Origin of the sequence: Grimontia indica, assembly GCF_000333895.2 — a bacterium.
Taxonomy (GTDB): domain Bacteria; phylum Pseudomonadota; class Gammaproteobacteria; order Enterobacterales; family Vibrionaceae; genus Enterovibrio; species Enterovibrio indicus.
Genome location: NZ_ANFM02000047.1, coordinates 1 through 57,671 on the forward strand (window position 1 = coordinate 1; position 57,671 = coordinate 57,671).

45 protein-coding genes and 1 pseudogene (1 of these 46 running past the window's edge) are annotated in these 57,671 nt (G+C 48.1%); 30 read left to right on the forward strand and 16 right to left on the reverse strand.

The genetic code is table 11. The features are described 5' to 3' along the window. Nucleotides 1-259 precede the first annotated feature (259 nt). A complete protein-coding gene (locus D515_RS21750; protein WP_002541717.1) occupies nt 260-844 on the reverse strand; it encodes a Maf family protein in 585 nt (194 codons plus the stop codon). Between the two features lie 244 nt (nt 845-1,088). Here D515_RS21750 and yceD point away from each other — a divergent pair, with 244 nt between their 5' ends. The 13 genes from yceD to D515_RS21815 all read left to right on the forward strand — a co-directional run bounded on the left by yceD (nt 1,089) and on the right by D515_RS21815 (nt 11,633). Further along, complete coding sequence (gene yceD / locus D515_RS21755; RefSeq protein WP_002541719.1) at nt 1,089-1,619, forward strand: 23S rRNA accumulation protein YceD; 531 nt, start codon at nt 1,089-1,091, stop codon at nt 1,617-1,619. A 5-nt stretch (nt 1,620-1,624) separates the two neighbouring features. Then, a complete protein-coding gene (gene rpmF / locus D515_RS21760; RefSeq protein WP_002541721.1) occupies nt 1,625-1,795 on the forward strand; it encodes a 50S ribosomal protein L32 in 171 nt (56 codons plus the stop codon). A 9-nt stretch (nt 1,796-1,804) separates the two neighbouring features. Then, nucleotides 1,805-2,830 (forward strand): phosphate acyltransferase PlsX, encoded by a 1,026-nt coding sequence (gene plsX, locus D515_RS21765; protein WP_002541722.1) that lies wholly within the window; start codon nt 1,805-1,807, stop codon nt 2,828-2,830. 5 nt (nt 2,831-2,835) lie between these two features. Beyond that, a complete protein-coding gene (locus tag D515_RS21770; RefSeq protein WP_002541724.1) occupies nt 2,836-3,801 on the forward strand; it encodes a beta-ketoacyl-ACP synthase III in 966 nt (321 codons plus the stop codon). Nucleotides 3,802-3,814: 13 nt separating this feature from the next. Continuing rightward, complete coding sequence (gene fabD, locus D515_RS21775; RefSeq protein WP_002541725.1) at nt 3,815-4,738, forward strand: ACP S-malonyltransferase; 924 nt, start codon at nt 3,815-3,817, stop codon at nt 4,736-4,738. Between the two features lie 58 nt (nt 4,739-4,796). After that, nucleotides 4,797-5,531 (forward strand): 3-oxoacyl-ACP reductase FabG, encoded by a 735-nt coding sequence (gene fabG, locus D515_RS21780; RefSeq protein ID WP_002541726.1) that lies wholly within the window; start codon nt 4,797-4,799, stop codon nt 5,529-5,531. A gap of 157 nt (nt 5,532-5,688) precedes the next feature. Beyond that, nucleotides 5,689-5,925, forward strand: coding sequence for an acyl carrier protein (gene acpP / locus D515_RS21785; protein WP_002541727.1), 237 nt, complete (start codon nt 5,689-5,691; stop codon nt 5,923-5,925). A 98-nt stretch (nt 5,926-6,023) separates the two neighbouring features. Continuing rightward, nucleotides 6,024-7,262 carry a beta-ketoacyl-ACP synthase II gene (gene fabF / locus D515_RS21790; protein ID WP_002541728.1) on the forward strand — a complete coding sequence of 413 codons (1,239 nt, stop codon included), beginning with the start codon at nt 6,024-6,026 and terminating at the stop codon, nt 7,260-7,262. Nucleotides 7,263-7,365: 103 nt separating this feature from the next. Continuing rightward, a complete protein-coding gene (gene pabC, locus D515_RS21795; RefSeq protein ID WP_002541729.1) occupies nt 7,366-8,175 on the forward strand; it encodes an aminodeoxychorismate lyase in 810 nt (269 codons plus the stop codon). Continuing rightward, complete coding sequence (gene mltG / locus D515_RS21800) at nt 8,172-9,185, forward strand: endolytic transglycosylase MltG (protein ID WP_002541730.1); 1,014 nt, start codon at nt 8,172-8,174, stop codon at nt 9,183-9,185. Before pabC ends, mltG begins: the two co-directional genes overlap by 4 nt. Next, complete coding sequence (tmk, locus tag D515_RS21805; protein WP_002541731.1) at nt 9,182-9,817, forward strand: dTMP kinase; 636 nt, start codon at nt 9,182-9,184, stop codon at nt 9,815-9,817. Before mltG ends, tmk begins: the two co-directional genes overlap by 4 nt. Then, nucleotides 9,807-10,775 (forward strand): DNA polymerase III subunit delta', encoded by a 969-nt coding sequence (gene holB, locus D515_RS21810; RefSeq protein ID WP_002541734.1) that lies wholly within the window; start codon nt 9,807-9,809, stop codon nt 10,773-10,775. The genes tmk and holB overlap by 11 nt, the downstream gene beginning before the upstream one ends. Before the next feature lie 81 nt (nt 10,776-10,856). Then, nucleotides 10,857-11,633 carry a TatD family hydrolase gene (locus tag D515_RS21815; protein ID WP_002541735.1) on the forward strand — a complete coding sequence of 259 codons (777 nt, stop codon included), beginning with the start codon at nt 10,857-10,859 and terminating at the stop codon, nt 11,631-11,633. Between the two features lie 54 nt (nt 11,634-11,687). On the opposite strand, the gene D515_RS21820 is transcribed toward D515_RS21815, so the two are convergent. Further along, nucleotides 11,688-14,468: a M16 family metallopeptidase gene (locus tag D515_RS21820; RefSeq protein ID WP_002541736.1), complete on the reverse strand. Its 2,781-nt coding sequence runs from the start codon at nt 14,466-14,468 to the stop codon at nt 11,688-11,690. 479 nt (nt 14,469-14,947) lie between these two features. Here D515_RS21820 and ptsG point away from each other — a divergent pair, with 479 nt between their 5' ends. Beyond that, nucleotides 14,948-16,381 (forward strand): PTS glucose transporter subunit IIBC, encoded by a 1,434-nt coding sequence (gene ptsG / locus D515_RS21825; RefSeq protein WP_002541737.1) that lies wholly within the window; start codon nt 14,948-14,950, stop codon nt 16,379-16,381. 81 nt (nt 16,382-16,462) lie between these two features. On the opposite strand, the gene D515_RS21830 is transcribed toward ptsG, so the two are convergent. Beyond that, nucleotides 16,463-17,362, reverse strand: a complete 900-nt coding sequence (locus D515_RS21830; protein WP_002541738.1) for a LysO family transporter — start codon at nt 17,360-17,362, stop codon at nt 16,463-16,465. A gap of 119 nt (nt 17,363-17,481) precedes the next feature. Continuing rightward, nucleotides 17,482-18,402, reverse strand: a complete 921-nt coding sequence (locus tag D515_RS21835) for an HDOD domain-containing protein (protein WP_002541739.1) — start codon at nt 18,400-18,402, stop codon at nt 17,482-17,484. 454 nt (nt 18,403-18,856) lie between these two features. Here D515_RS21835 and D515_RS21840 point away from each other — a divergent pair, with 454 nt between their 5' ends. The 4 genes from D515_RS21840 (at nt 18,857) to D515_RS21855 (ending at nt 21,625) form a co-directional block, all read left to right on the forward strand. Beyond that, the gene (locus tag D515_RS21840; RefSeq protein ID WP_002541741.1) at nt 18,857-19,441 is read left to right on the forward strand and encodes a TfoX/Sxy family DNA transformation protein; all 585 of its coding nucleotides are present in this window, start codon (nt 18,857-18,859) and stop codon (nt 19,439-19,441) included. Between the two features lie 132 nt (nt 19,442-19,573). Then, the gene (gene dsdC, locus D515_RS21845) at nt 19,574-20,545 is read left to right on the forward strand and encodes a DNA-binding transcriptional regulator DsdC (RefSeq protein WP_002541742.1); all 972 of its coding nucleotides are present in this window, start codon (nt 19,574-19,576) and stop codon (nt 20,543-20,545) included. 233 nt (nt 20,546-20,778) lie between these two features. Then, nucleotides 20,779-21,228 carry a TetR family transcriptional regulator gene (locus D515_RS21850; protein ID WP_002541743.1) on the forward strand — a complete coding sequence of 150 codons (450 nt, stop codon included), beginning with the start codon at nt 20,779-20,781 and terminating at the stop codon, nt 21,226-21,228. A 19-nt stretch (nt 21,229-21,247) separates the two neighbouring features. Further along, nucleotides 21,248-21,625, forward strand: a complete 378-nt coding sequence (locus D515_RS21855; protein WP_002541745.1) for a hypothetical protein — start codon at nt 21,248-21,250, stop codon at nt 21,623-21,625. A 74-nt stretch (nt 21,626-21,699) separates the two neighbouring features. Here the strand turns inward: D515_RS21855 and D515_RS21860 are convergent, their stop codons facing one another. The 3 genes from D515_RS21860 to D515_RS21870 form a co-directional block, all read right to left on the reverse strand. After that, entirely contained in the window at nt 21,700-22,257 is a 558-nt protein-coding gene (locus D515_RS21860) for an outer membrane beta-barrel protein (RefSeq protein ID WP_002541746.1), read from the reverse strand. 181 nt (nt 22,258-22,438) lie between these two features. Next, entirely contained in the window at nt 22,439-22,939 is a 501-nt protein-coding gene (locus D515_RS21865) for a response regulator (RefSeq protein WP_002541748.1), read from the reverse strand. Next, complete coding sequence (locus tag D515_RS21870) at nt 22,936-24,891, reverse strand: ATP-binding protein (protein WP_002541749.1); 1,956 nt, start codon at nt 24,889-24,891, stop codon at nt 22,936-22,938. Before D515_RS21870 ends, D515_RS21865 begins: the two co-directional genes overlap by 4 nt. A 174-nt stretch (nt 24,892-25,065) precedes the next feature. Here D515_RS21870 and D515_RS21875 point away from each other — a divergent pair, with 174 nt between their 5' ends. The 7 genes from D515_RS21875 to udp all read left to right on the forward strand — a co-directional run bounded on the left by D515_RS21875 (nt 25,066) and on the right by udp (nt 34,155). Further along, nucleotides 25,066-26,379, forward strand: a complete 1,314-nt coding sequence (locus tag D515_RS21875) for a DUF945 family protein (protein ID WP_002541751.1) — start codon at nt 25,066-25,068, stop codon at nt 26,377-26,379. A 220-nt stretch (nt 26,380-26,599) separates the two neighbouring features. Beyond that, nucleotides 26,600-27,019, forward strand: coding sequence for a CBS domain-containing protein (locus D515_RS21880; RefSeq protein ID WP_002541752.1), 420 nt, complete (start codon nt 26,600-26,602; stop codon nt 27,017-27,019). Nucleotides 27,020-27,140: 121 nt separating this feature from the next. Next, entirely contained in the window at nt 27,141-28,616 is a 1,476-nt protein-coding gene (locus tag D515_RS21885; protein ID WP_002541753.1) for an MATE family efflux transporter, read from the forward strand. A 204-nt stretch (nt 28,617-28,820) separates the two neighbouring features. Further along, complete coding sequence (locus D515_RS21890; RefSeq protein WP_002541754.1) at nt 28,821-30,236, forward strand: SLC13 family permease; 1,416 nt, start codon at nt 28,821-28,823, stop codon at nt 30,234-30,236. A 12-nt stretch (nt 30,237-30,248) separates the two neighbouring features. Beyond that, a complete protein-coding gene (locus tag D515_RS21895) occupies nt 30,249-30,722 on the forward strand; it encodes a response regulator (RefSeq protein ID WP_002541755.1) in 474 nt (157 codons plus the stop codon). Between the two features lie 78 nt (nt 30,723-30,800). Next, on the forward strand, nt 30,801-33,140 hold the full coding sequence (locus tag D515_RS21900; protein ID WP_039850492.1) for a zinc/cadmium/mercury/lead-transporting ATPase: 2,340 nt from the start codon (nt 30,801-30,803) through the stop codon (nt 33,138-33,140). A gap of 247 nt (nt 33,141-33,387) precedes the next feature. Beyond that, nucleotides 33,388-34,155 (forward strand): uridine phosphorylase, encoded by a 768-nt coding sequence (gene udp / locus D515_RS21905; RefSeq protein ID WP_002541760.1) that lies wholly within the window; start codon nt 33,388-33,390, stop codon nt 34,153-34,155. 76 nt (nt 34,156-34,231) lie between these two features. Here udp and D515_RS21910 read toward each other — a convergent pair whose 3' ends face one another. Further along, nucleotides 34,232-35,401, reverse strand: coding sequence for a Card1-like endonuclease domain-containing protein (locus tag D515_RS21910; protein ID WP_002541761.1), 1,170 nt, complete (start codon nt 35,399-35,401; stop codon nt 34,232-34,234). Nucleotides 35,402-35,788: 387 nt separating this feature from the next. Here D515_RS21910 and D515_RS21915 point away from each other — a divergent pair, with 387 nt between their 5' ends. From D515_RS21915 to D515_RS21925, 3 genes are all read left to right on the forward strand, one after another. Then, nucleotides 35,789-45,001 (forward strand): retention module-containing protein, encoded by a 9,213-nt coding sequence (locus D515_RS21915; protein WP_002541763.1) that lies wholly within the window; start codon nt 35,789-35,791, stop codon nt 44,999-45,001. A 134-nt stretch (nt 45,002-45,135) separates the two neighbouring features. After that, a complete protein-coding gene (locus tag D515_RS21920; RefSeq protein WP_002541765.1) occupies nt 45,136-45,873 on the forward strand; it encodes a glycerophosphoryl diester phosphodiesterase in 738 nt (245 codons plus the stop codon). A gap of 144 nt (nt 45,874-46,017) precedes the next feature. Next, complete coding sequence (locus tag D515_RS21925; RefSeq protein ID WP_002541766.1) at nt 46,018-46,494, forward strand: Dps family protein; 477 nt, start codon at nt 46,018-46,020, stop codon at nt 46,492-46,494. A 159-nt stretch (nt 46,495-46,653) separates the two neighbouring features. Here the strand turns inward: D515_RS21925 and D515_RS21930 are convergent, their stop codons facing one another. After that, complete coding sequence (locus tag D515_RS21930; protein ID WP_002541767.1) at nt 46,654-49,431, reverse strand: AAA family ATPase; 2,778 nt, start codon at nt 49,429-49,431, stop codon at nt 46,654-46,656. A 473-nt stretch (nt 49,432-49,904) separates the two neighbouring features. Between D515_RS21930 and D515_RS26470 the strand changes: the two are divergent. Beyond that, nucleotides 49,905-49,973 (forward strand): annotated as a pseudogene (locus tag D515_RS26470) (Mobile element protein); the annotation flags it as partial. Nucleotides 49,974-50,237: 264 nt separating this feature from the next. Here the strand turns inward: D515_RS26470 and D515_RS21935 are convergent. Together D515_RS21935 and D515_RS21940 are read right to left on the reverse strand one after the other, a co-directional pair. Continuing rightward, nucleotides 50,238-51,977, reverse strand: a complete 1,740-nt coding sequence (locus tag D515_RS21935; protein WP_002541769.1) for a hypothetical protein — start codon at nt 51,975-51,977, stop codon at nt 50,238-50,240. 465 nt (nt 51,978-52,442) lie between these two features. After that, nucleotides 52,443-52,967, reverse strand: a complete 525-nt coding sequence (locus D515_RS21940; RefSeq protein ID WP_002541770.1) for an RNA methyltransferase — start codon at nt 52,965-52,967, stop codon at nt 52,443-52,445. 314 nt (nt 52,968-53,281) lie between these two features. Here D515_RS21940 and D515_RS21945 point away from each other — a divergent pair, with 314 nt between their 5' ends. Then, nucleotides 53,282-53,725, forward strand: a complete 444-nt coding sequence (locus tag D515_RS21945) for a VOC family protein (protein WP_002541771.1) — start codon at nt 53,282-53,284, stop codon at nt 53,723-53,725. Between the two features lie 168 nt (nt 53,726-53,893). Here the strand turns inward: D515_RS21945 and D515_RS21950 are convergent, their stop codons facing one another. The 5 genes from D515_RS21950 to uvrB form a co-directional block, all read right to left on the reverse strand. Further along, nucleotides 53,894-54,076 carry a hypothetical protein gene (locus D515_RS21950; protein WP_039850493.1) on the reverse strand — a complete coding sequence of 61 codons (183 nt, stop codon included), beginning with the start codon at nt 54,074-54,076 and terminating at the stop codon, nt 53,894-53,896. 9 nt (nt 54,077-54,085) lie between these two features. Then, on the reverse strand, nt 54,086-55,072 hold the full coding sequence (locus tag D515_RS21955; protein WP_002541773.1) for a hypothetical protein: 987 nt from the start codon (nt 55,070-55,072) through the stop codon (nt 54,086-54,088). Nucleotides 55,073-55,106: 34 nt separating this feature from the next. Next, nucleotides 55,107-55,415, reverse strand: coding sequence for a hypothetical protein (locus D515_RS21960; protein ID WP_039850495.1), 309 nt, complete (start codon nt 55,413-55,415; stop codon nt 55,107-55,109). Between the two features lie 414 nt (nt 55,416-55,829). Next, a complete protein-coding gene (locus D515_RS25915) occupies nt 55,830-56,006 on the reverse strand; it encodes a hypothetical protein (RefSeq protein ID WP_002541774.1) in 177 nt (58 codons plus the stop codon). Nucleotides 56,007-56,026: 20 nt separating this feature from the next. Continuing rightward, nucleotides 56,027-57,671, reverse strand: partial view of an excinuclease ABC subunit UvrB gene (uvrB, locus tag D515_RS21965; RefSeq protein WP_002541776.1) — the 3' portion only. Its footprint extends 338 nt past the window's final position; 1,645 of the gene's 1,983 nt are visible here — the last part of the coding sequence; its start codon lies beyond the right edge, outside the window; it ends in the stop codon at nt 56,027-56,029.

The window sequence follows — 57,671 nt, forward strand, 5'->3', positions numbered from 1 at the left end:
ACCTGAAGATGCAGGATTCAGCGAGATTGACTGGCGTTGTGATCGCGGCGTTCCTTTGTAGGTGTAGTCACCTCCATCAAAAAGGAACAACAACGAGCAAGGCGTCAGTCAACTCGCCCGAAGGGAGGCCCTCAATGCGCCCACTTCTTCGTTAAATTCCACGGAAATAGAATGACTATTACTCATAAAATTTTCCTCGAATTGAACGCATTGATGCCCTCTGAATGCGAGCATCTTCAGGTCGTTTGGGTATAAAAGGCTAAAGGACTTCGATTCCTTCCTGTCGGAGCATTTCGCATAGGCGAATCAAAGGCAAGCCAACCAGGGTGTTTGGGTCTCGTCCTTCTAGCTTATCGAATAAAGCTATGCCAAGGCTTTCGCATTTAAAGCTACCTGCACAATCAAGCGGTTGTTCTCTTTGCACATAGCGCGTGATTTCCTCTTTACTCAATTCTCTGAAGTGAACATGAAAAGGCTCTAGATCTGTTTGTGCTTTTCCGGAGTCAGCATTCAACAAAGTTAATCCCGTATAGAAGGTGACATGCTTTCCCGATGCCGCCATTAGCTGCTCAATGGCCTTTGCTTCTGTATGGGGTTTGCCCAAAATCTTTCCATCGATCACACAAACTTGATCAGATCCTATGATGATCGATCCTGGATGTGCATCTCGACATGCCTGTGCTTTTTCCAATGAGAGTCGCTTCACTAAATCAGCCGGAGGCTCATTTTCTTTAGCAGATTCATCAATATCCGGTGAGTGGGCAACGAAAGGTAAGCCAAGTTTTTGAAGTAATGCCTGGCGGTACTTGGATCCAGAAGCCAGCACAATTGTTTGTTTATTCATCTAACGATGATCCTTTACCAGAATATTCGTATACGTGGGCAAGTGTAATGTTTTAAACTTGCGGAGGCGAGTGGGCTTGGGTGTCGTTTCATACCAATGTCCATTCGATGTTCTCAATTGCTAAGTACCTGTTGAACAGAAAATAACCTTTTTTCTTTTTCTCGGGCTTTTGAAGCGCTTGAATAGAAGTAAAGGCATAAATTTCTTTGACTCAGGCTACATTGGAGGCTAGAATTCGCGCCCTATGCAAAAGGTAAAGCTACCACTAACGGTTGACCCGTTTAGAAGTGCGCAAAAGCGACTTGACTACGATGGCATCATCGCTGTGAAGCAACTGGAGCGTATTGCTGAGGCAACTGAAGGTGTAATCAGTGATGCTGAAGTGAAGCTTTCGTTTGACATTGATGCTCAAGGGCTGAAGATTGTACGCGGAAACGCCAAGGTCGACGTCAATTTAGAGTGTCAGCGTTGTTGGAAAGCCTTCCCGCATCATTGTGAAGTCGAATTTATTTACAGCCCGGTTTTCAATGAAGATCAGGTTGGCAATTTACCGGATGCTTATGAGCCGGCATTAGTCGACGAAAATGGTGAGATTAACCTGCTTCAACTTATCGAAGATGAGTTGATTGTGGCTCTGCCACAGGTTGCCATGCACGACGAAGTAGACTGCGAAGTCGATTCCGATGGTATGGTATTCGGGGAAATCCCGCTTGCTGATGAGCGTCCGAATCCATTTGCCGTTTTGAAAAACTTAAAGCAAAGTAACGAGGAGTAGGGTCAATGGCCGTACAACAGAACCGTAAAACCCGTTCTAAGCGTGGTATGCGTCGTTCACACGATGCGCTGGGCACTTCAGCTCTGTCTGTAGATGCAACTTCTGGTGAAACTCACCTGCGTCACAACGTGACTGCTGACGGTTTCTACCGTGGCCGCAAGGTAATCAACAAGTAAGGTTGAGCCTTGACAGGTCTAACCATTGCACTTGATGCGATGGGCGGGGATTTCGGTCCTCAAGTAACAGTGCCTGCCTCCGTGCAGGCATTGTTGCATTTCCCCTCGTTAAAAGTGGTACTCGTCGGTGATCAATCCGAGATCACCCGCCAGCTCGTATCGCTGGATCAAAAAAATAATCCCCGCATTTCGATTGTTCATGCGGAATCTTCTATCGCCAATGACACACGTCCTTCGCAAGCCTTGCGTTCAAGCAAAGGCAGCTCGATGCGTATCGCTCTCGAACTGGTTGCAGAAGGAAAGGCAGATGCCTGTGTGAGCGCAGGAAACACTGGCGCGTTAATGGCACTTTCCCGTTCTCTTCTTAAGTTGCTTCCGGGCATTGATCGTCCTGCTCTGATATCCGAGTTGCCAACCATGGGCAACCAGCAAAGTTGGCTATTGGATTTGGGCGCGAATGTCTCGGTTGATGCTGATACCTTATTTCAGTTCGCCGTGATGGGTTCAGTACTGGCTGAAGAGCAGCTGGGCTATCAGCCATCAGTGGGTTTGCTGAATATCGGCGAAGAAGAGATCAAAGGAAATGATTTAGTTAAGCGCTGTGCAGAGATGCTGCAGCAGTGCTCTGCAGTGAATTATATCGGTTATGTAGAAGGCGATCAGCTTTATACCGGAAAAGCCGATGTGATTGTCTGCGATGGATTTGTCGGCAATGTAAGCCTGAAAACCAGTGAAGGTGTCGCCAGACTGTTTTTAGAAAGCCTAAAAATGCATGTTTTGGCGAATCCGTTTAAGAAACTGGTGGCTAAATGGTTATTTGGTGGGCTGTTTAATCGGCTCAAACACCTGAACCCCGACCAGTACAATGGCGCAAGTCTGTTAGGATTGCGCGGCATTGTAGTTAAAAGCCACGGACGTGCTGATATTTCCGCTTTCCAACATGCTATCGGAGAAGCGGTACACGAAGTCGAACGGCAACTACCTAATAAAATATGTGACCGTTTGGAAGCCGTACTACTCGAGAGGCATTATTAGTCTTCATGTTCAGTAAGATTTTAGGCACAGGCAGCTATCTGCCTGCGCAAATCCGCACCAATGCGGATCTCGAAAAAATGGTAGATACCAGCGACGAGTGGATCACTGCGCGTACTGGTATTAAAGAGCGTCGTATTGCCAACGAGCAAGAAACTGTTGCGACCATGGGTTATCACGCTGCGTGTCAGGCTATCGACATGGCGGGCATTGATAAGCAGGACATCGACCTGATTATTGTTGCCACTACCAGTGGTGAGAGTGCATTCCCTGCAGCAGCTTGTGATGTGCAGGCCATGTTGGAGATCAGTGGCTGCCCTGCATTTGATATTGCTGCGGCCTGTTCTGGTTTTGTCTATGCGCTGAGCGTGGCTGATCAATATGTGAAATCAGGAATGGCGCGCAACGCTTTGGTGATCGGCGCAGATCGTCTATCACACCTTTGCGATCCAGAAGACCGTTCAACCATCATCCTGTTTGGTGATGGTGCCGGTGCGGCTGTGATTGGGGCCAGCGAAGAGCCAGGCATCATTTCAACGCACCTTCGTGCAGATGGTAAATTTGGTGACCTGTTGAAAGTCAAATTTCCTCAGCGTGCGAAAGCGGGTAGCCCTGTAGAAGCTGACTCTTGGCTTCACATGGCGGGTAACGATGTGTTTAAAGTGGCAGTGACCCAACTGGCAAACATCGTTGCAGAGACGCTGGATGAAAATCAAATGGACAAGTCAGAAATCGACTGGCTTGTTCCTCACCAAGCCAACTACCGCATTATCAAGGCAACGGCGAAGAAACTCGCGATGTCGATGGATCAGGTAGTGATCACGCTTGATAAGCATGGCAATACGTCGGCCGCTTCCGTCCCTACTGCGCTTGATGAAGCAGTACGAGACGGACGCATTCAGCGCGGCCAAACGATTTTGCTTGAGGCCTTTGGCGGTGGTTTCGCCTGGGGTTCAGCTTTGATCAAATTTTAATAAGGAATACGCTATGTCTAACTTTGCTGTGGTTTTTCCGGGCCAGGGTTCACAAGCTGTGGGCATGCTGGCAGAACTTGGCGAACAGTTTGCCGTTGTTAAAGAAACATTTGCAGAAGCATCTGAAGTGCTCGGCTATGACCTTTGGGCTTTGGTTCAAAACGGTCCTGCGGAAGACTTAAACCAAACTCACCGTACTCAGCCAGCATTGCTGACGGCTTCTGTCGCTATTTGGCGAGTGTGGCAACAAGAGGGTGGTGCACAACCATCAGTGATGGCAGGTCACAGCCTGGGTGAATACTCTGCACTGGTTTGTGCAGGCGTGATTGACTTCAAGGAAGCCGTGAAGCTGGTTGAACTACGCGGACAACTGATGCAAGAAGCGGTTCCTGCAGGTGTTGGTGCCATGTCTGCGATTATTGGCCTTGATAACGACGCGATCGCGAAAGCCTGTGAAGAAGCGGCAGAAGGGCAGGTAGTTTCTCCGGTTAACTTCAACTCACCTGGCCAGGTTGTTATCGCAGGTAATAAAGAAGCGGTTGAGCGAGCAAATGCGCTGTGTAAAGCCGCGGGTGCAAAACGTGCACTACCGCTGCCAGTGTCTGTACCTTCGCATTGTGCATTGATGAAGCCCGCTGCAGATAAACTGGCGGTAGCTTTGGAAGAGCTTACGTTCTCAGCGCCTTCCATTCCAGTGATCAACAATGCCGATGTGGCAACCGAAACGGATCCTGCAGCGATCAAAGACGCGTTGGTTCGACAGCTTTATGGTCCAGTTCGTTGGACTGAAGGTTGTGAAAAAATGGCGAATGAAGGTGTTGAATTACTGCTGGAAATGGGCCCAGGCAAGGTACTGACCGGTCTGGCTAAGCGTATCGACAAACGTCTGAGCGCGGCAGCGGTAAATGATTCAGCTTCTCTGGAAGCAGCTAAGTAATAAATTCTGGGATTCACAGCCAGCGAAAGCTGGCTGTTTAATAAAGGAACGATAACTGATGAACCTGAACGGTAAAATTGCTCTTGTAACAGGTGCGAGCCGCGGTATCGGCCGTGCAATTGCTGAACTTCTGGTTGAGCGAGGCGCAACTGTTGTAGGTACTGCAACTTCTGAGAGCGGTGCCTCAGCAATTAGTGAGTATCTGGGTGAAAATGGCAAAGGTTATGCACTTAACGTAACCTCCGCTGAATCCATTGAGGAAGTGCTGAAAGCAATTAAAGAAGAGTTTGGTGACATTGATATTCTGGTAAATAACGCAGGTATTACTCGTGACAACCTTCTGATGCGAATGAAAGACGATGAGTGGCAGGACATTATGGACACCAACTTGACGTCTATCTTCCGCATGTCGAAAGCCGTGCTTCGCGCGATGATGAAAAAGCGTAAAGGCCGCATCATCAACGTAGGCTCAGTGGTGGGCACCATGGGTAACGCTGGTCAGGCAAACTATGCTGCAGCTAAAGCTGGAGTTGTGGGCTTCACCAAATCTATGGCACGTGAAGTTGCATCACGTGGGATTACTGTAAATACTGTGGCCCCAGGTTTCATCGAAACCGATATGACTAAAGCGCTGAACGATGATCAGCGTGCAGCGACATTGGCTCAGGTACCGGCAGGTCGTCTGGGTGATCCACGTGAAATTGCGGCGACTGTCGCATTCCTTGCATCAGATGATGCAGCGTATATCACGGGTGAAACACTGCATGTCAACGGCGGCATGTACATGATTTAAACAATAAAGTTGCACCTCTAAATGATTCAGGTCAAAATCCGATGGTTTATCAGCCAAATCGTGGTTTGACCAGCATTTCGGGTGTTGCAACTTCCACGTTATTGAATAAACTACTGCACATATCGCATCTGCGAATCTTGTAAGGAATAGTATTAATATGAGCAACATCGAAGAACGCGTAAAAAAAATCATCGTTGAGCAACTGGGCGTAGACGAAGCAGAAGTTAAAAACGAAGCATCTTTCGTTGACGATCTGGGCGCAGACTCACTGGATACCGTTGAGCTGGTAATGGCTCTGGAAGAAGAATTCGATACCGAGATTCCAGACGAAGAAGCAGAGAAGATTACTACTGTACAAGCGGCTATCGACTACGTTGTTAGCGCTTCTGAGTAATCGGAACAAGATCCTCCCAGGCGGTCACCTTGACCGCCTGAGTTTTTTATACCACCCCCGAAATTTCGTAATAACACCTTTCTCCGGAGAATATCATCGTGTCTAAGCGTCGTGTTGTTGTCACTGGCATGGGGATGTTATCGCCTGTAGGTAACACCGTTGAATCATCTTGGAAAGCGCTGCTGGCTGGCCAGAGCGGTATCCAGAGTATCACTCACTTCGATACCACCGATTTTGCAACCAAGTTTGCTGGTCTGGTTAATGATTTCAACAGTGAAGATTACATCTCTAAGAAAGATGCCAAAAAAATGGACCTGTTCATCCAGTACGGCATCGCAGCAAGTGTGCAAGCACTTAAAGATTCTGGTCTGGAGATCACAGAACAAAATGCAGACCGAATTGGTGTAGCCATCGGCTCTGGTATTGGTGGTCTTGGTCTGATTGAGACTAACCACCGTGCGTATGTCGAAAAAGGCCCACGCAAAATCAGCCCATTTTTTGTACCGTCGACCATCGTAAATATGATCGCCGGTCACGTTTCTATTAATTACGGTCTTCGCGGTCCAAACATCGCGATCTCGACCGCATGTACCACTGGTCTGCACAACATTGGCCACGCAGCTCGTATGATTGCATACGGCGATGCTGACGCAATGGTTGCAGGTGGTGCAGAAAAAGCATCGACTGAACTGGGTATTGGCGGCTTCGCAGCAGCGAAAGCGCTGTCTACCCGTAATGATGACCCACAAGCAGCATCACGCCCTTGGGACAAAGACCGTGACGGTTTTGTTCTGGGTGACGGTGCAGGCATGATGATTCTCGAAGAGTACGAGCATGCTAAAGCGCGTGGCGCGAAAATCTACTGTGAGCTGGTTGGCTTCGGTATGAGTGGCGATGCTTACCACATGACCTCGCCAAGCGCAGACGGTTCAGGTGGTGCACTGGCGATGACCGCCGCTATCCGCGACGCGGGCATTTCTCCAGAAGAAATTGGTTACGTCAACGCACACGGTACATCAACGCCTGCTGGTGACGTTGCTGAAACCAAAGGTATTCGTTTGGCGCTTGGCGCTGCTGCGGACAAGGCGCTGGTATCTTCTACCAAGTCTATGACGGGTCACCTTCTGGGTGCAGCGGGTTCTGTTGAAGCAATCATCACTGCGATGTCACTGGTTGACCAAGCAGTACCGCCAACAATCAACCTGGACAACGTAGACGAAGGCTGTGACCTTGACTACGTTCCGCATGAAGCACGTCAAGTGAAGATGGATTACGCGCTGTGTAACTCATTTGGCTTCGGTGGCACCAACGGTTCACTTATCTTCAAGAAAGTCTAAGTCTTTTTGTTCGCCTGACTTTTTGGCGAAGAAGGTTTTTTTGATAGAATGCAACGGCTCGGGACTTGTGACCGAGCCGTTTTTTATTGTACAGGGAATACGGATGATCCTCATAAATGGACAGCAAGTAGATACCGTAGCTTTCAGTGACCGGGCATTTCAGTATGGTGATGGTGTGTTCACCACTGTCTTGGTGAAAAATGGTCAGGCTTGTGACTGGGGTCGACATAAAGCGCGCCTCGAGCAAAACGTTTCTGCGCTGCACATTGAAGGCGTAGATTGGTCATCGTTATATCAGTGGGTCGACACTGTTGCTGATTCACTTAAAGGTACTGAAAGGGCAATACTGAAAGTCATTGTGTCCAGAGGCTCTGGCGGTCGTGGCTATAGTGCGGCGGGTTGCAACAAGCCAACAGTGACGGTTTCATCTCATCCATTTCCAACACAGTATCTGTCCTGGCGGAAAACGGGCATTTCACTGTCTCTATTGGAACAACGTATTGGCCAATCTCCATTAGCAGGCCTCAAACACCTTAACCGCCTAGAGCAAGTCATGCTCAAGCGAGAGGTCGAAAACTGTGGCACAGAGGATGGTATAGCCTGTGACATGAACGGACATGTCATTGAAACCTCAGCCTCAAATATTTTTTGGCGGATTGACCAAACCTTGTACACACCTTTACTTACTACTTCCGGTGTTGCTGGTACTATGCGGGCTCAGGTTATCTCAGTGGCCCAAGCGCTGGGTTACGCCACCAAGGAAGTATTGGAAACGCCTGACAGTTTGCTGAAAGCAGACGAGATATTCATAACAAACGCAGTAATGGGTGTCGTGCCTGTTCACTGTCTTGAAGGGAAAAACTACCGCGACTTCGATGCTTCTAGCGCGATCGCCTTAAGGTTGGATGTGTGATTAAGAAACTTGCGCTGATTGTATTGTTTTTAGCGCTGGCGGCTGCCGGCAGCGCATATTGGGCTTACACCCAAATCGAAAATTACGTTAACAGTGATATTAAACCGACAGAAACCTTGTTGGTGAATGTACCTGAAGGGTCAAACTATCACTCATTCACTCGCAAACTGGTTTCAGATGGCGTTATTGATGCCTCTCAATGGTCGCGTTGGGCAGCGAAAACCCATCCGGAATTGACCAAACTGAAAGCGGGCACTTTTCAGGTTCAGCCTGGTATCAGTCTTGCTGAGCTTTTTGCTTTAGTGCGTTCTGGAAAAGAACACCAGTTCACCATTACCTTTGTAGAGGGCAGCACCTTTAAAGAGTGGCGTGAGCAACTGGCGGAAACAGATTACCTGACCCATGACACTGCCGAACTGACTGAAGCACAAATTGCAGAAAAACTCGGGTTGGAAGGTGAAAAAGTAGAAGGTCTGCTTTTACCTGAGACCTATCACTATGTAGCTGGCCAAAGTGAGCTTTCCATCCTGAAACGTGCCGCAACCCAGTTACAAGCTGCACTGGATGAAGCTTGGGGTTCGCGTCAGGAAGGGTTACCCATCAAGTCGGCTTACGATTTGTTGACGCTCGCGTCTATTATCGAGAAAGAAACAGCAGTTGATAAAGAGCGTGGAAAAGTCGCTTCTGTTTTTGTTAACCGCCTAAATAAGAGAATGCGTCTGCAAACTGACCCAACGGTCATTTACGGCATGGGTGACAGCTATGACGGCAACATACGTAAGAAAGATTTACGCACCCCAACGCCATACAACACCTACGTAATTTTCGGCTTGCCACCAACGCCAATCGCAATGCCGGGTAAAGCGTCTATTATTGCTGCAGCAAACCCTGCAGATACCCCATATTTCTATTTTGTGGCCGACGGTTATGGTGGCCATACGTTTTCCAAAACACTCGCACAGCATAACCGCGCAGTGAGAGAGTATTTAAAAGTATTAAGAAGCCAATGAGTAACGGAAAATTTATCGTCGTTGAAGGTCTGGAAGGCGCGGGTAAAACCACAGCAATCCGCAACGTTATCGAGACACTGAAAACCCAAGGTATTTCAGACATTGAAACCACCCGCGAGCCAGGTGGAACGCCACTCGCAGAGCAGATGCGTGCATTGGTGAAAGAGGGGCACCCCGATGAGCCTTTAACAGATATGGCGGAGCTGCTGCTGCTTTACGCGGCACGCATTCAATTGGTTGATAACGTCATCAAGCCAGCACTTGCTAGAGGTGCTTGCGTGGTGGGCGATCGTCATGATATGTCATCACAAGCATATCAAGGCGGTGGTCGCGGCTTCGATCAGGTTCTGATGCAGAACCTTCGCGACACTGTATTGGGCGACTTCCGTCCTGACTTTACGCTGTATCTTGACCTTGACCCTGAAATTGGCCTTCAACGTGCAAAAGCACGTGGCGAATTGGATCGGATTGAAAAGATGAAGCTGGACTTCTTCCATCGTACCCGTGCTCGTTACCTTGAGCTGGCAGAGTCTGATGACAGCGTTGTGATTATCGATGCTTCGCAGGACATTGACGCAGTATCGGCAGATATTCGCAAGGCACTGGAGAACTGGCTGAATCATGCAGGCTAAGCTGTATCCTTGGCATCAGGAAATCTGGCAAAACTGGCAGCAATTGCTCGGTCAGGATCGCTTGCATCACGCTGTGCTTCTGAGCGCACCAAAAGGAAGCGGCAAGATAGAACTTGCTGCCATCCTGGCGAAAACCATTCTTTGTAAGAATGGGGTCACTGAGCCTTGCGGCATGTGCCATAGCTGCCAATTGTTTGATGCTGATACGCACCCAGACTTCCACTGGTTGAAACCAGAATCTGAAGGCAAACAACTGGGTGTCGATGCGGTTCGTGCAGGCAATCAATACGCGTGGGAAACCTCTCAGCTTGGAGGCCAACGTGTTATTTTGATTCAAAATGCGGACCGAATGGGTGAAGCGGCCGCCAACGCACTGCTGAAAACACTGGAAGAGCCACCATCGCACTGTCACTTCATTCTCCTATCACAATCGATGGACACCATGTTACCGACGGTTGTCAGCCGCTGTAATAAGTGGAAACCCAAACTGCCGGAAGAATCAGTGGTGAAGCGTTGGGTTGAAGGCGAGTTGTTTGAGTCTGTTCCTCTGCAAGTGCTGCGTATTAACCGCGGGGCACCTTTAGCGGCAAAAGCATTTATTGAAGATGGTAGCGTCGGTAAGCACAAGGCATTAATCGATGCGTTTGCTGAGTTTGTAACTAAGAAGCAGGGCCTTTTTTCTGTCACTGACCTTATCGTCAAGGCGCAACAGGAAGGACTGCAATGGTTGAGCTTCTTTATGCTGGATATCATCAAGGTGCAGCAAGGCTCAGATGAAGCGATTGTCCACTGTGATGATATGAAAACTGTCCAGAACTTAGCGTCGGCCTTACCACAGGCAAAAGTCATGTCACAACTGATGGCCCTGAACCGCTTGAAAGCCGAGCTTTCAAAGCATACCGGCCTCAACAGTGAGCTCCTTATCAGCCGCTGGCTGACAGAATTTACTGCTTCCTAAATAGCGCGGGATGGTGAGCTATCCCGCTTCAAATATCGTATAATCGTCCGCTTTAGTCAGAAACCTATCGGAGAAAAAGACGTGCTAGTCGACTCGCATTGTCACCTCGACAAACTCAACTACGAAGATTTACACGCTGATGTAGGCGCAGTGGTGGATAACGCCAAACAGCGCGGCGTAGATTATCTGCTGTCTGTGGGTGTGACGCTGAAAAGTTTCCCAAAAATGATGGAGTTGATTCGCCCGTTCGATAATGTGTTCGCGTCATGTGGTGTTCATCCACTGGATATCGAAGAAGGCTTTGATTACGACACACTGAAAGCGCTGGCTTCAGATGATCGTGTGGTCGCGATTGGTGAAACAGGTCTGGATTATCACTACCAGCCTGAACTGGCTGAAAAGCAGAAAGACGCTTTCCGTCAGCACGTTCGTTTGGCAGTGGAGTTGAACAAACCTCTGATTATCCATACCCGTATGGCACGTGAAGACACGCTGCAAATTCTACGTGAAGAAAATGCGCAGAAAGTCGGTGGTGTTCTCCATTGCTTTACCGAAAGCTACGAAATGGCAGAAGCAGCGATTGAGCTGGGCTTCTACATTTCTATTTCAGGCATTGTTACCTTTAACAAAGCCTCTGAACTGAAAGACGTAGTGCGTCGCCTGCCATTGGAAAGACTGCTGGTAGAAACGGACTCGCCTTATCTGGCACCAGTTCCATTCCGTGGCAAGGAAAACCAGCCTGCGTATGTGCGTGAAGTCGCAGAATATGTGGGACTGCTGAAAGGCGTATCTGGCGATGAAGTGGCCAAGGTCACCACAGAGAACTTCTTTAAGCTGTTTTCTCAGGCGAAAAAGTGATAATAGGTAAATATAACGAAAAGCCGGGGATTATATATCCCCGGCTTTTCGCATTTATGGTGCTGACGGCAAATTTGTCACGTCTATCCGGATGGCGGATTTTGACGTAAATGCTTTCAGATATTGGTTTATATCTTCTTGTGTTAATGCGTCAATGACGCTGTCAGGGTTAACCACTGCCAGAGGGTCCGCATCTGCGAGCACATAATTAAACATCATCCGCGCCTGCTCTTGTGGTTGTGATAATCCATCTTGTAGAGCATGAGATAACTGCTTGGAGGTACTGCTGAATTCCTCTGGTGTCGCTCCATGTCCAATAGAGTCGGCTATCTTATTCAGCGCATCTCGTGCCTCTTTTCGTTTTATGATTGAAGAGCTCATGACAATAAGTAATTGCTGAGTATCTGCACCTTCAGGCCACACCACAAACGAGTAGGGAGAATAATCTAAACTCCCTGTCTCTCGGACTTGTTCTGTCAGGCGAGTGGTAAGAATGCGTCCCGCAATATCAGCCAGGAAATAGTCTTTGGTGGTTTTTTTCTCCGCATCCCGGGCGAACATGGTAAACAGCTCCACATTGTTACCTTTGGGACCAAAAGCAATGGTGAGTTCGTCTTTTTTCGGCTCTAACTTCACGTCATAGAGGCCTTCAGACGGCAAGTCTTTGAACGTCATGCCAGCGAGATAAGTTCGGGCAAGGGGTTTGAATTCATCGACAGCGATATCTCCAGCGATGACATATACAATCCCTCGATTGGTTTTCATCAGGTTGTCGTAAGCCTTTACCACATCATTAGCACCGACTTTTTCGTAATCCTCAGGCGTTAAAGTGTGGCGAACTGAATTCTCATCATAGATTTCATTTGAGACGGCCATCAGTGCTTTACCATCAACGGACTCAAGATATTGACGGTTATTCTTGATGAATTGCGCTTTATGGCGTTCGAACATCTCTTCGTCCAGCATGGCGTGCTGGAAGCCTTGGAACATGGAAGCAAGCACTAAGGGTAAAGAGGCTTTGGTGGAGCTACCATAAAATCCATGTAGGTGTTCCCATACCATAGGCTCTATATAGGCATTCTCTTTGACCATCAGTCGGTTGTAGTCATTGAACGAGAGCCCGCCAAGACCACTTTCAGAATAAGCGCCCGGCATCAACAGACCCGCAGGGCGCAAGGAGGGCGGAAGTGCTGCCAGGCCACCTTTAGAACCGGCATATACATGAACATCATCGCCTGAGTTTGGCATGTGTCTCAGGTACACAGTAACGCCATTACTGAGTTGCCATTCGGTGGTGTTGGCATCGAGATCTTGTATCGCCACAATCTCACCGGTTTTGTCAGGCTGAGGGAAGTCCGAAACCACGTCTGGCAGAACTAACACATTACCGGTCTGCTTGAACGCCTTTTGCATATCAGCAATTAAAGCCAGTTGTTCCTGCTTTACTTGCTCAGTAGGGTCGATGTGATGTTCTAATGCAACGAGCGATTGTACATCCTTAGTCGAGAGCAATGATTTGAGTTCTTTATTGAACCAGGCTTTATCTGCACGGTTGACGAAGACGGTCGACAATGACTTGTAGGTCTCCGGTGACAAAGTCTGCCTGCCTATCATGCGGAAAAAGACATGGTCTTCGGCATAATTACGTGCGGTATAGTTGTCAGCGAATGTTGACTCAAGCTTCAGGAAATCACTGGTTTGAGCCTCAATTTCTGGCGTACTCAGTCCCTGATCACGCAAGGTGGCCAGTTCTTGGCCAAGAAACAGCATTGCTTCCAGTTGATTCGACGTTTCGTAAGAAACCTGAATGCTAAGAATCGTTCGCTCAACCCACTGAATCAATTGTGCATGAGTGCTTTGTACAGGAGCATCAAGATCTCTGGCACGGTCATTCAAGCGTGTGCTGATAGCATTCGACAAAATACTAGCGGCAGCAAAGTTTTCAAAGTCAGCTGCGGTCTCCATTGGGTTTTCGCCCAAATCAAACAGCAAGGTCGTGGAGGGGAATGAAACATCATTCACCTGAACGAAACTGTTTTCTCCACGGCTTAGCGGAGAGACTTTATGGATTGGAGCCTGTTGATCTGTCGCCGTCCAGGTCGCGAAGAGTGCGCTGATCTCTTTGAGGGTTGAAGCTGCATCGACATCACCTGCAATGAAAATTTCGCTGCGGCTTGGTGTGTAGTGGGTTTGATAGAAATCTCTTAATCGATTTTCAGAGACATTTCGGATGCTATCTTCGGTACCAAGGACATCCTCGTCGACGTTATATAGCTGTTCGGCAATCAGTCGATAGATTTCAAAATCGGCGCTGCTTGCGTCGCTGTGACCCTGAAAAGAAAAGCGAAACTCCCCTAACACTACACCTTGTTCCTTGGTGATCTCTTCGGGGTCCAACGTCAGTGAAGTCGCGATTTCCCGATACCAAGCCAAAGTATCAGAGAGCTTCTCATTTGAAGGAAGGTCTACCTCGTAGACGGTATGAGTGTATGAAGTAAACGCGTTGAGATGTTGACCAAAAGCCACACCTTCGTCGCCAAACAGCGAGACAATTTCATTCTTAGGGAAGGCTTCGCTGCCATTGAACGCCATATGTTCCAGGAAGTGGGCGTAACCTTTCTGATCTTCAGCCTCGTCTCTTGAACCTGTGCGAACCATGAAGCGTGTGGATACGGCTTGGTTGGGCAACTCCTTAATGTGAACAATCAATCCATTCTCTAATGTCTGGGTCTGCCAACTGCTATCGGCACTGAATGGCTGATCAATCAAAGTGCTTTGACAGCCGGTGACAAGAGCCACCAACATCAAGCAAGCAAAGCGTTTTATTATTTTCATCTTTATTCCTGTCTAGCCAGAACTGAACTGAAAATATACGGCAAAGCAGAGATCGGACTGAAAGTAACTGACTGGGTTTGCGAGCTATACATGGTGTAAATGTATAGCAATGAAAGATTAACAAATACATAGGGTTAAGTGATAAGTCCCACTGTAACGGAGAGAGGTTACTTAGTACTAATTTCGTTACATTAAATAACTTAAAGTGAAACAAAATTTTGTTGAACGAAGATCAATCAATCTCAGCTCGATATTTATTTAAATCCATTTAAATCATAAGCTTACAGAGTATCAAAAGTGCTAACTAGACTGTTTTGTGTGTGATCTATATTTACTTTCTGAACAACAAAATCGTGTTACGTAGTCACTGTAACTGAGCAGTCTTATATTACTCAGCGAATTACATAAGTTACTGGGTTGTCGAGAACTCGCATCGGTTTGAGTTTAAAAGCAACTCAATATTAATCAGGAGCGTTTTTATGTTTAAAAACCTGTTTGCGAACATGCAAAAAGTCGGTAAGGCGCTGATGCTGCCTGTATCGGTTTTGCCGGTTGCGGGTATCTTGCTGGGTGTTGGTGCTGCCGACTTTAGCTGGCTGCCTTCTGTTGTTTCACAAATCATGGAAAGTGCCGGTGGTTCGGTATTTGGCCAAATGCCACTGCTGTTTGCAGTAGGTGTTGCACTTGGCTTTACCAATAACGACGGTGTTGCAGGTCTAGCTGCAATCGTTGGTTACGGCATCATGGCTGCCACGCTGGGCGTGATGGCACAAGTGATGGGTGTAGAGAAGATCGATACTGGTGTGCTTGGTGGCATTCTGGTTGGTGGTGTGGCCGCTTGGGCATTCAACCGCTTCTTCCGTATCCAACTGCCTGACTACCTTGGCTTCTTTGCGGGTAAGCGCTTTGTTCCAATCATGACCGGCTTCTGTGCTATCGGTCTGGCACTGCTGCTTTCTGTTATCTGGCCACCAATCGGCGCTGCAATCGGTGCATTCTCACACTGGGCAGCTAACCAGAACCCAGTAGCAGCATTCGGTATCTACGGTATCGTTGAACGTTCTCTTATCCCATTTGGTCTGCACCACGTTTGGAACGTACCTTTCTTCTTCGAAGCAGGCTCATGTGTGAACGCTGCAGGCGAAGCGCGTACTGGTGTACTGACTTGTTACCTGGAAGCAGACGCGGCCTCTCGCGCAGCAGGTAATGGCTTCGGTCAGCTGGCTGGTGGCTTCATGTTCAAGATGTATGGCCTGCCTGCAGCAGCGATTGCAATGTGGCACACCGCGAAACCAGAAAACCGCGCGAAAGTGGGTGGTATCATGGTTTCAGCAGCGCTGACTTCATTCCTGACAGGTATCACCGAACCAATCGAGTTTGCATTCCTGTTCGTTGCACCAGTTCTGTACGTTATCCACGCAATTCTGGCAGGTACTGCATTCGTACTGACCAACATGCTGGGTATGGTTCATGGTACGTCATTCTCACACGGTCTGATTGACTTTGTGGTGCTGTCTGCGAACTCTCAGAAAATGTGGCTGTTCCCAATCCTGGGTCTGTGCTACGCAGTGTTCTACTACATCGTATTCCGCGTTGCCATCGTTAAGCTGGACCTGAAAACTCCAGGTCGTGAAGACGAAGATGAAACTACAGCAGCGGCTGCGGGTTCTGAATCTGAAATGGCGAAGAACCTGGTAATGGCTTTCGGTGGTAAAGATAACATCACTGGTTTGGATGCTTGTATCACACGTCTGCGTGTCGCTGTAGCAAGCGTTGATAAAGTTGACCAAGACCAACTGAAGAAACTGGGTGCGGCTGGCGTAGTAATGGCTGGTGGCGGTGTTCAGGCTATCTTCGGTACCAAGTCTGACAACCTGAAATCAGACATGGACGAGTGGATCCGTAACAACTAATTGATAATAGCGTTCCCCCTCGCTATTAAAAAAGGAGAGCTTCGGCTCTCCTTTTTCTTTGTCATCTCGTCGCGTTATTCATCATAGAGCGACAAAGAACAACATGAGTATCGGAACCAGTAAGCTCAGGATAAACCCACTGACGATAGCAATAGGTACACACTTCACGCCGCCCGTGGTTTGAATGATTGGAAGGGTAAAGTCCATTGAGGTCGCTCCGCCGTAACCGATAGCGGTGAGAGGGTAACGGGCAATAAGCAGAGGAATAAGAATAATCGCGACAAGCTCGCGAGAAAGTTCCAGCATAAATGAGGCGCCACCATAAACAGGACCAAGCGCATCACCCATCAAAATCCCCGCCAGAGAATACCAACCAAAGCCGGAAGCCATCGCCAAACCATAGTTGTAGGGAAGGTCGAGAATCCAAGCAGCGAGAAGCCCACCCAGCCAGGAAGTAACGATGACAATCAGCGCAACACTCAGTCCTTTCTTGTTCAGAATAATTTGTTTTAGCGTCATGCCACTGTTACGAAGCTGAATGCCAATCAGGAAAAGAAGAATAAGCAGAATACCTTCGCTGGCAGGATCTACCCAATCCAAAGGAATTGGAAGAACTAATCCGAGAATGAGGCCACCACCCACGACAAACACCAGTTTGATGGACTCCTTTGCCATAGCAGTAATCGGTACTTCACGTTTGTGCTGTTCGGTTTTAGTTTTGAGTACCTTATCTAAAAGCGGCAGGGCTAAAAGGTTAAAAATTCCGATACAAAAGAAGAAGGTGATTGCAAGAAGTAGGATCTGATTGAGGTTGCTGGAAAGGTTATCCAGCGCAGCAAGGCTGAGTCCCATTAAGCCAAGAATGACAAAGACAAGATGGGACGTGGAACGATTGATTTTTTCGAGCAAGGATGCCTTTTTGATCGTAATGAAATAGCCAACGACCAGAGGCAGGAAGATATAAAGCATGCCGGGAAGCATTCGCGTAAGACCTTATTGATAAAAAAGAAATCGCGATGAGAGTATCAGTCGCGATCCAATCAGGTCAATCTGTGTGCGAAAACTAGGTCAAAATTTCAGTGGGGGCTGGAATGCCGGCATTAAAAACCACAGTTATCGATGATGTTATTCAGTTGACTTCGGAAGTCTCTTTCATTCAAATTCGACAGCTCATAGAGCGCTTCAGCGCCTGCCAACGTGATTTCTACTTCATGCTCATCAATGTCTTCATCTTTGGCTCTGAACATCAACAAATGATTCGCCATCTTAGCGACATCCAGATAAGAAACGTCTTCGCTGGCTTTTCTGATCCGGCGGTTGAGCGACACTTCCACAAAGTCTAAATCGAAGCCCCAGCTTTTAAGGATGAAACGACTGGCTTCACGACTGACAGTGAAAAAGACGTGGCTGGCGATTTCAAAATCCAGATAGTTACCTTCTTCTGTGTAGTCGTGAAACGCCTTCACCGCGCTGTAAATACCAATGTCAGCCAATAGGCCAATTAACAGGGACTTTTCGACTTCGAGATGGAGGTTTTCTTCATCATAACCACGCACCTTTTGGCATAGCAGTGCCATGGTGGAGCCAAACTCCCGAGACGACGTCGCGCTTTTTTTCAGAAGGGCATTACATTCCTTGCTGAAAGGGGAGTTGGTTTTCAAGGTTTGAATCGCATGAGCGGTTGCAATGCCGAGTACGCGTTGAATGCCTAAACGGGATACAGCCATGTTGATGTCATGGCAAGGACGATTGGTGCGTGGGCTAAATACCGCTGAGTTTGCAGAGCGAATCACAGCCGCGGTTAATGTGGCATCATCCAGGAGGAGCGTTGCAACATCACGCACGGTTGTATTGGGCTGATTACAGGCGCGCTGGAGATTAACGACGACGTCAGGAATGGGAGGAAGCTCAAGAGTGCCATCTTTCAGCTTGCGATAAACACGCTGGAAAAAATCAGTTTCTATGGCTCTGAGGTATTTTTCACGGTCAGGGGAGACCCAGAATAACGATAGATGATCCATCTTTTTAGACTCGAAAGAACGCTGAGTTAATAGTAATTGTCTCGTGTTTTAATTGAAATACATCTGTTGATAAATTTGAACGAAAGGCACTTTATCCCCTTTCTTGTATAGCTATCCATGCAGTGTGCTGGCTGACAATCTTATTAGTAGATAAAACGCAAGATTGATCAGCTGTAAGTGCCAGTTTTTGAAGTAATCTAACGTTTGTGAAGAAATATCCCTGCAAAAAAACGTAACAATTTGCGAGTGTAACCGCTCAATTAACATGATATAAACATAAAAATTACATCCAATAACCGTGACGGATGTTGCAAAATGGCTACAGTTTTCGGTGTTGGGTGATCTGGTGCATGGTTTTCTATGCCCTAATGCGTCATCATTAATTCGCGTTGAGAAATTACGATATTTAAACCGAAACTTTTTGGTTTATTTTTTGGGGAGAAAGGAGGCACACGTGTTGGAAGTTAAAAGTGGCTTTGTAGAGTACTTGTCGCAGTTTGGCGAGACTGAAAAACGTTCAATGTTCGGTGGAACTGGCTTCTTCGTGAGCGGAGCTATGTTCGCACTGGTTAAGGAAGACCGTATTTACCTGCGTGGTGGTAACGACCTAACGCAAAATCTCATCGACAAAGAGTGCAAGAAATTCGTTCACGTTAAGAAAAGCTCTACCGCTATCGTGAACTACTATGACATCACTGATCTTTACGAAACGGAGGATCAGGGGTTAGATGTGATGGTAAAAAAGTCCGTAGAGAATTCGGTAGCAGAGAAAGAATACCGCGACTCCAAGCTCAACAAGCGTCTGCGCGATTTACCCAACTTGCGTTTGACCATTGAGCGTATGCTTAAAAAAGCGGGCGTAGAAGATGTAGATACCTTCTTCTCAATGAGCCCGGAAGAATTGTTCCGTAAAGTGCAGGAAGCACACGGTTACGATGTCGACGTGAAATTACTTTGGATGTTCGCTGGTGCCCAAAACGGTACTCACTGGACATTGCTGAGCGAAGAAACCAAACAACAACTACTTCGCGCAATCTAACTTATATCTCAATGCCCAAAAAGCCGCTTAAAGCGGCTTTTTTTATGCCTGTATCTTAGAGTTTTAGGGTTAAAACCAGATCTGTTATTTCAAGTGATGAATCTCGCCTGTTGATTGGCTAGGTGTACCCAAATGGTGATTATTGCTAAAGTCTCGGTATCACCCAAAAAACAAAATAAAACAATGAAATTGCCTCAGCTTTCTTCTTCCTTACTTGCCGGGTTGCACTGTTTCTCTGTCGTGGCTGAAACCATGAGCTTCACACGCGCAGCTGAAGAGCTCCACCTGACACAGAGTGCGGTTAGTCACCGGATTAAGAAACTAGAACAGCGACTGGAAGTGTCATTGTTTGTTCGAAGACCCCGCCATTTATCCCTTACCAACGAAGGTGAGCAGCTAAAGTTGGTGGTAACCGAACAGTTTTCTGCCATCAGCTTTAAACTCCTTGAACTCAATCGGGCCAAGCCTTTTGGCGATTTCATTATTTCAGCCCCGCCGACGTTTTCACAAAAGTGGTTAGTGCCAAAACTTGCCCAATTTTCGGAGGCTTTCCCAGATGTCACCTTACATCTCAGAACCCGAAACGATCTTATCGATTTCAAAGCCGAAGCTTTTGATTGTGCAATTTACTTTGGCCATGGACGCTATAACGGTCTAATCAGCCATCACCTGATGGATGATGCCATCGTGCCGGTTTGCAGCCCTGAATATGCAGAGCGCCATTCGCTTTTCGACAACCCAGAGAAACTGGCTCAGTGCCAGCTTTTGCATGATGCGGCCCCTTGGGCAAGCGCCAGTCTCAGCGACGAGTGGCTTTATTGGGCCAATGCTAACGGGCTTGAACTCAATGGCACCAACCATAGTTTTGATCGGGCAGATCTTGCTTTGGATGCAGCAACATGCGGTATGGGCGTTGCGATAGGCCGCATGGCTTACATACAGGATTATCTGATGTCCGGAAGATTGGTTGCACCGGTAGATCGACCTGTTAAGTCACCCTACAGCTTCTATCTGGTCTATCGGGAAGAACATCAGGGAAACGCAAAGATACTGGCATTCAAACAATGGTTGGACAGCCAGTTAAGCGTGCTGAATGACGCCTAACTTCACTTATCAATTGGGCAGTGCTGCATGGTTATCCTGTCATCAGGTTAAGTCACGTCGGCGTAAACTTGGATTCGCCACATAAAGTGACGGCTAAATATAAAAAACCGCTGCGAAATCAGGTAACATTTGCGATTAGGGATGTGAGCTATCTGAAGATAAACGCGCGAGCAACAGCGCGATGGCTATGTAACCCAGCGCTGAGCGCTGATTTGGGTGGGTTTAAGGGAATAATGGCGAAGAACACCAAGCAAGGCGCTTTAGAAACAGAGGCGCTTATCTATCGCACCATCGTTGAAATCTTTATGGAACAAGGTTGGGATGCTGTCACTTACGGCTCTATCGCCAAAAGAACCGGACTGAGCCGAAGCGGTATCCAACGTGTCGTGCCGACAAAAGAGGATATGGTGAGTGCATTTCAAGGGCAGGTACTGGCTTACGTCACCAGCCAAATCGACACGACTGACAGTGATTCTATTAAACGAACCTGGATTGAAGCGCTCTCTGAAACCCAATTCTCTAACTGCATCCGTTATCTATTGGGTGCGGTGAATGGTGGTGACCAAGGCAAACAAAAAGTTGCCTTTGGTGTTTCCAAACTGATTGAGCAATTTGGCCAGCCCATGGTCATTGAGCTTATCGGCTTATCAGCAATTTACTTATTAGAAATCGACATTGAATAATCATTTCAGGAGCTAGGTAATGAGAAAAACCGGTCTGAGAGGATTGGCGTCAGGAGCTGCTCTCGCAGTTATCTTGACAGGTTGTGCCATCAAGCCCGCAGAAGAAATCACAGTGTATAAAACCAAGGGTGCGGTTCAGTGTGAATCGTCAGGCATGAGTATCTTTGAAAGTGAGAGCTTGCTGAGAAATAGCGGCGTTGATCTTATCTCTTCACAATGTGGAGTGTTGGAAGGGATGGGATTTGCCCAGATGTGTGGTGGAAAAACCGGTGATATTTTGGTTCACACCATCAATGCACGTTATGAAGACTTGGCCGCTTCCATGGGTTATGAGCCTGTCGCAACGCTGATCACTGAAGACACACCTCAGGGTTTCAATGTGGTGGATTGCCAATAGAGTTATCACCTAAGGTCAACAGAACCTAGAAAAAAGGCCTCTCATTTGAGAGGCCTTTTTAAATGTTCCGTCGCTTAGAACTTGAAGCGGGTGGTGAACATGAACTGGTCACCGTAAGCTTCATTGAAGCGCAGCTGAGAACCGATAGAGAAAAGCTCAGTCGCGTGGAAACGAGCATTCACAGAACCGAAAATGTCATCATCGTCTGAGATAGAAAGGTGACCAATTTCAGCACCTACTTCCAGTTGTGGAGTCAGCCACTGACGAAGACCCAGGTTTACTTCCACACCAAACTCTGTGTCGTGGTTGTATTTTCCGCGCTGCTTCATGGTGCGAAGACCCAGCTCACCATAGACGTCTGCCCAGTTGTTTACTGGCGCATGGAAACCGATTGCTGCAGTGGTATCGAAATCAGATTCGAACTCAGTGTCGACTTCGGCGCGGATGTGCGCATTCGGGTGAATCGAAGTGCTGAAACCAACACCGTAAGTGACTGGGCTGATACCAACGCGAGCTTCAAAGTAGTCGTAGCTGAAGTTGCTCATGGTTGTGTCGTTAGCAGCACTTGCAGCAGAGAAGCCAGCAGAAGTCGCGGCAGCCAGCAAAATACCGGCAATCTTGGTTTTGCGCATCAAAAGGGTCTCGTGAAGAAAATATTGTGTGCGTATTCTAATAGAAGTCGCTTTTGCGAAACAACAGCATAGCACCTTAATCTGGCGCTATGACCGTTATTTTGTACTTAAAAGGCTGGTTTTTTGACCACTCACGACATTGAATGTCAGGAATTCGGGTCTGGTCACCCTAAGTGTCGATTCAGTTGTCAGAGTAGCTCAGACGGTTATTGCTGATAGCTTCCATAATACGTTCCGCATCCAACACACTTACCCAAGGGAGCAGATTACTATCGTTCTCAATAACAAAGGTGGTGAGCTGGTCAATCACCACTTGTTGCAACGTATCGCCGCTCCAAGGTTTGGCGATAAAGTAATCCAGACTGGCGTGATTGACCGCCTGAACGGTTTCTTCCAACCCAGCTTGTCCGGTTAGTAACAGCTTTCTGGCCTTTTGGGTTTCCGCCGAGCTATTCAGCTCAATCAGGAAATCCACGCCAAGATCTTCCGGCATAATGTGGTCACAGAGAATGAGAGCTAACCGCAACTCATCGGCGCTGGCTTCGGCCAAAATCTCTTTGGCCTCTGCGACAGACTCTGCCGCTTCAATGACAAAATGGCTTTCCAGCGATGAAATGTCGTTTACCACGCTATCCAGAACATCGCGTTCATCGTCTACACATAAAATAAGGTACTTACTCATTTGTCCTCCATGTATGGCGCGATAAGGGGAGAATAGGGAAGGGTCACTGTCATCGCTGTAAATTCGCCCGGTGACGAACTGACGTTAATGGCACCGCCATGATGCTCAACAATCTGGCGACAGACAGAAAGCCCAATACCAAGCCCGAAATGGCCTTCACGCTTGGTGGTGTAATTGAGTTCGAAGACTTTATCTTTGATTCCTTCAGGAATACCGACACCGTTATCCATCACAGTGACTTTGACGGCTTTGCGGCTGCGATAAACGGTTTCACGGGTTCTGACTTCGACCTCGCCATTTTGCCCCACAGCATCCAGCGCATTGGAAATCAGGTTGGTCCAGACCTGTTGCAATGCAATGGGCATGCAGCGAATAGGGCGTAACTCGCCATAATCTTTCACCAGTGTAATGCGTTTTAGCTGGTTCTCGAACATCACCAAGGTGTCTTCAATGCCTTCGTGAATGTCAACTTCATGCATGGTTTCGTCGTCCTGACGGGCATAGGTTTTCAGGCTTTTCACCATATCGGCGATGCGTCTTGCGCAGACATTGGTCGAGCGAAGCAAGCTGCCTGCTTGATAGAACATGTCCCATTGATTGAGGGTGTGCTGGAACTCATTGCCCAATGCCTTCGTCCAGAACGCCACATCATCAGGATTATCCAATCCCATATTGACGGCTTTTCTGGCGAGGTTGCGGTTACCCACAAGCGGCTCAACGTCTTTGGTGAGTTTGCGGGCATCGGCTGTCGACATCGGACGAGAGAGCAGAGCTTCCGCCATGATTTGATTCGCTTTCTCGCGCGCTTGGGTATTGAGCTCAACATTAATGAGGGTGCCAATGTTATCGCGAAGGGTTTCGCTATTGCGTAAAATCGCAGAAACCGGGTTATTGAGCTCATGGGCGACACCGGCGACCAGTTGCCCAAGCATCGCCATCTTTTCTTTCTCGATAAGTTGCTTGTGCGCCAATTCCAGCGATTGCAGTGTTTGCTGCAGTTTCACTTCAGTTGTAATACTGCGTTTCAGGCGACGGTTAAAGTGGCGAAGCAGATAATTAGAAAACAGAGGCAATAAGTCATTGCGGGCCTGCATCACTTGGGAAAACAGATTTCTGTTGAGCTTCAACACTTTGGTTGGCTGAAGCGTAATGCCCGTAGAGAAAGAGACATCGCCAGTAACGAAAGACATACCGCCGATCAAGCTGCCTTGGCCAAGCCTTGCCACTTCATGTGATGCGCCAGTTTCATCGCGTTTGAGCAGCGCGACTTCACCTTCCACCACAAACCAAAGGAATGAGTTGGGTTTGTCTTCATGGGTAAGAATATGGTCTTCGCTGTAAAGACGACTAACGTTGTGCTCACTGCTTTGCTCGAAGTAATCCGATATGCCATCAATCAGCTGCTTCGACAGTTCTTCGTCCGAGACGCCCAGTGAAGATTCGATAAAGCCGCTGCGATAGGAAGCCAGTTTCTTCTCGATGTGAGCATCCAACAACCGGCGTTGATCCAGTGTGTTGCAGTACTGCAGAAGATCGTCTGTATTAAATTCCAACACGAATTGCGTGAGTTCTTTTTTTGCCAACTCACTGATTTCATTGTCCGCCCAAGGCTTGGTGAGACAATAGTTCAATCGCCCTTCGTTGACGGCCTGCATGATTTTTTCCAAATCCGGCTGGTCGTTAAGCAGCACGGTTCGGGCACCATGAGAGGCAGGATGATTATCGATATTAATCAGAAGGTTGATACCTTCATCTTCTCCCAGTGTGTGGTCGCAAATGAAAAGGGAGACCCGGCGATCTTCCCGATGGAGTTGCTCTAATATTTCACTGGCGGCCGCAGCATTGTCGGCACAGATAAGGTCGAAGGTTTCGGTAAAACCAGCCAATTCGCGTTCAATTTGCGCCAATACAGAAGGGTCGTCGTCCAGACATAGGATGACATTGGAATTCATGCGTTTACCGTTAAATCTCTATTTTTTGTGAGTGTATCGCTTTGCCCGTCTTTAAGCTGAGAAGAGCGCTGCAAACTGACACATAATTTAAGAAAACGCAGCCGCCTAATAGGGTTATGAGAACCAATGGGTTACACTCGTAAGCACTAGAAAGTCGAGTCAGTTGGAGTGAAAATGATTTTTGGAAAATATGCGGCTGTAGCAGGTGCGGTAGCGATTGCTGTCTTATGGCCGTTTGCGACGGGACAAATTGGTCAGTCTCAATATGAAGCTGAGGTTGAGAAAGCCAAATCCCCTTACATGGCGGTTGAAAACGTTTCTTACGATCGTGGTTACTTATCTTCAAATGTAGTGACCAAGTTTTCGCTGACAGGCTCTACCAAAACCGTTTATGAAGAAGAAGGCCTACCAACGTCTTTCACTGTCCTGAGTGAAATCGACCATGGCTTCCTTAGCATCAGTTCAATTTCCATCATTGATATGACCCCAGAACTTAAAGCATTGTCTGAAGTGCTTTGGCCGTCAGGTGAGTCACCAATCACTCTGGTCAGTGAAACGTCGATTTTGGGGGACACGCAGTTTGACCTGACCGTTCGTGCGATGGATGGCGGCGACGAAGAGATCAAGATTGTCACCTCACCAGCCAATGTCTCAGGTTCAGCGGACAAAGATGGCAACATTGTTTATCAGATGGAAATGCCTTCTGTTGAGCTTTCCGGTGTTGAGGGCGAGAAGTTTACCTTTACTGAAATTACTGGCTCTGGCCAAGGTAAAATGGTCGATGAAATGTGGGTTGGTCAACAACTCATGAATGCCAAGACAGTGAGCCTGACTGACGTCACTGGTATGGCTGCGACCGTGACCAACCTTGGACTTGATGTCCGAAATGAAATGGATGCCACTAATGGTGATGTCGCGACGGCAACGCCTGAAGAACTGCGTATTACAAGCAAAAATACCGTTTCATTCCAGAATCTTGATGTGCCAGAAACCATCGAGCTGAATAACTTTAAGCTGGGAGTAAACTTCAAAGATCTGGATTACACCGCCATGCTGACGCTGGCAGAAAAAGCAGATAGCTTAAATGCAGAGCCAACCGACGAAGATATGATGCAGCTGGCGACGTCTCTGGATGAGTTGGTAGAAAGTGGTATGACTTTCGAATTATTGCCATTAGAAGTGGATACACCTGAAGGCCGCGTAGATGCCAAGTTTGATTTAACGGTTGAGCCTGGCCTTGGCAGTGTGACCCAAAACTTTGGTGCGCTGATGTCCAAGCTGAAAGGTAACCTGTTGGTGAATGTTCCAGCGGCTTATGTTCATGGTGTACCGCCAGTTTCTGCTTCACTGAACAACCTTGAACCTTATGGTTTTATCAGCGAAAGCGAAAATGGCGTGACGCTTGAAGCAAAGATTGAAGGCGACCAAGCAGTTTCCCCAACGGGTGAGCGCATTCCAATTGGTCTACTCATGATGATGTTTATGTAACGTCTTGCATTTGCAAGTAAATAAAGCCGGTCCATTGTGACCGGCTTTTCTGTTTCAGTTACGTGAAAAAATGAACGAAAACCGCCTTCCATTTGTGACAAAGCGTAAAAATACCCTTGTGGCAGCTAGTAATTTTTTCAGGTTGGTCAACACTGTTAGTACAAGCTACAGAGATTTGTCCCTGTTTCTAACAACGTATCAAACAAAACTAGGGGGATGCATGGAATCGATCAAAGTGAAAGATTACATGAACAAAAGACCGGTTACCTTCACCGCTTCCATGCCGCTTTCCAGGGCGTTGGAGAAAATGCTCAGTGCCAACCAGACGGGTGGCCCCGTCGTTGATGACAGAAACAAAGTGGTTGGATTCTTATCCGAACAAGACTTGATTCACAAACTGCTGAAAGCGGGTTATTACTGTCAGGACAGTAACAACGTTGCAGATTGTATGCACAGTGATGTGAAGGCTGTTCTTCCTGATGACAGCATCATCCGCCTTGCAGAAGAAATGCTGCCAGCCAAGCCAAAGGTCTATCCGGTGATTGACGAAGATGAAAGGCTGGTCGGTTGTATTTCACGACGCGATATCCTGCGTGCGATAGCAGCGCAAATTGACGATTCGTTCCACCATCCAGTTTAACTGTTAAAAGAAATAGAACGTGCTGTATCAAAGAAGGTGCTTGAGGCACCTTTTTTTCGTGGCATCATAGTCTGTTCGCCATTACATGGCGTATTTAACCGTATAGAAAACAGGACTTTTCATGCCAAACCAATCTCAGGCCAAGTTTGTTAATGGTTCTATCATGCGCCATATCACCGTGATGTCGACATCCGGTGCTGTGGGTTTGATGGCGCTGTTTTTAGTCGACTTGGCTGACATGTTCTTCATCAGTCTGCTCGGGCAAGTCGAGCTGGCTGCCGCTGTCGGCTTTGCCGGTACCATCATCTTTTTCTCCACGTCAGTTTCAATTGGTACCTCTATTGCCATGGGCGCCTTGGTGAGTCGTGCGCTAGGTGCAGGTCAACGCGAAGAAGCCCGTAAAATCACTGGCAGCGTCATGGTGTTTTCAGCCTTGGTCAGCATCATCACCGCAGGGATTATTCTGGTTTTCCTTGACCCTATCCTTGCATCTATTGGCGCTGAAGGGGAAGCAGCACAGAAAGCGGCTGACTTCCTCTGGATTTTGCTCCCTGGCGCACCGTTAATGGCGATGGGTATGGCTGGTGGTGCGGCGTTAAGAGGCGTGGGAGATGCCAAACGTTCCATGTCAGCAACTTTGGCAGCAGGTGCTGCAAATGCCGTATTGGATCCTATCTTTATCTTTGCCTTGTCCATGGGCGTGGAAGGTGCAGCAACCGCTTCCTTAATTTCTCGCTTCGTCATGTTCGGTGTGGCGTTCCAAGCCGTACACCGAAAGCACGATTTGGTCACCATGCCGACGTTGGAAGATTTGAAAACTCACTTCAAAGCCATCACCAATATCGCGGGCCCTGCCATCATCACTAACACGGCGACGCCTATCGGCAATGCGATCGTGACCGCTCAGATTGCGAAATTTGGCGCAGATTATGTTGCAGGCTATGCGGTGATGGGGCGCTTATTACCTGTCTCCTTTGCACTGATTTTCTCCCTCTCTGGCGCGGTAGGCCCGATCCTCGGACAGAACTATGGTGCACTTCGGTTTGATCGGGTGCGATTGACCTTGAGCGACTCGGTGAAGTTCGTGACAGCGTATTGTGTGGGCGTCGCGATTATCCTTTATTTCTCCCAAGGGTTAATCATTGATGCCTTTAGCCTGAATGGGGATGCCGCTTCCATGGTGGCTCTGTTCTGTACCTATATCGCCATTACCTTCATCTTCAACGGTACCTTGTTTGTTTCCAATGCCGCGTTTAATAACCTTAACCGACCAACATGGTCGACCATGCTCAATGTGGGCAAGGCGACACTTGGAACCATTCCATTTGTGTATGTGGGTGGTCATTACGCAGGTGCAGAAGGGGTGCTGATTGGTCAGGCTGTCGGCTCTGTGCTGTTTGGCATCGCGGGTTACTTCCTGGTTAAACGTCTTATCAACCAGTTGGCCGAAGACCACGAGGAAAAAGAAGAAGATCTTGTTCCTGTGGAGCCTAATGTTCCGGCGGCAGGGCTGACAAGCTGTCGAGAGATGATGGCGGAAGATGCTGATGAGTTGCTATCAGACGAGGATATCTCCAAGAACACATCACGCTCTTAGCCAAAACGATGACTTTACCAAAGGACGCCATTGAGCGTCCTTTTTTATTTGAAAATTCGGAATGCAGACTATTGAAAATACACCGCATTTTATTGATCTAATTCAGTAACTGATCATGACATTGCGCGCAAAATAATCCAGTTGCCCACGGATTCGGCAGGTTACGAAGTGGGCGTTTTAGCTTTTAAGGGACTACAAGCGATTATGCGCATTCACGCTAAATACATACTTCCAATTCTTATCCCCTTGCTCGTGCTGATACTTCCGGCATCTGCTTTTCCATTTGAAACCCTCACCGTGATGCAGCAGCGAGCCATTGCCTTGTTCTTGCTGGCAGCGCTGTGTTGGGTGTTAGAGCCTATTCCCATCTACGCAACGTCTGTGGTGGTGATTGTGCTCGAACTCCTGTTCCTGTCAGACAAAGGGTTAATCTGGTTTCGCAGCAACGCGGGAAGCGCCGAATTTGGTGACTTGCTGCAATACAACACCATCATGGCGACGTTCGCGAGCCCAATTATCATGCTGTTCCTGGGAGGTTTTTTCCTTGCCATGGCTGCGACAAAATACCGTTTGGACATCAACCTTGCGCGGGTGTTATTGAAGCCTTTTGGTAACAAACCACAAATGGTAATGGCTGGCCTGATGATGATCACTGCCATCTTCTCCATGTTTATGTCCAACACCGCTACCACGGCGATGATGCTAGCGATCCTCACACCAATCCTCGCACTGTTTAAACCCAATGACCCTGGCAAAATTGCCTTCGCACTGTCAATTCCGGTCGCGGCGAACATTGGTGGTATTGGTACGCCTATCGGCACGCCTCCCAATGCGATTGCCTTGAAATACCTGACAGGCGAAAACCTGATCACTTTCGGCGAATGGATGGCATTTGGTGTGCCGTTTGTTATCGTCATGCTCCTTCTTGCTTGGGTATTACTCAGCTTCCTGTTTCCGGCAGACGAAAAACAAATCAATCTGGCTATCAAAGGGCGCTTCCTTAAAACCCCGAAAGCCATCACCGTGTATGTCACCTTTGCGGTCACCGTGCTTCTCTGGCTGATGGGTTCAAGCCATGGCATGAACTCCTACACGGTGGCATTAATCCCTGTTGCTGTCTTTTCGATGACAGGCATCATCAACAAAGAAGATCTGAAAAAAGTCTCTTGGGATGTGCTTTGGCTGGTGTCAGGTGGTTTCGCATTGGGTCTGGCACTGGATAAAACCGGACTGGCGGCGTTGCTGGTAAACAGCATCCCATTTGAAAACTACGCACCGGAAATCGTGCTTCTTGGCGCTGCGGCACTTTGTTTGTTGATGGCGAACTTTATGTCTCACACAGCAACGGCCAACTTGCTCATGCCGATCATGGCGGCGCTGGGTGTGTCTATGGTTTCGCTGTCACCACTTGGTGGTGAAACCACACTGATTCTTGTCGTGACTTTTGCTGCTTCACTGGGTATGTCTCTGCCAATCAGTACGCCACCGAATGCGTTGGCGCATGCGACGGGTCATGTCAGTAGCAACCAGATGGCGAAAGTAGGCGTTATTTTGGGCGTGGTGGGTGTCGCGCTCAGTTTTGTAATGGTATGGATTCTACGCATGGTGGAATTCCTGTAATGAGGGAAACAGATGGAAAAAGTAAACATCATTTGCGTTGATGACCAACGCGAGGTGCTGAGTGCAGTACTGAAAGATCTCTCTTCTCTGGCGGTGGCTTTTCATATCGAAGACTGTGAGTCTGCCGATGAAGCACTGGATCTGATTGATGAGTTAGATGCAGAAGGCGAGCATGTCGCGCTGATCATCTCTGACCACGTGATGCCAGAGAAAACCGGTGTAGAACTGTTAACCGAAGTTTCGCTGGACCCACGTTTTCGCTTTACCCGTAAAGTCCTACTGACAGGGCAGGCCACCCATGCTGATACCATTGAAGCGATCAACAATGCGAGCATTGAACGCTACTTTGAAAAACCATGGGATGCCGAAGCATTGCTTGGCGCAGCCAAAAAGCTGGTGACTCAGTATGTATTTGATGCAGGACTGGATTATAGAGACTTCCCTGATGTGCTCGATACACAGGTAGTGTTAGACAGATTGAAGTAATTTCACAGATTCGGGTTGACCTTGGAGTAGGCTCCAAGGTTTACACTGATAATGAAACTTGGTTAAGGAGATAAACCTATGTGCCATTCATGTCATTCAGTGAAATGCCAAAATCCGATTCAACACACCAGCAAGCCGGAAACCCAACCGAAGGCTTGCTGTTCATCACATACCGTGAGCGAGAGCAGTTGTTCTACCCCAGAAATATCTGATGGAGGCACTGACGATCCATCGTCCCAAGGCTGTTGCAGCAGTCAAACATGCAGCAGCCAAACACAGAATAACGATACACCTTCTGAACCCGTCCTTTTCAGTGACAGTCTGCAATGGCGCGTGACCAATATGGACTGCCCAAGCTGCGCCAATAAGCTCGAAACCGCACTCAAAGGCATCACCGGCGTTGAATCCGCACAGGTGCGTTTTGCGACCGAAAAGCTCATCGTGAACCTTAACCAAGCCGACAGCGATAAGCTGAAAGCAACGATTGAAGCCAAGGCCGCCAAAACCGGTTTTCCGCTGCTTAGCCTGACAGAAACCAAACCCCTGGAGTCAGAATCCGGCTGGCTTACTACCTTCAAAAAAGACGGCTTACTGATCTCATTGGTTGCCGTGATGACGTTCGCCGCCGTGTTGTCGCAGTGGATGCCAGAAGCAGGCTCCGCCTTGTTTACCTTGGCGACTGTGCTCGGCCTTATCCCCATCGTGAAGAAAGCCATCATCCTTGGGCGCTCCGGCTCACCGTTTTCCATCGAAACCCTGATGTCCATTGCGGCGTTTGGTGCTCTTTACCTTGGAGAAACGGTTGAAGCCGCCATGGTGTTAGTCCTGTTTCTGATTGGTGAGCGGTTGGAAGGTTACGCTTCAGCAAAAGCGCGTGCCGGGATCCAAGCATTGATGGCGTTGGTGCCAGAAACCGTCACCCGTATTTTTGAAGACGGCAGAAAAGAGTCTGTCTCCGTGTCCTCTTTGCAACCGGGACACGCCATCGAAATCGCACCGGGTGGCAGGTTGCCAGCGGATGCGGTTTTGAAAAATGAGATTGCTGCTTTTGATATGAGCGCACTCACCGGCGAGTCCATACCTGTTGAAAAACAGCAGGGCGATAAAGTGTTGGCTGGTGCCTTGGCCGTCGATCGACTTGTCTCATTGGAAGTTGTGTCAAAGCAAGGTGAGAGCGCCATCGACCGTATCTTGAATTTGATTGAAGATGCAGAGTCGCGTCGAGCACCGGTAGAAAGGTTCATTGACAGATTCAGCCGCTGGTACACACCAGTGATGATTGTGCTCGCCGCGCTGGTGGTCACTATTCCACCGCTGATGTTCGGTGAGAGCTGGGATACGTGGATTTATCGCGGTCTGGCATTGTTGCTGATTGCCTGTCCGTGTGCATTGGTGATTTCGACACCTGCCGCAATGACTTCCGGTCTCGCCACAGCGGCAAGACAAGGTGCACTCATTAAAGGCGGTGCCGCGCTCGAAGCCTTGAGCAAAGTAGAGTGGGTCGCCTTTGATAAAACCGGCACGCTCACGGAAGGTAAGCCTGTCGTGACTGACGTACTGGTTTGGGAAGGCGATGACAACGCACTTCTTGCACAGGCAGCAGCGGTCGAGCAGGGTTCTCATCACCCCTTGGCAAAAGCCGTGGTGGAAGCAGCCAACGCGAGAGGACTAGCCAGCCTGACGGCCGAGAATGTTATCGCCACAGCAGGTAAAGGCGTCTCCGGTGAAGTAGAAGGCAAACACCTCGAAGTGTTGGCACTCGACAAGCTGGATGAGAAATACACTGTCAGTGCCGAGCGGCAGAATGCTGCGCAGACTATTGCCGACCAAGGCAAAACCGTGGCCATTGTGTTCATTGATGGTATTGCCTCTGGCGCGCTTGCCTGGCGTGACGAGCTGAGAGCAACCGCCAAAGCCACCGTTGATGCTTTGAACAAAGCTGGTGTGCGTTCAGTGATGCTGACAGGGGACAACCCCCATGCCGCTGGAGGATTAGCAGGAAGTCTGAATATGGACTTCAGGGCAGGTCTGATGCCTGAAGGCAAAGTGGAAGCTATTCATGACATCGCACTGAAACACCGCGTGGCGATGGTCGGGGATGGTATTAACGATGCGCCGGCAATGAAATCCGCCACTATTGGTATTGCCATGGGCGGAGGCACAGATGTCGCGCTGGAGACGGCAGACATTGCACTCAGCCAAAATCGCATAGAGCAGATTCCATCAGTGATAGCCTTGTCCCGCGCCACCATGCGCAATGTCAGACAAAACGTTGCTTTGGCGGTCGGTTTAAAAGCCGTGTTCCTGGTGACCAGTGTGCTTGGCTTTACAGGGCTCTGGGTTGCAGTCTTAGCAGACAGTGGTGCCACTGCTATCGTTACTCTGAATGCTCTGAGGTTACTTCGCTTTAAAGCTTGAGTGGCGTTCTAAGCGCTAAAAAACCGTCTCTGGATAGAGTGCACTTTGTTTCATTGTTTAAAGTGATCAATGTCACTAAAAACTGAAATGTAATGAAATGAAACTTTATCAAAAGTGAGGTTTGTCACTTTATTTTCCTCCGTGATTGGTATGGTGGGAGCATGAAATAGCAGCTCCCACTGAGAGGAGCTCATACCCTACGTTTAGATGTGTCGACCCTTTGTGTCGATGACTGAGGAGCTAAATAATGACCGAACAAACCGTATTCCACTTAGGCGTGAACCAATCTGATCTTGAAGGCGCAACCATGGCGATTATTCCGGGTGATCCGGCGCGCGTGGAAAAAATTGCAGCGCTGATGGACTCGCCAAAGTTTCTGGCCAGCCACCGCGAATATACCCTGTTCCTCGGTAAGCTGGACGGTCACTCAGTGGTGGTTTGTTCAACCGGCATTGGTGGCCCTTCAACGTCTATTGCGGTAGAAGAACTGGCGCAATTGGGTGTTCGCTCTTTCCTGCGTGTTGGCACCACCGGCGCTATCCAGCCGCACATTAATGTGGGTGATATCATCGTGACGACTGGCTCTGTCCGTCTTGACGGTGCGAGCCTGCACTTTGCACCAATGGAGTTCCCAGCCGTTTCTGACTTCGACGTGACCACGGCGATGAAACAAGCGGCAGATGAGTCTGGTGCAGCAGTTCACACCGGTGTGACAGCTTCAAGCGATACCTTCTACCCAGGTCAAGAGCGCTATGACACCTTCAGCGGTCGTGTTACACGTCGCTTCCAGGGTTCAATGGAAGAGTGGCAGGCGATGGGTGTTCTGAACTTCGAAATGGAATCAGCAACGCTGTTGACCATGTGTGCAAGTTCAGGCCTGAAAGCGGGTTGTGTAGCGGGTGTTATCGTTAACCGCACACAGAAAGAAATCCCGAATGCAGAAACCATGGCAGCGACCGAAGCGCGTTCTATCAAAGTGGTTGTAGAGTCTGCTCGTAAGATGCTTAACGCATAACCACAGATACAGCGAAACCCAAAAGAAAGCCGGCGCATCCGCGTCGGCTTTTTTGTTTGTTTTGTCGCTGAAGGAATCAGTCAAACAGACCTTTGTCATGGCCGCCCGCGCGGAGGAACCATTGGTATAGGTGCGTTTTCAAATCACCCAACTGATCGGGACCAATCAATGCCAGCCCTAAATCTGTCGCACGGGTAATGTCGTGATGACGAAGAGGGCGGAAGCTCACCAGCATAGCGCGTGCTTGCAGGCCACCCAACAGATCGCGAATCGATTCCAGCTTGTAAAGCGTGTCATCACCGTCGCTAGACATACCTTTGGTCTTACACTCGATGATGTGAAGCTTATTATTCACCACTGTCGCGACATCCAGCTCATTGCGCACTTCCTTATCGCCAATCTGGCGGTAAACCTGAACGCCCAAAGAGAGATCCTGAATGGTCAGCAGCTCGCGCTTAATTTCTTCAACAATATGGTGAACGTACCATTCCAGCCATTCACCGTTCGCGAATCGACGGGCCGCTTCGCTTGAGAAAGTCAGCACACCGTTTTGATAGGTTGAAAGACCCGCGTCGTTCAAATCATCAATCAACATGCCCAGCTCGCGATAGCCCTGTTGCTTGTCGCTCAGCTCAACATCCAGCTTTTGCTCTTTGCGACAGGTGGTCGCCAAATAGTTCAAGGTTGCCAAGCCTGGGCCCAACTCATAGGCGTTGCTTGCCCATTTGTGGCCGACACTTTCAATCGTGGTGTCCAACACACTGCGAATATCATCTTCTGGCAGCTCGCAGCGCGCACCAAAGATGGTCAGGTAATCGCTGATGTTGATGTGGTCTTCAACTTGCTCCTGCTCTTTGCCGTAAGGGTACAACCAGCAAAGCTCGTCACTGAAAGGCTCAATCACGTAAATCGGCCAGTGGTAGGTGCGGAAAATTTCGTAAGCAGTCAAAAGGCGATGACGCAACCCGCAACTGGCGTTGAAGAAGACTTCTGTCCCTTCATCTTTCAAACGACGGGCAAGCTCTTCAATTTTGCCCTTGATAAGAGGAATGTTTATGTCTGAAGGGATCTGGAAAAATTCGGTTTCGAAGCCTTTCGGCGTGAGAACCTGACTCAGCTGCTCATACTGCGGAAGCTGACATTCAACGCCAATGAAAATCACTTTTTCGGCCTTGAACTTTCGGTGCAGCAAGGCAGTGACCAATCGGACCGGATCCTGGTCAATAATACCGACATGTGTGGCCATATATTCTCCATTAGGATGACGTTTTGACTTTATTTCATACCCATCCTTCATTGTTCTTTAAGACAATATCTGGGCTATGAGCGGAATATTCAAGTAGTTACTGCTCAGATTCTTATGAAAAGTACGGCTGTTTTGTGCATACATGGGACTTCACTAAGAAAAGTTCCCACGAATAGCCCTCATTTCCTAATCTTAAAAGTGTCATTTGTGTCAGTAAGGAGATGGAATTGCATGAAATTCTGTCTCACCAATTCTCAATGTTGAGCAAGAAATGAAACTAGCTGGGTAACGGAAAGACACTGCGCATCTAGCTGGTTAAACTCTCAGCACAACAGTTAAAGACATGGATTCGCGTGAAAAAATGCGAACGAAAGTTGGGAAAGAATTATGATTGGTCATGAGTTCGATGTCGGCTTAAACGTCGACAAGGTGGATGGACAAGCGTATTTGGTTGCCGGTGATGCACGCATCATCACTCTTCGCGCGGGCATGCAAATTGCGCCCAACCAAGTCGTACTAACAAATGAAAACAGTTCTGTACTGGTTAGCCAAGCTGACCAACGCTTTGTATTTGATGGAAAATGTGCGTCCTGCTTGGTGCCTTTAAGCGATAGTGAATTTGCACAATACTCCGCGACTCATAGCCTCACATTTAACGGCGATGCTTTAAACGCCGATGTTCCTCTTGATATCGATGTTGCCCAACTACAACAGCTGATTGTTGATGGTGTCGACCCAACAGAAGTCTTTGAAGAAACTGCAGCAGGCGAGGGCGGCGGCGGTTCTGCTAATGCCGGCTTTATTGTGGTTGACTACGGCTATGCTGCCACGCTGGCTGAAGCAGGTTTTGATACCGCCGGCCTACTTGGCGGACTAGATAATACAGAAGACTTCCTCGGTGCCGATGATGACGGGACGGGTAATATTACTGGTGGTGGAGATGGAAGCGGTCCTACGCCTCCGGATATTAATGCGACCGGTGGGCAGCGCGCGTCTTTGTCAGTTACAGAAGGTAATTTAGGCGACAGCCCATACGGCGCGCCAGATACCACCAGTTTCGTGATTGAAGCCGGTACAGAAGCGCTCGTTGCCAGCTCACTGCAAATTGCCCCAAGCGATCTGGCGGCTGTAGAAGCCGAACTTGCACAAATTACCGCGAACGGTGAAGCGGTTGTTTTCACCCGCCAGACCAGTGTGGACGGCAGTGGTGTTGCAACCTTTACCCTGACAGGCACCGTAGATGGTGAAACCGTTGTCGAACTGGTGGTCACAGCAACGCAAAGCGGTAACGATCTCAATATCAATGCCACGCTCACTCAAAACGGCCCGCTTGATCACACCACTGGTTCAGGGACTTACGTCAATATTGATGGCGACAGAATTTCTATCAATCTGCCGCTTCAAGTCGCGGATACAGGCGGCGATTTGATGCAAAACCCAGCGCAACTGACGCTGGAAAGCAATGATGGTGCAGCACCAGTCATCGGCGAAGCCACCGTCGAGCTGACGGAAGTAGCTGCATCAGCGACCGATAATACAGCCACCACCACAGACGGTGTTGATCTTGGCAGTGACAACATTGCCAGCGTGAACTTTGATGCTGCGGCAGCAGAAGCGCAGTTTGCCGGCATTACCAGTCATGGTCAGCCAACCGTGGTTGATACCTCAGTGTCTGGTGTGATTACGCTCTACACCGATAACGGTGGCACGCCAGAAAAAGTCCTCGAGATTTCGCTCAAACCTTCTGATACCCCGGGAGAGCCAGCGGAATATTCAGTCACCCAGTATCATCCGTTTGACCAACACGGCGACAGCGACGGTGATGGGGATGACGACAGCACCACCTTCACCTTCCCATTTACCGTCACTGATGCTGACGGAGATGTCAGTAACGAATCAGAAGTGTCGTTCAAGCTCATCGATGGTGAAGTTGCGCAAGGTGGAGAGCGCACAGATGACGACGGTAATCCGCTCGACCTCATTGAGCTGCAAGAACAGAATACCCCGATGGATTCGGCAACGTCGCACTCGCAATCTGGCACCATCACCATTGATGCAGCGACTGACCGACTCGATCCAACGACCGTTAGGCTGGAACAGCTCGACGCATTGAAATCCGAGCTGGAAGAGCTCACTAACAATGATGGTGATCCGATCGACAATGTGGCGGTGACTGAAACCACAGATGCGAACGGAAACCCAACCTTTGTAATTACTGCCAGCATTAACGGCGCACCAGCGCTGGAAATTGAAGTTTCAGCCAAGCAAGGCGCTGATGGATTGGATGTCGATCTTGATACGCAAATTACCCAGTATCAGCCACTGATTCACCCGCAGGACCCAGGCACAGAGAATACGTCTGGCCTCGTGACGGCGGATGGTGACCAAATCATGATCAAAGTGCCTGTGCAGGTGGCAGACACGGATGGCGATCTACTTGTCGACCCAACGGATCCAAACACCGAAGCGCCGCGTGTTATCAGCTTCGTAGTCACAGATGACAACTCAACCACCTTCGGCTTCGGCACCAGTGATGGTGTGACTGTCGAAGAAAGCAGTATTGATGATGGCACCGGTTCCAACCAAGGCTCAAAAGCAAGCGGTACGCTCAATATCGACACTACAGATGAAGACGGTAATCCGCTTTCACTGGAAGTCGATAAAGACAACGGTGATGTGGTTGAAGACTTCAGACTGGAAACGGATTACGTCGTTTACCCAGACGGCACGCCTGTGCAAGCAAGTGGTCACCCGATTCTTCTGGAACAACGCCCGGTTAGCGATGCGTATCCGAAAACCTATTTCGGTACCGCAGATGACGGAACGGGCGATGAGCGCGACGTATTCAAAGTCACCCTCAATCAGGATGGTACTTTTGAGTTCGAATTGCTGTCTGCGATCGACCATGCACCAGGTGATGGCAATAACGAAGCTGTGTTTGGCCTTAAGGCTTACACGGTTGATGCTGATGGGGATGAGTCGCCACGCATCAATGTACCCATTACCGTGATTGATGACGTACCAACAGCGCAAGGCACCATCAATATGGAGCTAGATGATGCGCCGTCTGGTGAAATCACAGCAACGGTTGATGTATTTGCCCTTACAGACCCTAGCTCTGTACCGGGTATTGAAGATTTGAGTGGGGCAGATGGCACTACCCTCATTACTGAAATCTTCAACGGTAAAGAATGGGAGCCCGTATCCACAACGGCTCCCTCAAGCGTGGATATCTATTCTGTCGATGATCCAACCCTCATGTTGGGTACCGTGGAAATTAACCCACGTAACGAGCCAGTGGGTGAAATCACCTTCGTGATGCAGCCAAACCTCGCAAACCCTCAAGAAGTGCTGCAACAAGGTTTGCAATACAAGGTGACTGACTTTGATGGCGATACTACCGAAGGTGAAATCACCCTCACCATCAATGACCAAGCGCCAACCCTGTCCTTTACCAATGTAACGGGTACAGAGGACAAAGGTCAGGCCGACACCAATACAGAATCAGCCGGCGTTGATGGTACCACAGGCATTCCAATCAACATGCAGCTGAACGTCGGTGACAACGACCTTGGCGAAGCATTGGAAGAGGGTGGCCGACTGGTATTGAACGGCGAAGTGACCCTTACCACCCGCGATGATGCGGGTGATATTGGCGGTACTTTCTACTTCAACGGCGTCGAAATCATGCCAGATGCAGACGGCAACATTGTCCTCAACTCGGACATGTTTGAAGCGTCCAGCACCGACGAACCCATCATCTTCGACCTTACGGGCGTGACCTTCGTACCGGATCCGGATTACTCCTCTTACGACGGCACAGATCTGATCCAATTCGATGTTGAGTTGGAAGTGAATGGCCATACGCCAGTAACCTCAACATCGCCGCTTGAAATCACCGTAGAAGGCGTGGCAGATGTGCCAAGCCTCAGCTTGATTGGTGACGCGGCAGACGGCGTATATGAAGTCGATGAAGACCACGAGCGCTTTGGTGCCGACGACTTCACGCTGGCAGACTTGTCTGAAGGTGCGCTGCAAGATACCGATGGCTCAGAAACGCTCAGATATGAATTTACCCTTACGCCAGATATGGGCGAACTGCTGGGCGGTTCTATTACTGGCAGCGACGGTTCATATGTACTGACAGATCCATCCCGTCTTAATCAGGTGCGTTTCGTGCCAGATGCCGACTTCAGTGGTGACATTACGCTGACCATCAAAGCGATTTCGACGGAATCTTCACCATCAAGCGTGGAAGAGGCATCGACGGAAACGTCACTCATCCTGCGCGTTGAACCACAGGCAGATGATGCCCGTTTGACGGTTCAACGTGTGTTCGATAACGAGGATGCGGGTAACCCAGATCCAGAAATCGCTGAAGGCGGCGCTATTTCTCTGGCAGGCAAGATTTCCCTCACCACGTTAGGCACTGATGATGATGGTTCAGAATCCCTGTTCGTGCGCATCTTCGATTTGCCAGACGGTGCAGTGCTGCAACTCAACGATGGCGGCACCATTACCACGCTGACAGACACAGACCGCATTTCGGTGGACGATATCGACAAGATCGAAATTATCCCGCCTGTGCACAGCAATGAAAACTTCAGCATTCAGGTTGAAGGTATCGTGGTAGATAGTTCACCAACGTCGCCAGATGACGAGCGCATTATCCCAGCCACGTCGCTGAATGTGATTGTCACGGGTGTGGCTGATACACCGGAATTCAGCGTTGAAAATCCGGGTACAGATGCAGGCCAGTGGCAGGTGGATGAAACCACGGGCAATGTCTCGACCACAGTGCCGGAAGATGGCGTTGATGGTGACGGTCTGGTGGCGATTGACTTCAATGTGGTTTCGGGCGAGAAAGCCGAAGCGCCGACTGATAACTCAGAAAGCCTCTCGCTGATCATCATTGACCTGCCAGAAGGCGTGAGCTTCGTGATCAAAAACGGTGATGGCTCGCTCACTGAAGTGGAACTGGCATTCGCAGGTTGGGCAACCAACGATGCAGGCATGTCCGTTGCCACTTACTCCGTCGATTTGGCGGCGCTGGAAGGGCAGGACGTTTATCTGAAACTGCCACCACACTCGACAGAAGATATTCAAATCAACACGCGTCTGATTGCCACCGAGAATGATGGCGATTCGAAAGCGGTTGAAAACATCATTGAAGTGAAAATCGATCCACCAGTTATCGACGCGGCGGACACCTACACCAATAGCGAATCTTCTGGCTTCGAAGACCAGTGGATCAACATTGATTGGCAGCCGGATCTCACCATTGCAGGCGCACCGGATTCAACTGCGCAAGGCGTGGCAGAAACCGTGGTTGGTGCGACTATTTCCGGCTTTGCGGACGATGATAGCGTGCAGCTTGTAAAAGGCAGCGATGTTATCACCCTGACGCCAGTCGGCGGTGAAGTCACCCTGACCGAAGCGCAAATTGCAGACGGTTACCAACTGCAGGTGAAACGTGGCCCACACAGTGATGTGGACCTGACATTGAACACCGAAGTGACTGTTCGACAGGAAGACTTCGAAGGTGAAAGTCAGGCAGAGAAAACCATCACTGGCGTTGTGAATGTCAACGTGGTTGCTACCGTCGAAGAAGAAGACGGCGAACTGCAACTGCTGCAAGGCACCTCATCAGTCACAGAAATTACCACTGACAGCGAAGGCCGAATTGATCTAACCGATGGTGTTGTGTTTGTTCACCCAGACGATTCGAGCGACGAAACCGTCATCCGCATTGTTATCACGGATCTGGCAGAAGGTTTCTACGTGGAAAATGGCGTCGCCGATGGCGAAGGTGGTTGGGTAATCAGCGATCCAAACAACTTCAGCATCATTGCGCCACCAAACTCCTCAGGCCAAACCACCTTTACAATCAGCGCCATGGTGCAGGATGAAGGTGATGCAGGCGAGGGAGATGCAAGTGCACTGACGCCGGTTTCAAGTTCAGTGATCACCCTGAACTACACAAACAACAGCACAGACGTTGAGCAGGCGCACCAAATCGTTGCGCCTACCAGTCCGGTTGTGATTGAAGGCGATGAAGATAATCCAATTTCGCTGGAAGCCCTGGGTGATGCAATTTCTTACCCAACGGGCACTGCTGATGACGTCGAGTTTGACCAAATCACCGTTGTCATCAATGGTGCAGACGTGCCCGCGGGTACAGTGATTTCCGGTGCGCTTTACCACATAGATAATGATACCTACGTGTTTGAAGTGCCGGGAAGACAAGATGGGGGTGCACCTTATCCAGGGGGCATCGACCTTTCCGGTCTTTCTATCACAGCGCCGGATGACTTCGCCGGTGAGCTCAACATTCCACTGACCTTCGTGAGTGTCGATACCCGAAGCGGCGACACAGAAACTACAGATGTCACGGTGCAGTTCAACGTGAAACCGCTGGTTGATTTACCGCCACCGGATGGGGCGGAGCAACCGGGCGACAACTCAACCGACTTCTCGTTCAGCTTGACTGTGAACGGCACCAATGGGTTGAACGACCAAACGCCACCGCAGCCGGTAGAGCCAGGAGATACAGAGCAGTTCTACCCAGATGAAGCGCTGGAAGACGGCATTATCTCATTGAGCATTGCCGGTTCTCTGGCAGATGTAGACAGTGCCAACGGTCTGGAAGCTATCTCTTCCGCAGTACTGACCGTACCGGCATCCGTGGGTGTGTTTGTCGCGGCTGATGGCACCGAGTCGTCAACGATTACGCTCACTGGCGCAGATCTGTCTGACTTCTCCTTCAAACCCGCGGCAGATTTCAGTGGCACGGTTGAGATATCTGCGGAGCTCACCATCACCGACACGGCGACAACAGGTGTCGACAGTCGCACCACATCAACCAGCTTCTCGTTTGACGTGTTGCCGGTTCATGATGAAGTGACCTTCACCAAAGACGGTGTAGAAATTGAAGACGACGCCACCGTAGAACTGACCATGACAGAAGATGCCACTGGCGGGCTCTCGTTGGCCGCGCTCGGTGCGTCTTTCTCCGATATTGACGGCTCTGAATCACTGTCATCGGTTTCTATTTCCAACGTGCCGGAAGGATTCACCTTTGCGGCACCTGCGGTGAATGCAGGCAGCGGTATTTGGGTCATTGCCGGAAGTAACGTGACCGATCTTTCTTCACTGTCACAGTTGCAGATTATCCCTCCGGCCAACTTCAGTGGTGAAGTCGACCTGATGATGACGGTTTACACCAAAGAAGCGGGCGCAAACTTCGTCGTTGGTCAAAGCCAGGAGCTTTCACTGACGGTTGAGCCAGAGGGCGACGGCGCAAACGTGTTTGCGGCGGGCTCTGCCTCGACCACCGAAGATATTGCCGTCGATTTAGATATCGAAATCAGCGCCAAAGATGACCGCGAAAGCTTACCCGCAGGCCCAGGCTTCATTGAGAACGAGCCGGAAACCTTGCTGGTCACTGTAACCAACGTACCAGAAGGTGCGCAGCTGGTGTTGCCAGACGGTGTAACAGGTACAGTTACCATAGACCCTCTGGATAGCAGCAAAGTGGTTATCACAGTGGCAGCGACCGAACTCAATGGCCTGACCTTCGTGCCACCACAGGATGGCAACGGTACTTACACGCTGGATCTGGCGATACAGACCGTGGATAACGGCGCAGTCTCTGATGATGTGGTGAACAAGCAAGTCAACGTCAACGTCAGCGCAGTGAACGATGCCCCTGTCAACATCCTGTCTGACAGCTATGAAGCAGAAGAAGATGTGGTGCTGACCATCACGGATCTTCAGGTAGAGGATGTTGATGTTCGTGACGGCAACGGTATTGTTAAAGTTGAGCTGTCTGTTGGGGCTGGTAGCAGTTTGACACTACCGGATATGTCTGACACCACTGATATTACAGTCACGGGTGATGGCACAGGTTCTCTGATCTTAAGGGGTAATATTGACTTGATTAACACACTGCTGGCAGGCGGTGTGGAATACAGGTTTGCTGGCGAGAATACTTCTGGTGAAGATAGCCTCACCATGAAAACTCTTGACGAGGCAACAGCAGGAGAGCAAGGTTCTGGAGGCAAGAAATTTGACCTCGATACCGTTTCCATCATTGTTGCACCGAAATCGGATTTACCAGAACTCACTGCCGCGACGCAACTGGCGTCAGTGCGCGCAGCCACAGGCGTGCTGGTACCGCTGCTGGGCTTGATGACGTCGCTGGTTGACCCTATCGACAACGAGTTCAGCCTCACTTTCAGTGGCATGGGCACAGCAGCTGAAATCGTGGATGCAGCAGGCACGCCAGTCGGCACCAACAATGGCGACGGCACCTGGACATTCAGCCAGACAGAACTGCAAACCCTGACGCTGAGCGACCTCAACCTTCGCTTCAGCGGACAGCCACCGAGCGACATTACCGTCACGGCGCTCTCTGATGTCGGCGATGGCGATCCACAACAAGCCACACTCACCATCAACGCGAACGTGGTGGATACCGAAACCACAGGCGAGCTGAACACCACACCGGCTGACAGCAGCGCAGACAATCTGGTGATTGATGGCGATGCTGATACCGAAATCCATGGCGGCGACGGAGATGACATTGTGGTCGGCGGCCTCGGCGAAGACATTCTCGTTGGCGGCGCAGGCGACGACGAAATGTGGGGTGGCGAACTCGGCGGCACAGGCGACAGCACCAAAGACACCTTCAAATGGCAGTCCGGTGATTTCGGCAACGCCGCAGCAGCAGCTACCGACACCATCAAAGACTTCGAATCAGGTATTGATGTTATCGACATCTCTGACGCATTCGATTCGACGGGCATTGTCACCTTCACCGATTTGGCGAACCGCTTGGATATCCAGACTGTAGACGGTAACACCCGCATTCAGGTGTTGGATGACACCAGCGCGCCAATCCAGAACATCATTGTCGAAGGCGTTACGCTCAATGACCTTTTAGGCATGGACGCAACAGGACTCACGCAAGATGAAATCCTCGAATCCATGATGATGACGGGTCAGTTGGTGGTGTTTGATCCAGCCACCACACAGTTCGGCTCCGAAGCGGATGAAACCCTTACCGCAGATGACGACGGCGAGCGCATCTACGCCGGTGATGGTGATGACACCGTCACAGGTGGGCTCGGCGAAGACATTCTCGTCGGTGGAGATGGCGAAGACATCCTCAGCGGTGGCGATGGAGACGACCTCCTGATGGGCGGGGCAGGGAACGACACCCTGACAGGCGGCGCGGGTGATGACACCTACACCTGGGCGGAGTCGGATGTGGACGTGGCAACGCTCACGGTAGACACCATTACCGACTTCGATGTCGGCACAGAAACCACCGGTGACAAGCTGGACATCTCCGGCTTGTTGCCTGAGGCTGTGGGTAGCGGCTCAAGCGTTGAAGATTTGCTGAGTTACATTACGCCAGAAGGCGGCACGGATGGTAATCCGATCACCTTGCATATTTCGCAAACGCCGGGAAGTATGGAAGTTCAGGATATCGTGCTTGAAGGTGTCGCATTATCCGATATTGGCCTTGCAGACGGTGCAAGCACCACGCAAATCCTGACCGAGTTGGTTCAACTGCAAACGCTCAAGCTGGATTAAGCGCACTATCACAGATAACGACGTTTAATTCTTGAAGCAAATAACAAAAGCACTGCAATAAGCAGTGCTTTTTTATGTCGTAAACACAAAACTTGATGTAAGTTTTAGTCACTCAAACAAAACAGAAAAAAACCATGAAAACCCTTTACGCCCACAGGGGGATGTCAGCCCTGGCCCCTGAAAATACACTGGCTGCTTTTTCACTTTGTGCGGAGCACGGATTGAAATGGGTCGAATGCGACGTGGATATCCTCGCCGATGGCACTATCGTACTATGCCATGACGATACCCTCGACCGCTGCACTGACCATTCAGGAAGTCTCTACGACTTCACCCGCGAAGATTTGGAAGACATTGACGCCGGAAGCTGGTTCGGAGACGAGTTTATCGGTGAAAAGCTACCAACCTTTGATCAGTTCATCACCCTGATGAACATTCTCAAGCTCAATGCGAACATAGAAATCAAAGCCTGCACCAGCAGTTGGGAAAACACCGAGAAGCTCATCAGCGGCGTGATTGAAGGCATGAAAAACCTCAACAAAGACGCCAGCGTGCTGATTTCCTGCTTCAACCCACTGGTATTGGCCGAATTCAAACGCCGTTGCCCGGACATTCCCGTCGCATGCCTGTTCGAAGCAGAGATGCCAACAGATTGGCTTGCCATTATGCAGGCCTGTCAGTCAGACACCATCCATGTCGCCGATGAAGGCCTGACCAAAGCCAAAGTGGAAGAGTTCAAAGGGCTTGGCTTAGAAGTGAACGTGTACACGGTAAACAGCCTGATGCGCGCCAACCAGCTCTTTAACTGGGGCGTAGACGGTGTATTCACCGACATCGGCCACCAATTCCCGTCGCGTTACCGCAACGGCTAAAACCCCACACTCAGTGATAGGTATGACAGATTGAATCTATAAACACCAACGATTATACCTATCACTTCTCCCATCATAAGATATCTCCATAGACATTAAGGCGACGCACCATTTGCGGAAGCCGACACAAAAGGGGATAGGGTTATGACAAGCATCAATATCGGCATTCAAGAAAAAGACAGAATCGCGATCGCAGAAGGGCTGAAACGCCTATTGGCGGATTCATACACCCTGTACCTGCAAACGCACAACTTTCACTGGAATGTTACCGGTAAACAATTCCGCGAACTGCACCTGCTGTTTGAAGAGCACTACAACGCACTGGCGCTGGCTGTCGATGAAATCGCAGAGCGCATCCGTACACTTGGCGTTGCCGCACCAGGCACGTACAAAGCCTTTGCTGAACTGAGCGCGATTGAAGAAGTGGAAGGTGTACCAAGCGCTGATGACATGGTGGATATTCTCACCAAAGGTCACGAGCAAGTGGTGCGTACAGCACGGGAAGTGCTGAAAGTTGCGCAGGCTGCCGACGATGAATCTTCCGCATCACTGGTCTCAGACCGTATGAGAGAGCACGAGAAAACGGCCTGGATGCTCCGCGCCATGCGTGAAAACGGCTAAACCGAAAAGATTAAAAGCAAGCAATGTTCCGTAAGACAAAAGACCGCCGGGAGGCGGTCTTTGTGTTTTTTGTTACAGAGAGATCAAGTCTTTTCTGACTTAATGCTCCTACGCACGAACTGGATAAGACATACAAGTTCTATCTTTTTTTAAAAAGTATTAACTTCTTCGCGCCGTGATTCTCTTAATTACATTTCTAAGGTCATTAATATCATTTTTTAGGTCCGAAGCTGTTGGCAATGCTATCCCTCTGTCTCCTGAAGGGTCATGACTTTCAACTACTTCACAACAACGCTTGTATATTCGCTCGATGTCATCGTGTTCGCCCATTTCAAAACCCACAACACCTTTCAACATGTTAACTTTGACCCAATCACGATATCTCGCTACTACACCATTGAAAACAACGTCTTGAATAATTCTTTCAACAGTAGATCTCAACTCGCTATATAGCTGTCTTAGTTGCCTAATCTGAGATTCGTTCGGGTACGGTGACCATTGAGCCGCTAACTCCCGCTGTTCAGTCTCCAATGATGTCAGACGTTCTTTGTAGCTCTGATGCCCCCACGGAAGTCCTTCTCGGACATAACCTACCGCACGTTGGTCTCTTTCTAGATACATAAATCGATGTACGGTGTTTGTATCATCTAGCTCAGTGCGAAGCTGGCCTAGAAAAGAGGTGTCATGTGTAAATACAATTACTTGCCTTTTACTAGCCTCTTCAACCAACCGTTTGGCCACGTTAATTCTACGCCAATGATCAAGCGATGACACCGGATCATCAAAAACGATTCCTCCCAAATGGTTCGCTGTAGACAACTCTGCAAAGAAAGATGCAAGTGCTATTGCTCTCTGCTCTCCTTCACTAAGTACTTCCTCGATCTTTGTTCTTGTATTTGGGATATCCAGGACCATCTTTTGAAGTATCTGACCTTGAACGGTGCGATTCTTTAAGGACGCACCGATGTGTTCAATGCCAAACGCCTTCAATTCTCGGTTCAAAGCTTCCTTGAGCTCCTCACTGACGGCTTTGCTCGCAAGCTCTCCAGATTTAGCAGATATCGGCCTAGTGTTTAAGGAGTTCTTGCACTGTTCTAGAGTTGACTTCATTTTAATATTTTCAAGCTTTACCAAAAAGGTCGAAAGTACTTTTGATAGCTCAAGTCTTGCAGCAAGTTCCGCTCTCTCCTGCTCAAGTTTACCTCTGGCTTCTGGATCTGATGACTTAATATAGCTTCGTGCAGCTTTTAGCTGCCTAGACGCTAATAGACGTATATCTGACCTTGGGTTGCTTTTCAAATCCGGAATATTCGACCAATCATAGCTTTGAACAGCTGTGAGCATTGATGCTCTTCTTTGTTCTACGCTAGCTTCGAAATCTGAAATGCGGTTTAATAAACCTTCGTCAAGCATACGAATCTCATCAGATTGGCTTTTAAGCATTTTTACCTTCAGAGTAGCGCCTTGTATTTTAGTCACTGCACTGGCGAGATCTTGTGTCTTTTGCTTCGCTAATAAAGACACTTCTGCCTTAACGTAATTATCAAAACGAATAAGGCGGCCCTTGGCATCCTCAGTAAGTGTTTGCTGGCATAGAGGGCATGATTGCTCTCCATCCTGCTCAGGGAAGCTATCTTTAGAGCCCCCTTCTACGGCAAATCGCTTCGCTGCCTCAAACAGAGTTTTCCATAATTGTGCACCTGTACCAGGAAGCAGGCTTTCTCCTGCAGACAATGCCTCAGCTGCTGCAGCTTCAGCTTTTTCAGCTTCTCGTTTTTCTGTTGTTAGTTTTTCAAGCTTTTTAAGTGCCGCATCCGAAACCCAGCTTGCACCTTTACCAATTTCATCAGCTAGATTTTTAAGACGCTCTTTTGCCAGTCTTAATTCTTCTGCTTTCACCAGAGGGTCATCACTGGATAAAACCTTGTCAAGCTCTTGTAATCTGTTGTTTTCACCCTCAGAAAGAGTACCTAGTTTTTTTACGAATTCAGGGTCAGTTTCGCCCCCACTCTGACTAAACATAGTCCCAACTTGCGTTGCTCCCCTCAAATAATTAAACGGAGACAAATCCACATCTAAACATTTGATTTCGTCGATAAGTCTTTCTTTGAGTTCTGGGATGACTTTGTTAGCCAGATTTTCAACAACGTCTAAACCATAGGGTAAATAAGCAACCTCTTGTTCAGCTGTTAGTATTGAACGAGCACACCTTGTATCGAACACTGTTATGGTGGATAGCTCATCTGGAGAAACATTATCTCGAGACCACTGAAGCGTCTTAGTAGCCCCTTTGACCTCAATATCAAAGTGAGCAGAAGGTACTTTAGATGCAGAAGATGCATCGGAGGCATCTGGATGTATAGGCTCAGACTGATCCCTTGCCCTACAAGCCTTTTTTAAAACACGTGAGTATCCAGACTTACCAGAACCGTTACCTCCGAAGACAATTGTCATTCCATTAGGAATAAAATCTAGTTTTGCTTGAGGGCTAATTCTATTTACATTATCTAGTTCTTTCATTGACTTAATGACAACTACATCTTCTGAGTTTAATGTAGATGGCAAATGATGTTTGGTTAACGGCAATGGAGTTAACTCTTCTTTCTCGGATACCCCTGCCTCCATTTTCATAAGAGCATAGAGCTCCTCATAGTCTTGTCTGGATAAATTGCTCTCTTTTTCAAATAAGCGTCTGGCTGCATCCCTTAACCAACAGGGTAGGGATTGTGTCCACTCCAATATATCTTCAAGCAAAGCCGAGTGAGGCTTTTGGCCATCATGACACTGACCGTTAGAAGCGTGCTCACCTTGTTCCAGAACAGTACTTTCAGAAGCTTCCATGTAAGGCATCCATGGGGTACTTGATTTAACCCAATGAGTAGCACTATCGTCACTGACATCAACTTTTTCACCCGATATAGCATGGACAAGACGCATTACATACTCCTCGATTTGCGCGTACGACACTCGCAGAAAATTAATATATAAAACAGAAATATAGGAAGGGTAGGGTTGCTGTGGAGACAATGATACTCTCGCTCTATAAAGAATATCCGCGAACAAGAAGACGCGACAAGACAGGGTGTATCACACCAATACCGTTTGGCATTAAAAAAGCCAACGGAAACTCTCGAAATGAGACTGATGACGTTATCTTTCGCCAACAAGGAAGGGGCAATATCAATTTGCGATGTTTAACGCCAAACACTAAAAAGCGTTTTGCTTAATCACAGAATACATCACCCAAGTACTATCTGCCTCAACACCCAAACACTTCACAACAGCATGTACATAAACATGGGCGATATTCTATCTATAAGCCCGTACTAATATTGCGACTTCTATCAATAAAACCAACAAGTTGCATATCGAGAGATTGATTCAGGAAAGGCATAAGCAGGCGAGGGCATAAGAGCCAGGCATTGTTGGATGAAAATGCGTTGGCTGCTGCGATGACCTATGTTGATCTCAATTCCATCCTTTAACAATCAGGTCTTTGCCTGATGTTTTTGTTGCCTATGACCGAGATAACTCAAGCCAAACGTCATTTAGGCTTCGAAGATAAGGCAGAACTTTGCAAATATTCGTCCAATTAAGCGGTTAACCGAATGAGGGAAACACTGCTTTTACTACTTGTCTTCCTCTTTTCAAACTGAAAAGATTAAAGCAAGCGACGTTCTGTAAGACAAAAAGCCGCCGTGAGGCGGTCTTTGTGTTTATCAAGTTTAATATTCCGTCAGTTGTTAACTGTTACAGAAGAATTTAAACTCGGAGTTATTCGTTTTTGCGACACTATCGATAAAGCTTAGCAATATATGGATTTTGTTATTTTCCGAACTTTCTAGCTTAGAATATGAAATTCCTGGTTGAACGATCCATATTTTATTCTTTGATTTTTGACTCGTTATAGCATTTTCTATACAAGAATATAGATCTTGTGGGCTTCGAATAGATAGGTCAAGATACTTTGCATTATCAAAAAGCCTGATTATTCTCTCGTTATATGATATTGGGAAGAAATATTTCATATTTTTTATGGCCTGAGCTATAACAACCTGAAGGTCGCCTACTCTGAGACCAGAGTAGTCTTCTTCTGAGAACTTTTCATGACTTAATACTAAATGATCCTTACAGACTATAATGTGATCAGCAACCTCGTTAGCCCCATTGTCCTCTATGACTGCTAATATTTCATCTGAGTCTATCCTCTCGTATATATAATCCAATGTGGCGTCAGAAATATTCTTTAGGAATGGGGCTTTGGGGGCTTTTGCTTCTGCAGTTATATCAACACCATTCCATGATATTTCTTTATAGGTTTTAGATACGAATGGATGTTTAAGTCTATTGTCAAACCAGTGACTCTCATCTCGGTATGCATAGGCATTATCAAATAAAATAGTGTAGTTACCATGCTCATTAAGATACTCGATGAAATCTATTTTTCTTTTCCTCTTGGTCTCAGATGGATCATCACTGAAAAATACTTTAATATTTTTATTTTTATCTAAGTATCTGAACTTTGGTATATTTTTGGGGTTTGATATCTCAATGGTAAATTTATGCATTGAGTCCCCTATTATGAATTCTTGATTTTTTTCATCTTTTCTTTCAATGTGCCAGTCAGTTACAACTTTTCCATTTATGTTGAAATAAAGATTTCCTCTATCTTTGACTGTATAGTCGACATAGAAAGCTATCACACTTAATGATTTACTTGGTGAAGAGACAGGTAAAACGAGAATCGGTAATTTAAAAGATAGTTCTTCATTGAGGATATTTGTTAGAAAATTACACTTGTCATTGAATTCAGTTATGCCTGAACACCAACCACTCCAAACTTTTCTTTTCTTTGCGGAGCAACCAACACTGGCACCTAAATCTGAATCTTCTGTGGATGCAATGCAGAAATTAAAACTGTATCCAGCATCAAAGGAAGGTGTCAAAGAATACTTAGTGTTTTTACCAGAATAAGATTTTGATTCAACAGCGATCCCTCCCGCACCAAACGTGTTAACCAAACCCATTGTTCTAATTTTAAAGCTTTCATTATTAATAATGTTATATATCTTTTTTATATCAACTTCAGGCTTTGAAAAGTGATTTCTAATAATTTTTTCTACAATTTCTTGTATCTTATTGTCGCTCGAGTAAATATATAGATATTCACTATAATCATTGATTATTACTATCTCATTAGTAATGTTGAGAATGCTATTTTTAGTGATGTTCGACGTGTCAATTTTTTCTTTATACCAAGTAGGAAGTGTATATACAGATAAAATATAAATATTCGATGTGGGTCTTTCATAATTTCCTATTATCCTAATCACTCTTCTTTTGTTATCCGCGTTACAATATTTATACAAGAGCTTCCCAAATTTCTTCCTACTATAGCGCTTGTTTCCTTTTATTTTAACCTGAAAAAAAGGAGAAATTTTAGATAGTTTGAAAGGATTGTTTTTTATTTTCATTTTAATCACATATATTTCCTATAATCTTCAATTGAACTGAAGTCATACTTTTATCTTCACCAACTATCACATTTAGTCCGCTTGTGAGTTAGACGCTAAGTTCGCTTCCAAAATAAACGAAAACCTTCAGCTTTTAAGTTAATCAAATACATACTTTACCCAGCCTGGCTAAATAGGATTACTCTAAATAATTGGAAACTTCACCCAAACACCCACTAGCCTATAAATGCAAACATATATAAATATTATGTCTATAAAAATGGATGACATTCTATCCATAAGCCCGTACTAATATTGCGACTTCTATCAATAAAACCAACAAGTTGCATAATGAGAGATTGGTGCAGGAAAGGCATGAGCAGGTGAGGGCATAAGCGCCAAACCTCATCCTAGCCTTCCCCTTGGAAAGGGAAGGAATGAAGAGCAAAAGAAAGGCCGTCTTATGACGGCCTTATTGGTTTCTGAGCGGTTGGTTTACGCCGTTTCGGTGGAGGCTTTTACCGTAAGGCGATTGCGGCTATCGCGGCTTTGGCGAATTAAGTCATCGCCAGCGAGTGAGGTTTCAGCCTTTGCAAGACGGTCATACAGCACCACGTTGACTGTCGCGGCGAGGTTCATGCATCCAATCGTCGGCACATACACAACGTGATCCGCTTTGTCTGCCACCGCTTGAGGCAGAGAGTGGTCTTCTGGGCCAAAGATGTAAATTGCCTTCTCTGGGTGTTCAAAATGCGGAAGCGGCGTCGCGCCGACGGCCAATTCCACACACACGACTTTCATGTCAGACGGCAGGTCATCTACTAGACATTCGACGTTGGTCAGGGGAATGGTTTCCATCGCATCTTGGGTGTCTGTGTAGAACTTGGCTGCGCGGTCATATCGCGTACCGGTATAGACGACACTGTCTGCCTGATAGCATCCGGCGGCACGCATCACGCCTCCCACATTGGTTGGGCTTTTTGGGTTAAATAGGCCAATGATTACGCGCGGTTCTGTCATGGAATGCATCTCTCTGTGCAAGTTTGTATTGCTGGTAAAGTCTGAAAGGGCAGCATTCTAGCAAATATTCGAGAAGGATGGCGATGAGGGTTAATCCGTGATTAATCCAAGCTAAGTCAAGCCAGGCCAAGCTAAGCCAAATATCGTTACCAAAAGTTACGATCTGGCAGGATGACAAAAAGGCGTGCTACAGACTCTGCAACAGGCACAGTGATTGTGAAGTCCACATCGCATCATGGTCTGGCTAAGTTGTGAGGGCAGGGCGATTTCCTATGATTAATGAGCTGTCACTCAATATCGAAAGGAGCTGTACGATGATCCAAGTGTTGGCCATCGACCACATTGTTTTGCGAACCACCAAACTGGAAGAGATGTTGCGGTTTTATACCGAGGTGTTGGGTTGTGCGATTGAACGTGAAACCCCACCGGAAACCGGCTTAACGCAATTGCGAGCGGGCAATGCATTGATCGATATCGTGGTGGTGGACAGCAGGCTGGGTAAGATGGGCGGCGGCGCTCCCACCCAATCAGAACGCAACGTGGATCATTTCTGTCTGCAGATTAAAGCGGTGTCTGAACAAAGCATTCTCGACCACCTCGACGCTCACGGGATTGCCCATGAAGATTTTGCCAGCCGATATGGCGCGCAAGGTTATGGCAATTCTATCTACCTTGAAGACCCAGAAGGAAACGTGGTGGAGCTGAGATGTCAGCTTGACCAGTTCAATCCTGCACCTCTCGGCTTCCCTCAAGTTTAGTGTTGAAGCTGACGCCTTAACTAGCTCAGTAACGAACCACTGCACTTAGGATTGTGATTATTTGCAACGTTTATTGAGCGGCTTCCAACACTCTTTTAAGTGCAGTTATTCGTTCTTATCGGTACACCCAATGTTATTTGGACATTTTTTCAGATGGCAGGCGAAAGGTCAGATTTTAACTTTGAATTCCAATTCGCATAGCTCATATCCATTTTCGTCAACTTGAATCACTTCGTTACCGCTTTCATCAAAAGTCCGAATGGGATTGCAGCTAACTACTTCCAAAACACCTGACTCTTCAATCTCCGCCTTAGCGGTATCACAGTCAACGCATCTCACTGTTTTAGTCATGGGCTATCCTCATGTATTTCCTCTAGAAAGCATACAAACGGCATCTTTGTGGCGAGCAAGATTTTTGGCTCGCTCTATGTCTGGCTTCTCACCGTCTTTGTTTCTCTGATTTAAACCTTGTTCGATGTTTATAATAACTAGGCTGGAATAAATTCTATCCGCCTTATCGATCTCGTTTTCACCATGTAATTTCTCAAGGTCTTTTAACGTGGTTCCTTTCTTGTCCTCCGCCTCGTGATAAAGATCGAAGTGATCGGCATCTCTCCATACGCTTAGTTTTTGTTCGTCTTTAACCCCAAAGTAACAAGCTAGTAGAGAGGCGGACAAAGCGGATTGATTGAAAGGATTTTTGGCACGTTCGATGAACTTACCTTTTAGCTCATTGGCAATGTTTTCGGCAGACACCCCAGTGGCGATATACTGCTTGTTCTTTACAGAAGGTGTTAATTGGCTGTAGGAGCCATCTTTTTCGATTGTTTGGATATTGGTTTCTATTGATGCGAAAACTGATGGATAGGTATCAACTTTGTTTTGGGGGTCAGTTCCAAGTGGAATATAGCTGAGTGTTTTTCTTTTGTATCCGATTGAAATACTGTTAGGCATGTTATTAAGTGCGTTAACAGAAAGCCCCAATGAGGTGGAGGTACCAAAAAACATTAGTTCTTTATTGCCACTTAAAGGTGGTGAGGAGGAAGGTTGATAATTCTTGTCTGTTGCTGCTATGGCTGCCCCTCCTGTGGCATAAAGCTCGCTAACGGTAGGGTTTATGATTTCAGCGTTTGATTCAACTGAAGCAATGACAGGTGGGACTGCGCCATTCTCGTATCTTGGTCCGATAAAGCCTTCATCACGCTCATAACCAATGCTCACACCAACCGGAGCAGTATCGGCATCCAGTATGCTGATAGATGTTTTTGTGTAGAACATTACGCTATTTGATGTGGCACATGCTGCTAAATTGAGGGTGACTAAAAAGATCAATATGTTCTTTTTCATGTTGCCGCCTTAAATAAATTAATGATTATGTTCATTATTCTTCTATAAGAACGCAGGTATTATCACCAACAGCAACGATCGACTCCTCGGTATACCCTACTCCAATACCATCCATCAAAGCCGAGTTAAAAATGGTAATGCCTATGTTTTTCACTGATGTTTTGTGTATAGCCTTGTCTTTAGGCTCTTCTATAACTATGTCAGCGAAACCAATTATTCGTTTACTACCATCCTCTTGCACGTAAGTTACCGTACAAGCCTGTGTTGTAATGAGAAGAACAGCAAAAAATAATAATCTCTTCATACGTTTATATTGATAAATATAAGCAATGCTGACTTCCACTGAATATTCCAAAGGTTTAATTTTATACTGTCATATATATCAGGGGCTAATAGTGACGTCTGTCTAGTTTTTAAACAATTCATTGACGGCGCCAATAATGGCGTGCTACGGCTTGATTGAGTGAATGTATGCTGTCATACGGTATCTTTATTTTTAATTGGGTTTGAAGGAATTAAAGAGAGTATTAGTAAGATTTTATATTTTCTGGCAGAACCATGGTTATTTGCCAGCCGATATGGCGCGCAAGGTTATGGTAATTCCATCTATCTAGAAGACCCAGAGGGAAACGTGGTGGAGATGAGATGTCAGCTTGACCAGTTCAATCCCGGTCAATCAAAAGGTGGATGATTAACGCCAGCGCTTCCCTTACAAACGCTTTCGTTCTAGGGTGGTTGGCGTTGAGGTGATGACTTTTTAAAGAGATCTGCGTTTAAAGTTGATCAAGAAAAAAATCACGTCAGCCGTATCATCCGTCCAGCCAACATAAAACAGCGAGCGCACGCCATCGATATCGTTGTCGATACTGTTGTGATCATAGATGTTACGTCGGTAGAAAGGCTCAGCGGGTCTGTTCCTTGTTTGTTTATCCATGCTTAAAACGAGCTGTGCCGCTACATAAAAATATATTGTCGATACAGGGCATCAAGCTCTTGTCGCAGCGCATCGGTGTCAGCACGTTTTTCTGCATTTTTTTCCGAGCAAAGCCTGAACAGTTCTCGCTCAGTGTGTGTGATGCGATGGCAAAGCTCTTCAAGCGTGGTGCACATGGACGGGTCTTTGTTTTCTGTGGGGGCGTTGATTGTCGGGTCAATCGTCCGGTTTGAGCTCTTAGGCTGCAGTTGATGCGCTTCGTTGTAGGCGATCTGTTTTGCCCGGCGGCGGTTGGATTCATCCATCGCGCTTTTCATGGCTGGGGTGATTTTGTCGGCATAGAGCACGGCTTTACCATTGGCATTGCGGGCCGCGCGGCCAATGATTTGGATGAGTGCCTCGGTGGAACGTAGAAAGCCCGCATGATCCGCTTCGAGTATTGCAACCAAAGACGCTTCCGGAATATCCAGCCCCTCTCTCAGCAGGTTGATACCAATCAGCACATCCAATTCGCCGCGTCGCAGCTGGCGAATAATCTCAATGCGGTCTTCGGTTTTAACGTCACTGTGTATGTACTGGCAGCGAATCCCCTCATCGGTGTATTGCTGATAAAGGGCTTCTGCACTCCGCTTACTGAGGGTAGTCACTAATACTCGCTCTTTGCGTTCAATACAGCTTCGAATGCGGCGCAGCAGGTCTTCCTGAGTCTGTGCCAATGGCACTATCTCGATCTCAGGATCCAGCAATCCGGTTGGGCGGATCACCTGATCGACGACGACACCACCGGAGCGTTTTACTTCATAGTCGCCGGGTGTTGCTGACACAAAAATGGTCTGTGGTTTTATCTTCTCAAACTCTTCAAAGGCGAGAGGGCGGTTGAATTTGGCAGAAGGCAGGCGGAAGCCGTAATCAATCAGTGTGTCTTTGCGGCTTTGGTCACCTTTATACATGGCGTGGATCTGCGGCACCATGACATGGGATTCATCAATAAACAGCAGCCCCCCCTTGGGGAGATAGTCCATCAGGGTGGTGGGAGGAAGGCTGGGGTCACGGCCAGTCAAATACGACGCGTAGTTCTCAATGCCTCCGCAGTAACCTTGTAACCGCAGCATCTCCAAATCCCGTGTGGTGCGCTCATAAAGTCTTGCTGCTTCTGCGACTTGATGGTTGCGACTGAGTTCGGCAGTGCGTTGTTCAAGCTCAGCTTCTATCGCTTTGCACGCGCGGGCAATTTGTTCCGGTGAAGTGGAATAGAGGGTCTTTGGCGAGACACGGTAATGTTCCAGGTCACCCAGAATTTCGCCCGTGGCGTTGTCCACTCTCAGCAGTTGAGTGATGGTTTGGGCGTTGTCGAGCATCACCACTATCGCATCTTTTTCAGAATCTGCCGGGAAGATATCTACTTTATGCGGACTGATGCGATAACTCCCACGAGAAAGAGGCTCACCGCCTGGCTCGTAGTGAAGTTTGGCTAACTGGTTCTCCAGTGTTGTGAGGTTCAACCGGTCTCCGGGTTGAAGCGGAATCTGGAGCGCGCGGTAGTCATCTGGTGAACCTAAGCCATAAACGGAAGAAACTGACGCCACCACAATCACGTCTTTTCGCTCAATCAGCGCTTTGGTAGTGGAAAGCCGAAGCCGCTCAAGCTGCGCGTTGATGGCGGAG

Bases quoted from the DNA above. Each gene is read 5' to 3' on its own strand.
- D515_RS21750 (WP_002541717.1), bottom strand. From the start codon at position 844: ATGAATAAACAAACAATTGTGCTGGCTTCTGGATCCAAGTACCGCCAG.
- yceD (WP_002541719.1), top strand. From the start codon at position 1,089: ATGCAAAAGGTAAAGCTACCACTAACGGTTGACCCGTTTAGAAGTGCG.
- rpmF (WP_002541721.1), top strand. From the start codon at position 1,625: ATGGCCGTACAACAGAACCGTAAAACCCGTTCTAAGCGTGGTATGCGT.
- D515_RS21770 (WP_002541724.1), top strand. From the start codon at position 2,836: ATGTTCAGTAAGATTTTAGGCACAGGCAGCTATCTGCCTGCGCAAATC.
- fabD (WP_002541725.1), top strand. From the start codon at position 3,815: ATGTCTAACTTTGCTGTGGTTTTTCCGGGCCAGGGTTCACAAGCTGTG.
- fabG (WP_002541726.1), top strand. From the start codon at position 4,797: ATGAACCTGAACGGTAAAATTGCTCTTGTAACAGGTGCGAGCCGCGGT.
- acpP (WP_002541727.1), top strand. From the start codon at position 5,689: ATGAGCAACATCGAAGAACGCGTAAAAAAAATCATCGTTGAGCAACTG.
- pabC (WP_002541729.1), top strand. From the start codon at position 7,366: ATGATCCTCATAAATGGACAGCAAGTAGATACCGTAGCTTTCAGTGAC.
- tmk (WP_002541731.1), top strand. From the start codon at position 9,182: ATGAGTAACGGAAAATTTATCGTCGTTGAAGGTCTGGAAGGCGCGGGT.
- holB (WP_002541734.1), top strand. From the start codon at position 9,807: ATGCAGGCTAAGCTGTATCCTTGGCATCAGGAAATCTGGCAAAACTGG.
- D515_RS21820 (WP_002541736.1), bottom strand. From the start codon at position 14,468: ATGAAAATAATAAAACGCTTTGCTTGCTTGATGTTGGTGGCTCTTGTC.
- ptsG (WP_002541737.1), top strand. From the start codon at position 14,948: ATGTTTAAAAACCTGTTTGCGAACATGCAAAAAGTCGGTAAGGCGCTG.
- D515_RS21830 (WP_002541738.1), bottom strand. From the start codon at position 17,362: ATGCTTCCCGGCATGCTTTATATCTTCCTGCCTCTGGTCGTTGGCTAT.
- D515_RS21835 (WP_002541739.1), bottom strand. From the start codon at position 18,402: ATGGATCATCTATCGTTATTCTGGGTCTCCCCTGACCGTGAAAAATAC.
- dsdC (WP_002541742.1), top strand. From the start codon at position 19,574: ATGGTGATTATTGCTAAAGTCTCGGTATCACCCAAAAAACAAAATAAA.
- D515_RS21850 (WP_002541743.1), top strand. From the start codon at position 20,779: ATGGCGAAGAACACCAAGCAAGGCGCTTTAGAAACAGAGGCGCTTATC.
- D515_RS21855 (WP_002541745.1), top strand. From the start codon at position 21,248: ATGAGAAAAACCGGTCTGAGAGGATTGGCGTCAGGAGCTGCTCTCGCA.
- D515_RS21860 (WP_002541746.1), bottom strand. From the start codon at position 22,257: ATGCGCAAAACCAAGATTGCCGGTATTTTGCTGGCTGCCGCGACTTCT.
- D515_RS21865 (WP_002541748.1), bottom strand. From the start codon at position 22,939: ATGAGTAAGTACCTTATTTTATGTGTAGACGATGAACGCGATGTTCTG.
- D515_RS21870 (WP_002541749.1), bottom strand. From the start codon at position 24,891: ATGAATTCCAATGTCATCCTATGTCTGGACGACGACCCTTCTGTATTG.
- D515_RS21875 (WP_002541751.1), top strand. From the start codon at position 25,066: ATGATTTTTGGAAAATATGCGGCTGTAGCAGGTGCGGTAGCGATTGCT.
- D515_RS21880 (WP_002541752.1), top strand. From the start codon at position 26,600: ATGGAATCGATCAAAGTGAAAGATTACATGAACAAAAGACCGGTTACC.
- D515_RS21885 (WP_002541753.1), top strand. From the start codon at position 27,141: ATGCCAAACCAATCTCAGGCCAAGTTTGTTAATGGTTCTATCATGCGC.
- D515_RS21890 (WP_002541754.1), top strand. From the start codon at position 28,821: ATGCGCATTCACGCTAAATACATACTTCCAATTCTTATCCCCTTGCTC.
- D515_RS21895 (WP_002541755.1), top strand. From the start codon at position 30,249: ATGGAAAAAGTAAACATCATTTGCGTTGATGACCAACGCGAGGTGCTG.
- D515_RS21900 (WP_039850492.1), top strand. From the start codon at position 30,801: ATGTGCCATTCATGTCATTCAGTGAAATGCCAAAATCCGATTCAACAC.
- udp (WP_002541760.1), top strand. From the start codon at position 33,388: ATGACCGAACAAACCGTATTCCACTTAGGCGTGAACCAATCTGATCTT.
- D515_RS21910 (WP_002541761.1), bottom strand. From the start codon at position 35,401: ATGGCCACACATGTCGGTATTATTGACCAGGATCCGGTCCGATTGGTC.
- D515_RS21915 (WP_002541763.1), top strand. From the start codon at position 35,789: ATGATTGGTCATGAGTTCGATGTCGGCTTAAACGTCGACAAGGTGGAT.
- D515_RS21920 (WP_002541765.1), top strand. From the start codon at position 45,136: ATGAAAACCCTTTACGCCCACAGGGGGATGTCAGCCCTGGCCCCTGAA.
- D515_RS21925 (WP_002541766.1), top strand. From the start codon at position 46,018: ATGACAAGCATCAATATCGGCATTCAAGAAAAAGACAGAATCGCGATC.
- D515_RS21930 (WP_002541767.1), bottom strand. From the start codon at position 49,431: ATGCGTCTTGTCCATGCTATATCGGGTGAAAAAGTTGATGTCAGTGAC.
- D515_RS21940 (WP_002541770.1), bottom strand. From the start codon at position 52,967: ATGACAGAACCGCGCGTAATCATTGGCCTATTTAACCCAAAAAGCCCA.
- D515_RS21945 (WP_002541771.1), top strand. From the start codon at position 53,282: ATGATCCAAGTGTTGGCCATCGACCACATTGTTTTGCGAACCACCAAA.
- D515_RS21950 (WP_039850493.1), bottom strand. From the start codon at position 54,076: ATGACTAAAACAGTGAGATGCGTTGACTGTGATACCGCTAAGGCGGAG.
- D515_RS21955 (WP_002541773.1), bottom strand. From the start codon at position 55,072: ATGAAAAAGAACATATTGATCTTTTTAGTCACCCTCAATTTAGCAGCA.
- D515_RS25915 (WP_002541774.1), bottom strand. From the start codon at position 56,006: ATGGATAAACAAACAAGGAACAGACCCGCTGAGCCTTTCTACCGACGT.